The sequence below is a fragment of the Deferrivibrio sp. genome (assembly GCF_055117995.1).
In genome coordinates, this window is the sequence record NZ_JBSQOT010000014.1 from 1 (window position 1) to 48,164 (window position 48,164).

The window sequence follows — 48,164 nt, forward strand, 5'->3', positions numbered from 1 at the left end:
TCATCTTTGTTTACAAACATAAAATCCTCCTTGCCTTTATTTTACCTGCTCTGTTAACTTTTTGCAAAGAGGATTTACACAATTCTTTGGACAGGGCCTATACTTTTTTACAAATAAGTCAATGTTTAGTTCTAACAGAAGACTATTTATAGATTTTTAGTTCTGTGTGGGAACTATTTTTAGTTAAATCAAACATATTTTCGGTTTTAAAGAAAAATAGACAAAGCAGATTAAGCCATTTTCACTGTTATAAATATTTTTCCCACTCAAAATTTTCAATATTTCGCTTTGCAGAATCAAACTCAATACCTACAAGATAAATTTCAGAATACTCCTTGTAAATAGGCGAATTCTTATATTTTAGGGCGTAGTTTTTACTCTTAATTTGTGATAATGCCTCACCTTTCTGACCGTCAACCTTAAATTCAAGAATGTATATCTTGTCTTTGACAAAACAGGTCAAATCAATCCTGCCCTCATTTGTGACATCCTCACCAATTATCTTTATACCCAAAGAGGCAAGGTGAACATAAATTATACTGGAATAAAACCCTTCAAATTGGTCCAAATTGTTTTTTGAAAAATTATTGTATGGTATAGATGCAAATATCGATATGAGACTCTCTTTAAACTTATCAAGCTCAGCAGACAAAAGTGATTTCATCAGCGGCTCTTTTTCTGAAACATCTCCATTTAACAGATATCTGATTACATAATCGTTAAAGGAAATCTGAACCTCTTTGTTAGGTATTTTTAACGTATATTCTATTGTGTCCAGTATCTCATTTGTTATCATTTTATCTATTGTCAGGTAACCTGATTGATATAATATAACTTCAATATCAATATGTTCTATATCAAAAGTGGATAACAACTTGTCATCTACCTTTAAATCAGACAACTTTGGCAAAAAATAATTTCTTTGTTTGAGCAGCTTTATCAAAAATGACGGTGTACCGGTTTCAAACCAGTAGTTTCTATACATATGTCCGCTCGCTATAAACTGCAATATGTCAAAAGGGTTATAAACATTGTCCTGAAGAAAATTGTAACCATTGTACCAGATTTTCAATTTTTCCATATCCACACCTTCAAGATATGGCATAAATGTTGTCTCAATATCTTTCTGCGTGTATCCGCATATATTGCCGTATTTTGGATTAAGGGAGATATCTGTCAGCATGTTAAGGCCGCTAAAAATAGATGCTCTTGAAAATTTGCTAACACCAGTCAGAAATGCAAAGCGGATGTAGGCGTCACTCCCTTTTATAACAGAGTATAGACCTTTTATAAACTCTCTGTGTAATTTTGCCTGCTCCAAATTATCAAGCACATCCAAAATAGGCTTATCATATTCATCAATTAAAACAACCACTTTTTCATTATATTTGTCATGGGCTAATTTTATCAGCTCTTCAAAACAAATTGCAGAATTGCCACTTTCTTCGCATCTTACACCCAATCTTTCCTGATTAAATTTAAAAATTACTCTTGCCTTATTTTCCAAATCTTCAAGAGTTTGTAGCTTTCCATCCCAGCTTATCTTGATGACAGGATACTTTTTGCTCCAGTCCCATTTGTCATAGATATATAGCCCTTCAAAAAGCTCTTTTCTCCCCTCAAATATCGACTTTAATGTGTCAAGAAACAGCGACTTACCAAAACGCCTCGGGCGGGATAGAAAAATGTATGTATAGTCATTTATCAGGTTATAGGCATACTCTGTCTTATCGACGTAAATGTAGTCACCTTCAATTATCTTATCAAATGTCTGAATCCCTATCGGCAGCTTTTTCATATGAATATTTTACTTTTGAAATCCGCTGTTTGCAAGGGGAATGTTATAAATTTAAAAAGACCCGGACGTTTTTTTGCGTCCGGGAAAATCTATTTACTTTAAATTATCTACCACCTTGAATTCACAGCCAGTTGATGCTTTGATATCCTCAAGACTTGAAAATGGTGAAATTTCAATAAGTGTTAAACCATTAACTTTATCTACCGTAAATACCCCTTTTTCTGTCACTATCATATCTACCACATTTTTACCGGTTATTGGCAAAGTACATTCATTTAAAATTTTGGGGCTTCCGTCTTTTGCTGTGTGCTCCATCATAACTATAAGTTTTTTCACCCCCGAAACTAAATCCATTGCTCCGCCTGGCCCTTTTACCATTTTGCCGGGGATTACCCAGTTTGCAAGGTCGCCAAATTTACTTACCTGCATGCCCCCCAAAACAGACAGGTCAAGATGCCCGCCTCGTATCATTGCAAATGATTCAGAAGAGTCAAAAAAGCTCGCCCCTTTGATGTATGTTACAGTCTGCTTCCCTGCATTTATAAGGTCTGCATCAACTTCATCTTCATTTGGAAATGGCCCAATTCCAAGAAGCCCGTTTTCTGAATGAAGAATTATATTGATATCCTCAGGTACAAAATTGGCTACAAGTGTAGGCATTCCAATACCAAGATTTACATAATAGCCGTCTTTAAGCTCTTTTACAATTCTTCTTGCCATCCATTCCTTTTGCTCATTAAAGCCTTTTGCAGAAATAGTCCCCGTATTAACAGTCCTTTGTTCGATAGGCTTTTCATAATTTGTACCAAGTACAAGTCTGTCCACATAAATCCCTGGCAGGTGAATACAGTGAGGGTCAAGTTCGCCCACTTCGACGATTTCTTCCACTTCAACAATTGTAAGCTTTCCTGCCTTTGCACAAGCCTCATTAAAATTATTGGCAGTCATCCTAAACATTACATTGCCAGATCTGTCAGCCTTCCACCCCTTTACTATTGAAAGGTCTGCCACAATACTTTCTTCCAGTACATATTCCTTACCGTTAAAAACCTTTACCTCTTTATCTTTAGTCAAAATTGTGCCATAGCCTGTCCTCGTGTAAAATGCAGGGATACCCGCACCGCCTGCTCTAAGCTTTTCTGCCAGAGTCCCTTGAGGTGTTAACTCAAGTTCGAGCTCACCATTTAAATATTGCTGCTCAAAAATTTTATTTTCACCCACATAAGAGGAAATCATTTTTTTAATCTGCCTTGTCTGAAGCAAAAGTCCAAGACCAAAATTATCGACCCCAGCATTATTGCTAACAAATGTCAAATCTTTTACTCCACTGTCCCTTATAGCAAGAATCAATTTTTCAGGGATCCCACAAAGACCAAATCCACCTGCAGCAATAGTCATCCCGTCTCTCAAAACACCTTCCAGTGCTTTTTCAACTGTTTCATAAACCTTATTTGCCATAATCAAACCCTCCTATAAAAGCTCAAGCAATACGGCAACAGCTTCCCCGCCACCTATACAAAGGGTAGCAAGTCCGTATTTTTCCTTTCTCAAAATCATCTCATTCAAAACAGTCACCACAAGCCTGCCACCGCTAGCCCCCACCGGATGACCAATAGATACTGCCCCGCCATTTACATTTACTTTATTGATATCAAGTCCAAGCTTTTTTATGGCAAAAAGCGGTACGGCAGAAAAAGCCTCGTTTATTTCATAAAGACCTATATCGTCTTTTGACAGTCCTGTTTTCTTCCATATCTTTTCGATTGCACCAACAGGGGCTTCACCAAAATCATCAGGATGTATGCTGTTTGTAGAATAGGCTATTAGTTTTGCCTTTGGTTTCAGATTATATTTCTTTACAGCTTCAGATGAGGCAAGAAGCACTGCAGCAGCTCCATCATTAATTGTGGAAGCATTGCCTGCCGTAATAGTACCATCTTTTTTAAAAACAGGGCGCAAGGTTGGCAATTTTGATATATCCCCTTTAAAAGGCTCTTCATCTTTATTTACAACTACTTCCCCTTTTTTACTCTGCTTTATTACCGGAACAATTTCCACATCAAATCTGCCTGACTCAACAGCCTTTTGTGACAGTGTATAAGACCTTATTGCGTAATCATCCTGCTCCTGTCTTGAAATATTGTTTTTTGCAATACTCTCCTCTGTAATCTCCCCCATATGTCTGCCGGAATATGGGTCGATAAGGGCATCAAAGACCATCAAATCAAATATCTTACCATCACCCATCCTGTAGCCAAATCTTGCTTTATCAAGGGCATAAGGTGACTGGGACATACTCTCCATTCCACCCGCAATAGCAACCTCGCTGTCCCCCAACATAATTGACTGAGCAGCAAGCATAATTGACTTCATGCCGCTGCCACAAACTTTATTTATTGTCATAGCGTGGGTTTTATCTTTGAGCTCTGCCTTTCTCATCGCCTGCCTTGCCGGAGCCTGACCGCTGCCTCCCATCAAAACTTCCCCAAAGATAACCTCATCAATTGCATCTACATCAATCCCTGCCTTTTGAACCAAACCTTTAATTACTGTCGCGCCCAAATCCGTAACGTGCACATCAGCCAATACACCACCATATGATCCAAAAGGTGTCCTCACGCCTTCTACAATATAAACTTCTTTCATAATTTACCCCCTATAATTTTTAATATGTAAGGATTTTGCAAAAACCATGCCTGTTTGCGCGAACAAATTTTAGCATTGTTTGTCAGCAAGTTGAAGATAGTCTATCATTTTCTTGAGTTACATTTGGTTCAAAAATATAGATTTTATACAATTTAAGTGATTTAAATATAATTCATTCGAACCGTTTTTAAATCAGCTGATTTTGTGTTTTTTCAGCAGCCTTACTACCTTTGTCTGGGATAAATTCAAGTTTCTGGCGATGTTTCTTGTGGTGCCATATTTTTTCTTCGCTTTCAGAAGAATATTCTTTTCAAACTGGTTAATCTGGCCTTCAAAATCAAGTTTGTCCCCTTTAAAATCCTCTGCAAAAATTTCATTGAGGTCAGACAATGTAATATTGTTTGACCTGGTAGTCACCACAAGTCTTTCAATTGTATTTTCAAGCTCCCGAACATTCCCCCGCCAGGTGTGAGCTTTAAAATATTCTATTACGCTTTCGGAAATATACTTATAAGTATTATATTTTTCATTAAACTTTTTAATAAAATACTCCGTCAAAACCGGAATATCGTCTGCCCTTTCTCTCAAAGGGGGGATATTTATTGGAATAACATTAAGTCTGTAATACAAATCTTCTCTAAAACTCCCCTCATTTACCAGAGAATAAAGATTTTTATTTGTAGCGGCAATTATTCTCACATCACTTTTTATTGATTTTGTACCTCCGACCTTTACAAATTCCTTTTCCTGAATAAGGGTAAGTACCTTTGCCTGGACATTGAGGGAAAGCTCTGATATTTCATCAAGAAATATCGTTCCGCCTTGCGCTGCTTCCACAAGCCCCTTTTTCCCCTTGTTGCTGGCTCCAGTAAACGCTCCTGATTCGTAGCCGAAAAGCTCCGACTCGATGAGGCTCTCAGGTATTGACGCACAATTGATTTTCAAAAATCTGCCATTTTTTCTCTCACTCATTTTATGGATAAGCCCTGCGAGCAAGCTTTTGCCTACCCCTGACTCACCTGTAATCAAAATATTTGCATCTGTGGGTGCCACTTTCATCGCCATATTAATTACACTGTTCATACTGCTGCTGGTAGTAATTATATCGTATTCCTGAAGAGCATAATCTCTCAGGGTATCTTTATCCACAACATCTGTGTAATTTATAACTGTTAAGTCCCATATCGTATTTACTACATACTTTAGATTGCCGGATTCATCAAAAATTGGCCTCCCCTTTACAAGGAAATTTTTCCCCTTGCTTGTCCTGTACGTCACGGTAGCAGGTTTTTTATTTTCAAGGACAAGTATACTGGCTGAGCCGCTGAAATATTTATAATTATTTACCAGCTCATACAATGTTTTTCCTTCAAGCTCTCTCAATGAAAAACCGGACATCTCTTCAAAAGCTTTGTTGACCCACAAAGTGCGCCCTTCATGGTCAACAAGATACACACCGTTGTAAATATTATCCAGAATGATTTTCAAGATGTTTAAATCAGGACTTTCCATAATTTACAAAAAGATTAACAGAGCCTTTATCTTCCCTCTTGCTTTTATAAAGCATATCATCGGCAAGTTTTATAATTTCCACAATATCCATTGTTTTATCACCCTTATCAAGCAAAACAGCGCCTCCGCTTGAAGTCACTTCCTTTTCCAGGTCAAATTCGTCGGACAAATCTTCCAATGTTTTGTTTATCTTGTTATGTATAATTTTTATTTCATCAGCGCCTTTGTTGGGAATCAACATATAAAATTCGTCACCGCCAAACCTTCCGATAACGTCGCTTTTTCTAAACCTTTCCTTCAAACTTTTTCCTACCCTTCTCAAAAATTCATCCCCCACAAGATGGCCGAGGGTATCATTGACAATTTTAAAATTATCAAGGTCAAACATAATAAAATAAAAAGGCTGTTCATACCGCCTGTGTCTGTTTAAAAATATTTCAAGATGCTCATACAGGCCATTTTTGTTAAAACATCCTGTCAAATCATCAATTTTTGACTTCATTCTGATAAATTCACTGTCATATATCTTTCTGATGGCTATTCCTGCTTTAAATGAAAGCTCCTTGATAAAGTCAAAACTCACACCTTCAGCAAACCTCTCAGGCGATTTGCAATAAATATTAAGACTGCCTACCAGCTTTTCATTCTCAAAAATCGGACTAATCAAGTAAGAGCCCATCTCAGGGTAGAGGTCAAACTCACTTATCAAATTCACCTTGTTGTTGCCGATATAAGGTTTCTTTTTTAAAAAGAAATATTTAAATACACTCGTATCGCAAAACTTTATGCGGCTGTAATCTTTTTCCGCCCCAAAACTCTCAAAATTAAAAACATCTTTGTTGATACAAAGAAAAACTTTGTCCAGTGAAAATATATCTTCCAGGTAGCTCAAAGGTCTTTCTTCTATATCTTCCAGCTTGCGGGACATCAGAAATGCATACTCTACCACTTTAAAGCCCCTGTGCTTGATTTCATTCTCTTTGATAAGGCCTAAGATACCTTCCAGTTCGTTCTTAAGCTCGGAATTTTCCTTTAAAATCGTGTTGAGTCTACTCATTTCACCTCTCCTAAGTTGGCAGCTATCGAACTGTTTGCCTCAAGATTTACTTCAAGCTGAAGAATACTTTCCATAATCTTTTTTACTTTTTTTTCCACATCACCAACAATATTGTTATCTGATTCAACTACCAGTTCATCGTGAATCTGCAATACAATATGCGCATCTTTATCTTCAAGAAAATTTTCAATCTCAAGCATGGCAAGTTTTATTGCGTCAGCAGCCGAACCCTGCAAAATGGAATTTAAAGCCATCCTTTCAGACCGGTTTCTGAGCACCTGATTTTTGCTCCGTATTTCAGGAAAAAACCTTTTTCTTCCAAGTACTGTTTTTATGTATCCAAACCTGCCGGCCTCCTGTATAACCTGTCCGATATATTTTTTAACGCCCGGATATGTTTTAAAGTAAGTTTCAATAAATTCCTTTGCATCCGCCTGACTTACCCCGGTATCTCTTGCAAGGCCAAAGGGGCTCAAACCATAAAGTATTCCAAAATTTACTGCTTTTGCAATTCTTCTCAAATCCCCCTCAATTTTTTCTTCAGGGAGTTTGAAAATTTTCGAGCCGGTAATTCTGTGAATGTCAAGATGCTGTTTAAACGCAGAAATCAAAGTCTCATCCCTTGAAAAATGCGCAAGAAATCTCAACTCAATCTGTGAATAATCAAGAGAAATAAACTTTTTCCCTTCTTCAGCCACAAAAGCTGACCTTATCTTTTTCCCCCAACTCCCCTTTAGAGGGATATTCTGCAGATTAGGGTTGTTAGAAGAAAACCTCCCCGTAGCAGTCCCAGTCTGCTTGAATTCTGAATGAATTCTGCCGGTATTATTGTCGATATATTCAGGAAGCTTTGAAGTGTATGTATTTAAAAGCTTTGTAAGCTCACGATACTCAATTATATCTTCGAGAAGTTTCTTGTGGTGCTGGTTTACAATAACCATATTTCTTAAAGACTCTTCATCTGTGGAAAATCCTGTCTTGGTCTTTTTAAACGGAGCAAGCTTCAGTTTATCAAACAAGACTTCTCTTAATTGTTTAGGGGAATTAATGTTTATAGACTCACCCAGCGCAGCGTATATTTCCTCTTCTTTTTTCAGCGCCTCAGAGGTTATTTCCTCATTTAATCTATCAAGCACTTTTGGGTCCAATTTTATCCCATTTTTTTCCATATTCGCTATGACCTTAGTCATAGGCAACTCATATTTAAAATATATATCATAAAGATCGTTAGTTTTGCACAGCTCTACTTCCTCTTTTGCCCTACATTTAAGTTTCGAAATAAAATCTTCCAGTTTTTCATCTTTGTTTAGGCCAATACCGCCACTATCTGGGTTATTGAGCCATGAAATAATCAGCAAATCAAAAACATCATCTTTATAAAATTTCGTTTGTTTATAAATATTTTTAATGTCGTAACAATATTTGATATCTTTATCAAAATCATTTGTAATTAAAGTCTTTTCACTGTCAGCAATATATATCTTATCATTCAAAAAGAGTAATATCTTCTCATCAAACACATCTTTTTTTTCTTTTTTATCTGAAGCACCGAATATTCTTTTATATAAACTATTTAGCTCAAGCTCTCCAAATATACTTTCAAGCTCCCCTTTTGTTTCATATTTTTCAAGTTTGTCAAGCAGCTTAAGTCTTGCAATTTCCCTGCTTAAAAATGCAAGCTCTCTATCTTTTACAAGTTTATCTTTTATGCTCCCTTTGATATTTTCAATATTTTCATAGACACTATCAAGACTACCATAATCCTGAAGAAGTTTGATTGCGGTTTTTGGCCCCACACCCTTAACGCCCGGGATATTGTCAGCAGAATCTCCGCAAAGGGCAAGGTAATCAAGAATTTTATCGGGATAAACCCCAAGCTTTTCTTTTACCCCTTCCTTGTCAATCAAGTCCCCTGTCTGATAATCAAGAAGCTTGATTTTTGAGTCAACAAGCTGCATCAAATCTTTATCTTTTGTCACAAGATAGACTTCACCTTCACTTTTCATAGCAAGAGTGTAAATAATATCGTCGGCCTCAATCCCATCTTCACAAAACACGTCAAAGCCAAGCAACACAAGAATCTGCTTTATCTTTTCCACCTGAGAAATCAAATCTTCAGGTGTAGAAGGTCTGTTTGCCTTGTATTTTTCAAGCATTCTGTGACGCTCAGTTTCCCCTTTTGAGTCAAATGTTATATAAATCTTTTCAGGCTTAAATTTATCTTTGATGGTAAGTATTGTATTTATAAATGAATGTATAAGGCCGGTAGGTTCGCCTCTTGAGTTTGTAAGGGGTGGTACTTTGTAATATATTCTGTAAGCTATGGAATGCCCGTCAACAATAATAACGGCCATTTTATTTCAACCTTTTCAGTACTGAATTTGCATGGGCATCAAGCCCTTCGGCTTTTGCTATTTCCACAATATTATCCCCAACTTTCTCAAGGGCATATTTATTGAAATTAATTATACTGGAACGTTTTACAAAATCATACGTACCAAGAGGGGAGAAAAATCTCGCCGTACCATTTGTAGGAAGTGTATGATTTGGACCTGCCAGATAATCCCCAACCGCCTCCGGAGTGTACTCGCCCAAAAAAATTGCACCGGCATTTTTTATCTTGTTTAGATATTCAAAAGGGGTTTTGACATATAGCTCAAGATGCTCAGGGGCAATCTCATTTGCAATGTCGCAAGCCTCATCAATATCTTTCACAACAATAATAGCGCCAAAATCTTTCAGGGACTTTTCAGCGATATGCTTTTTTGGAAGCAGCTCAAGCTGCTTGTCAATTTCTACTGCAATACGCAGAGCGAGATTTTTATCATCAGTGACAGTAATAGCAGATGCAAGCTCATCGTGCTCTGCCTGAGAAAGCATGTCTGCTGCAACATATTCAGGATTTGCATTGCCATCAGCGATAACAAGTATCTCACTTGGACCTGCAATCATATCTATATCGACACTGCCAAACACTATTTTCTTGGCAAGCGCCACATAAATGTTTCCAGGCCCGACAATCTTATCAACCTTCGGGACTGTCTCTGTGCCATATGCAAGGGCAGCAACTGCCTGGGCACCACCCAACTTGAATACTCTATCCACCCCCGCAAGATATGCGGCGGCAAGCACAACTTCGTTTAATTTGCCATCCTTTGCCGGAGTCACCATAATAATTTCTTTTACACCTGCCACTTTTGCAGGCAGAATATTCATCAATACTGTGGATGGATAAGTTGCTTTTCCACCAGGCACATATACCCCTACTTTTTCAAGAGGTGTCACCTTCGCACCCAATATACTTCCGTCAGCTCTTTCATACATCCAGGTCTTTTCCAGCATATTTTTATGATATTCTGTGATATTATTTTTGGCCACGTTAAGAGATATTCTCAATTTCTCGGGCAGATTTTCATAGCATTTTTCCAGAAACTTCTTATCCACCTCAAATCCGTCACTTATATCGGTATTGTCAAATTTTTTTGTAAGCTCAACAAGGGCTTTATCTTTCCCCTCTTTTACCTTGTTTAAAATTTCCATTACTGCGGGAAGATATTGCTGGTCAAAAATATTTCCTCTATCAAGAATTTTTTTTATTTTTTCAGACTGTATATTTATAATAAGCTCTTTCATAATGCCTCCGATAAAAGTATCAGGTATGATTATTATACATATTTTTTGAAGTTTACAAAGAGATAATTCATGTTGATTAGGTTTTAATTTATCTTTATAGTTAAAGTTAGGGGTGATGTATGGAAGTTATCAAATTTGCTGCAGAAAAAATTGCAAACGCCAACCTGCTGATAATGACAGCCGGCGCAGGCATAGGTGTGGACTCGGGGCTGCCAGACTTTAGAGGGGAAAAGGGCTTCTGGAATGCTTATCCAATGTATGAAAGATTAGGACTTAGCTTTTACGACTGTGCAAACCCGATTCATTTTGAAACAGACCCACACTTTGGCTGGGGATTTTACGGACATAGATTGGAGCTTTACAGAAAAACTACTCCTCACGATGGATTTAACATAATGCTAAACTGGGGCAAAAATATTGCAGAGGACTATTTTGTGGTCACTTCAAATGTTGACGGGCAATTTCAAAAGGCAGGTTTTGACCCTTTTAAAATTTATGAAATTCATGGCTCTATCCATCATCTTCAGTGTCTTGCTCCCTGCTGTGATGCAATCTGGGAAAACAATGAAAATATTCAAATAGATTATGAAACAATGCGAGCCAAAAACATCCCAAAATGTAGATTTTGCGATCGCGTGGCAAGACCAAACATTTTGATGTTTGGAGATTACTCATGGCTGCCTCAGCGCTCCCACGAACAATCGGACAGGTTTGATAATGTTATTCAAAATGCTTCCGGCAAAAATATTGTTGTTGTGGAAGTGGGGGCAGGTACTGCTGTGCCATCAATCAGGTATACAAGTGAAAGGTTAGGCAGACGAGACAATACAACAGTGATAAGGATAAATTTAAGAGAGTCACAAATTGCTGGAAATCATATTTCCATCCCGATGCGAGGACTTGAAGCACTGAAAATGATTGACGAAGAATTAAATGGATAACACACAAAAAATAACATACAAAGGGATTTTAAAATTCTGGCTCCCCCTTGCATCCACATGGCTAATGATGGCCTTTGAAGGCCCCTATCTTGCGGCAATAATTGCAAGACTGCCTCAGGAAAAGTTTAATTTGGCAGCATACGGAGTATCTTTTGCATTCGGACTTGTGGTGGAAGCCCCAATTATTATGCTGATGAGCGCTTCCGTTGCACTTGTAAAGGGGGTAAACAGTTATTACGATTTGAGACGATTTGCGCTGTGGCTTAATATTGCCCTTACTTCTGTTATTTTAATTATTTGCATCCCCGATATCTTTTATTTTCTTGCCATAAATATGTTAGGTCTTAAATATGAAATCGCAAAAACGGCACATCTTGCGACATTACTTCTTACCCCATGGCCAGGCTCAATCGGCTATAGAAGATTTTATCAGGGGATCTTAATCAAGTATGGCAAAACAAAATATGTGGCATTCGGGACAATATTCAGGCTGACGTTTATGTCTATAAGTGCATTTACAATGTACAGCCTTAAAATTTTGCCCGGCGCAGCGGTCGGCACCCTTTCGTTAAGTATTGGAGTAATGGCCGAAGCCATAGCCGTAAGAATGATGTCAAAAAATCTTATAAAAGAGATAAAGGCAAATGATAATGACAGTAATTTGCCTTTTTTATACATTTTAAAATTTTATATCCCACTTGCACTAACCCCTCTTATAGGGCTTGGAGTTTACCCCGCCGTAACTTTTTTTATGGGCAAAAGTATCAATGCAATAGAATCTCTGGCGGTGTTGCCCGTGATAAACTCATTGGTATTCATATTCAGAAGTCTTGGGCTTTCTTATCAGGAGGTAGTTATTGCACTCATTTCAAGAAGCAAAGAAAATTATGTTACCGTCAGGAACTTTGCTGCCATTTTGGGGCTGTTTTGTTTGTTTATGATGGGGTTGATAGCATTTACCCCACTTTCTCATATATGGTTCAGCAAAATTTCAGGTCTTTCAAGGGATTTGGCAGATTTTGCAGTGTTGCCCACATCTATTATGACTATCCTTCCAGCAAGCACCGTGTTGATTTCATTTCAAAGAGGTATATTGGTAAATCACAAACTAACCAACCCTATCACCTATGCCACCGCCCTTGAAGTTGGGCTGATATTGATATCATTAACATTAATGCTTACAAATTCATTGTTTCCGGGTGCAGTAATTGCTGCAATTTCTCTTGTAATAGGAAGAATATCTTCCACATTGTTTTTGTTTTTCTATGTAAGAAAATGTAAAAAATAAAAAAGCGGGTCAAGCCCGCTTTTAAATTATCTGATTAAAGATTTCTGAAATTCCGGATATGCATTTGCGCCGTGCTCATAAAAATCAAGCCCCATAAGTTCTTCTTCCTCAGATACCCTGAATTTTACAAACATATTCAAGATTTTTATTAAAATATATGTTGAGCCAAACGCCCATATAAAAGCTGCCACGATACCGATAATCTGACTCATAATTACAGGCTCAAGGGCATTTGTTTCAAAATTATAGTTAAACATCCCTGCAGCAAGTGTACCCCATGCACCGTTTACACCATGCACAGAAATAGCACCGACAGGATCATCTACTTTTATTTTGTCAAAAAATATTACAGAGTAAACAACGAGAATGCCTGCCACTACACCTATTATTATTGAATAAAAAGGTGTGACATTTGCACAGCCAGCAGTAATCCCCACAAGCCCCGCCAATGCGCCATTTAATGACATACCGATGTCAAATTTTTTGTATTTGAAATAGGTAACAGTCATCGCCGATAATACTGCAGCAGCCGGAGCAAGCGTGGTATTTACCGCTATAAGAGGCAAAGCTGAATCGGCGGCTGTTTCACTCCCTACGTTGAATCCATACCAACCAAACCACAATATAAATACACCAAGAGCTGCCAGAGGTATATTGTGTCCAGGGATAACTCTTACCTGCCCTTTATCACCAAACTTGCCAATTCTTGGTCCTATTATTATTGCCGCAGCAAGAGCAGCCCATCCGCCAACTGAGTGAACAACTGTTGAACCAGCAAAATCTATAAAACCCAATTTTTCAAGCCAGCCGTTTCCATGAAAAAGGCTTCCCCATGCCCAGCTTCCAAAAACGGGGTATATAACCATGGACATAATAAAGCTGAAAAGTATGTAAAATTTAAAATTTGCCCTTTCTGCAATTGCACCTGAGACAATTGTAGCGGCTGTAGCACAAAATACTACCTGAAATATCCAAAAGGCTAAAGTCCAGTTATCTTTCATGTCCCAGTTTGAAAGGAAAAATCCTTCTGTCCCAAAAAAGCCGGTAGTTGTTGCTCCAAACATTATAGCAAACCCTACTGCCCAGAAACCTATTGAACCTGCAGCAAAATCCAGCAAATTTTTCATTATAATATTCAGAGCATTTTTTGACCTGGTAAACCCTGACTCTACCATCGCAAAACCAAGCTGCATAAAAAATACAAGAAATGCAGCTATCAATGTCCAGAGCCAATCGGTATTGGTCTGCACCTGCTTAATCGATTCATCAAGAGATTCAAGTGTAAGCATTTTATCCCCTTCTGCAAAAACGGATGCAGAAAAAATTATCAAATACGCTATTGAAATAATTATTTTCATAACAAACCTCCTATAGACTTGCTTCATTTAATTCATTTGTTCTTATTCTAAGAGACTTTTCCACCGGAATTACAAAGAGCTTTCCATCCCCGATTTTACCTGTTTTGGCAGCACTTGCTATGGCACTTACCACATCATCCTCAAGCTCATCTTTGACAACTATTTCAACAAGGACTTTAGGCACAAAATCTATCGAATATTCAGCACCTCTGTAAAGCTCACTATGCCCCTTCTGCCTGCCATAACCCTTGACCTCATATACGGTCATACCGGTAATGCCAAGCTGACTCAAAGCGTCTTTCACATCTTCAAGTTTAAATGGTTTGATTATTGCCTTGATAAGTTTCATATAAACCTCCTCTATTTTAGTTGAAGGTTTATATGCAAGGACTGTGCCAAAATTTTAGGCACTTAAAGATATTATTTCAAACATAATGAACAACAAACAGGCATTTTACACAAATTATGATTAATTTTTAAGCAATTATCTATTATCAAGCTCCACATATTCTGACAATTTATCCATAAAGCCTGGCAATGCAGATTCTATCCTTATCCATGGGGAAATCAGTCTGACCCCAATAGGATTTTCCGTAAATTCTTGCCAAGCATTTTTTATAGCAATTGCATACGACTCTATCGCCTTAATTTCGTCATGCCTGTCATATTCAAGACCATTTATCTCTGAAAGGGCGTAGTACTGTTCAATCGCCTTTCTTGCCTCCTGAATATATGTGGCAAGAAGAGTCCTGTAAAACGCCTCAGACATTACCACACCATCCTGAACAAGTACCCTGAAGGTCGTCTTGGCAATATCTGCAGCCATCTTCAAAAGCCCTTCGTTGGGCTTTTTGGCATCTATTGTGTTGTGTTTGTGCTCATAAGTATCCATAATTTCAACCTGGCATATTTTATTAAGGTTTACTGACTGATAGATTTCACTCAATATGGAAATTTCAAGCCCCCACGTGGGAGATATTCTAATTGATCTTCCCACATCTGAAATAAATGCAAATTCCCCCGAAAGAGCATATCTGAAATTATCAAGGTAATTTAAAAATTGATTTTCATATCCTACTATCTTTTTTAACGCCCTTACGAGAGGGATATAAAACAGCCTTTTGACCCTCCCGTATAGTTTATCAGTAACTCTTGCATAATAACCCTTTGAAAACCTGAAGTTGAGGTTTCTATTTACAAGCGGATATACCAATCTCGCCACCAGATCTTTTTTGTAGTTTTTTATGTCGCAATCGTGCAGACCAATTACATAGTGTCTGTTTTGAGAAAGAATATACCCAAGCCCCATCCATACAACACGACCTTTACCTGGAATATTGAGGGGGAAATCCTCCTTTAAAAGCTCTTCATAAAGCTCCTGCACTTTCTCACCGTGATTCCACACTATTTTTACTTCCTGAGGCAACACCGACAACCTTTTTTTAACATCCTCAAACTGTTCTCTGTTTGCCTGGTCCAAAGAAAGAACAATTGTCTCTATAAACGGAACATCTTTCAGCTCTTCAATAATCACCTGCATCGCCTCTGTTTCAAATTCCGAGTACAGGGCAGGCAGTAAAAGCGCTATCTTTCTTCTGTCAGTGTATTTCATTATATCTGCTGACAACTTTTCAAAACCTCTGTTTCCAAGGTTTTGCAGAGTAGTAAACATTGCATTTTGATAAAAATCAGCCATTACCTTCCTCCTTCAAAAAATTCATAACAACTTCACACCATCCTTCAGGGCCTATAAATCTGCTTTTTATTGCATTTTTTATTGTAAGAAGCTTTTCATCATAGCTTCCGTCATATTTCTTAATTACAACAGGGTAGTCTACATTGATCAACATGTCATAATCGTTTCCGCTGTCCCCAAGCCCAATGCTTTTTAAATTTCCATTTAAAATACCCTTTATGTATCTTACTGCAACCCCTTTATCCTGACTTTTCCCGACAAGATGGTAAAACCTTCCGCCTTTCAATATCTTATATCCATTATCTTCGCAAATCTGTATAAACTTATTTAGTTCGTGTAAATTTTCAGCAAAAAAAGGGAGTGAAAATTCCCTCTGTTTCAATAATCCAACCCTTGAGATATCCATATTTACCTTTTTTGAAAGATACTCTTCCTGAATATCGAAAATACTTCTAAGAAAAAATTTATCTTTATGACAATCAAAAAAGCCTTTAATCTCCTCCAATTTTTTGCCAAAAACCTTATCATACAACTTTAACTTTTCCGGAAAAAAAACTGCTGCACCATTTTCTACCGAAAAAATAACATCATAATCCAATTCAGCAACAAGAAGCTTCACTTCCGCTCTTGTTTTGCTAGTAACAAACACAATCGGCACATTATTTTGCCTGATAACAGTAAAACACGGCAGCAAATCTTTGTAGGAATACGTAAAATGATCCAGAAACGTGCCGTCAAGGTCGGTGAAAATCACAATATTCATGTAAATATTTTAACATAACTTGCAATTATGTAAAATAAAATTAAATTATCTCGTCAAACTCTTTAACAAAATTACCAAATTCAATTGTGTATATTATAAACAAGCCTACAAAAGCATTGCTTAACGGCATTGTGATTACTATAAACCACAAAATTTCAACTGTTATATTTTTGATAAAATGACCAAATCCGGGGGCATTTTTTATTCTCCACAGCCCATTTAGATAATCTTTTCTAAAAAAAACCGACATCCCGCTTACAAAAAAAGCAAGCAGCAGGATAATAACCAAAAATACCGGCAGATTTTTTGTAAATGCAAAATAGTATAGGCCAACTATGAAAATTATTAAAACAGCCAACATCAACAATGGCTTGTAAACACTATAAAAAACACTGCAAAAAATTGAATAAAAAGGGTTCAGGTTAAATACTTCCACATCAAAATAACTTCTGCTTAAGTAAATTAGAACAGAAATCATAACAAACATGCCCGCACTCATTTTACCTGCAAAATAAAGATACAAAACAGTCCACAAAGGTATTCGTGCTATCAAAAAAGCAATAAATGACAAAGGGGCGTCAGCAAAATATTTTAATACAACAAGCGATTTACTCATCGGCCAGTTCCTTGAGTCTTGCAAGAATATTAAGCGCTTCAAGAGGCGTGATTTCATTGACATCAATTTTTCTAAGCTCTGTCAGAGCCTCATTCTCCTCAAAAATAAGCATTGGCTGAATAATCTTCTGCTGCTTTTGTTGAACATTTGAAGTTTTTGCAAGTTTGGGCAGTCCATCCACGCCAAACTCATTTTTTTCAAGCTGCCTTAATATTTCATCACTTCTTACAATTACCTCATCAGGCAAACCTGCAAGCTTTGCCACATAAATACCATAACTTCTGTCACTACTGCCTTCAATAATTTTACGCAGAAAAATTATCTCATTTTTCCATTCTTTTACTTCTATTGTCAGATTTTTTGCTCCATGATTTACAATAGGAATATCTGAAAGCTCGTGATAGTGTGTGGCAAATAACGTCTTTGCCCTGACTTTGTTCAAAAGATATTCGGAAATTGCCCATGCAATGGACACACCATCGAAAGTAGATGTCCCTCTTCCAATTTCATCAAGGACTACAAGGGATTTGTCTGTTGCATTATTCAAAATATTCCCCGTTTCTACCATCTCCACCATAAATGTGGATTCCCCCTGAGAAATGTTGTCGCTAGCACCAATACGGGTAAATATACGGTCAATCGTACCGATTTCTGCTGATTTTGCAGGTACAAATGAGCCGATGTGCGCCATAATACATACAAGGGCCACCGTCCTGATATACGTACTTTTTCCCGCCATATTTGGACCTGTGATAATCATGAGCCTTGAATCATCATTGTTCAGAAAAACATCATTGGGGACAAATGGCTCATCTATAAACTTTTCAATTACGGGGTGTCTTGCATCTATTATTTTTATCACATCGCTTTCATTTACAATAGGCTTTGTATATCTGTTTGATTGAGCTGTTTCTGCAAAGCTTAACATTACATCGAGCCTTGCAATAAGTCCCGACATAAACCTTATTCTGATGTTATGCTCAAGTATTTTCTCAACAATTTCACCAAAAGCCTGTTTTTCGAGCTCTATCAGTCTGTCTTCTGCCGTCAAAATTTTTTCTTCCAATTCCTTGAGTTTTGCAGTCACATATCTTTCGGCATTTACCAATGTTTGCTTACGTTCAAAATAGGCAGGTACATTTTTGCTTTGGGATTTTGGCACCTCGATATAATAACCAAAGACTTTGTTGTATTTTACTTTTAATGTATTTATGCCTGTCAGGTTTTTCTCTTCTGTCTCAATTTTTGCAAGCTCTGCTCTGCTGTTTTTCCTTAAAAACCTTAATTCATCTATCTCTTTAACATATCCATCCTTTATTGCTCCCCCTTTTTCAATCGTCGCCGGAGGGTCATCGACAACAGCAGTATCAAGAAAGTCATAAACATCTTTTAAATCATCAAAATTGTTGTAAATATCTTCTACAAAAGGGTTGTTTGATTTTTCAAGAGTGTTTTTTATGTCTGAAAGAGGTTTCAAAGAGTTTTTCAGCCATGTCAAATCCGCAGGCGAAGCCTTTTTTGCGGCTATTCTTGTCATTATCCTTTCAAGATCATAAATTTCCTTTAAATAACCCTTTAATCTTAAACGAACCTCTTTATTTAAAAGAAAATATTCTACCAGATTTTGCCTTGTTGCAATTTCTTCAATATCATTTGTAGGTGACATAATGTATAAAGACAGCAACCTTTCCCCCATAGGGGTACTGCATCTGTTCAACACACCGAAAAGTGTTGCATCTTTTCTGCCCGAACTGCTTTCAAAGAGTTCCAGAGTCTTTTGGGCAACCGAATCAAGATATAACTGATTTTCCGTCAAAAAAACCACCGGGCGCTTGAGATTTACATCAATCATCATACTCTTAAGATAACTTATAAGATAAAAAAGCGGCCTCACATAATCATCTTCCGTTATACCGACAGACTTTAGCGAAGAGCCATTGAAGTAGTTAAGAATTTCAGACAACATAGTCTTGAAGTGATAGGTTTTATCTACCTTGTAAAAAGGGATTTTTTCGCCTTTCAGGTTTTCTACTTCCCCTATTATCTCTTTAGGTTTAAACTTGTCGATAACATCATTTAAACTTTTTGAATGAAACAAAAAGAGATCGCCTGTTGAAATATCAGCAACAACAGAATAGTAAAGGCTGTCAGTTTTTGATATTGCCGTAAGAAAGTTGAAATTTGAATTACCCAAAGATTCATCTTCAATAACAGTACCAGGTGTAACAACCCTGACAACACCACGCTTTACAATCCCTTTGGTTTTGGATGGATCTTCAAGCTGTTCGCATATTGCCACTTTGTAACCAGCATTTAGAAGTTTGTTAAGGTAGGTTTGATATGAGTGGTAAGGGATTCCGCACATAGGCGGGCTATTGTCAGAAGACTTGTTTCTGCTGGTAAGGGCAATCCCCAACACTTTGCTTGCCACTACCGCATCATCTTCAAACATCTCATAAAAGTCCCCCATTCTGAAAAAAAGGATGCTGTCGGGAAAATCCTTTTTAACAGAATAAAACTGTTGCATCATGGGGGTAAGTTTTGAATTATCAGTGTTTTTATCCATTGTGAAACCTTTTGTTTATGCAAAATCAAGTGTTTCTATCTGCCCGCACACAGGGCAATATTCAGAATACTCTCCAAAATAATTATTACAACCTGCACATACATATATATCTGATGATTTGAACTTCATTTTCAGCTCTTCAGGTAAAAGGATATCCAAAAGCCTGTTTTTCACAATTCTCTTCTCACCTATATCACTTAAATATCTGACCAATATTTCACGCGCTTTCTCAGAATTGTTTTTCTTTTTAAACATCGATGCACAATATACAGTATAAACAGGATTAGACGTCATCTGGGCTACCTTTCTAAAAATGGCAGATTCAAACTCTTTGAATAAACCCATAGCAAAAAAATCGTTTTCAAACTTTTTCAAGTCCTTTTCAGTTTTTATGACTTCTCTTTTTAACAAATCATCAAAGGTTTCGATTATTTTAGTTTTCTTGCCGGAAGAAAAAACAATGTCATAAAATGCCATATTGGAAGCCCTGTTTTCAGGATATATTTTGAGAGATTTTTTTAATAAAGATTCGTCTTTTTTATCTGTTGCCATATATTTTTCATATAAGATATATGAAAGTTCCTTTGCATAATTATTTTTGGTAATTTTCTGGTATTTTTCAAGAAATTTAAACGCTTCATCATAATTTTTCATAAGAAGATTTAGCTTGTAAATATACTTGTAAACAACAGGAGATTTGTCAATTGCAAGAAGTTTGTTTGCATAATAGAGACTTTTTTCATAGTCCTTGCTCTCTTTGTAGTCTTTTACAAGTTCAAAAAATAAAATTTTGTTAAGCCTGCCATCAAAAGATTTATCACCTACCAGGCTTTCATGTATATGAATTGCCTTTCTGTATTCGCCATTTTTTCTCAACACACTCCCAACAAGGATATATGCTTCTTTAGGAGCGTCAGATTTTGCAACAATACTCTTCAACTCTTCAAAAGCCAGCTGATATTTTTCTTCCAGCAGATAAAGACAGGACTTTATAAAACTTAAAAATTCCATTAGTTTTGCTTACCCTCTGACGAAAGTGGCAGCGTTCTTAACCTTTTTATTTCATTTTCAGAATCAGCCAGTTTTTTCTTCAAAGAATTTATCTCTCTTTTAAGCTTAAACTTATCAACCAATCCAATCAAAGCAGCAAAAACTACACCGATAAATAATCCACCTATAAAAACAAGAATAAGGGGAACTTTAATGGGCTCTTTTGTAAAGAAATAAGAAAACTCCACCATTTGCATGTTAAGATAGCCAAGTATCATAATCGCAGCTATTATTACTACCTTTAAAATATTACTGATCAGTTTCATAATTCCCCCTGTTCTGACAGTGCCTTTTTAAGCTTGTCATAAGTATCGAATATATGTTCTGAAATTACTTTTGTTTCCGCCAGCAGAGGCATAAAGTTTGTATCCCCAACCCATCTTGGAACAATATGCATATGGACATGATCAACCACGCCAGCACCTGCAGGTCTTCCAATATTAAACCCGATATTGAATCCTTCAGGATTAATTATACTTTTCATTGCTTTTACCACAAATTGAGTAAGCCTCATAACTTCAAGGATTTCTTCATTATCCAATTCTTCTATGTTACCTGTATGTTTATAAGGGGTAACCATCACATGTCCATTGGTATAGGGGAAAAGATTCATTATGATAAATGCCTTTTTACCCCTGTAAAGAATGAGATTCTCCCTGTCTTTTGAAATGTCCTCTTCCGGTTTTGTACAAAATATGCAACCTTTATCCTGATGTGTGCCGTCAATATACCTCATTCGCCATGGTGCCCATATTCTTTTAATCCCTGTTTCCTGCATAACATAACCTCTTGCATTCTCTACCATTTTATTTTGCTACAAAATATTTTTTTATTCAACAGTTTTGTGAACAATTTTGATACAACTTTTTTAGTTTATTGACATACGTAACCATTTTGTATACTTTTCAAGAAAAACGGAGAAATTTATGGGGAAAATTTACTCTATTTCAATCAGTGAAAAAAAGGGGACTAAAAAGACAAATGTGAAGTCTGCCCAGATAATAGATGATTATGGGATACAAAATGATGCCCACGCTGGAAAGTGGCATAGACAGATAAGCTTTCTTGCAAAAGAGAGCATTGAAAAAATGGTCAAACTTGGCCTCAATGTAAAAAGCGGCGACTTTGCAGAAAATATTACAACAGAAGGGATTGACCTTTGCAAACTCAAAGTGGGAGAAATGCTGAAGATAAACGATATTGAGTTTACGATTTCTCAAATAGGTAAAATCTGTCACCATAGATGTGCAATCTATTATCAGGCTGGCGACTGCATTATGCCAAAAGAGGGGATATTTGCAAAAGTAAAAGGTAGTGGTCAAATAACTGTTGGTGACAAAATAGAAGTATTGCCCAAGAAAAATTTCTCTGTGGCCGTAATAACACTGAGTGACAAAGGGAGCAAAGGGGAAAGGGAAGATTTGACCGGCAAGGAAATTATAGATTTTCTTAAAAACAAACTTGAACCGTCCTTTATAAGATATGAAATGATTCCTGATGAAAAACCTATTCTTGAAAATATGTTGGCTGATTTTGCAGATTTGCAGTACTTTGACCTTATCATCACAAACGGCTCCACCGGCATCGCACCGAGGGACATAGCACCTGATGTAACAGAAAACGTAATACATAAAAGGTTACCCGGCTTTGAAGAAGCTATGAGGATGGAAAGCTTTAAGAAAACAAAGCACGCCATTGTTTCACGGGCTGTTTGCGGGACAAGAAACAATAGTCTCATTGTTAACTTGCCAGGCTCCCCAAAAGGCGCCATAGAAAACCTTGAAGTAATTATTGATGCAATCCCTCATACGATAAAAAAGCTTCAGGGGGACAAAACAGACTGTGCTGTCAAATAATCCTTTGTTTATTGCAATAGATGGTATTGATGGTTGCGGCAAATCAACCCAGGCAAAAATGCTTGCCCAGTATTTTTCGGATATAGGGCTAAATGTATTTTTAACAAAAGAGCCTGGTGGTACCGAAGTCGGCAATATCTTGAGGAATATTTTAATTTCACAAAAATATCATCTTGATAGCATAAGTGAAATGCTGCTTTATTCAGCAGACAGGCTTGAGCACCAAAAACAGATAATCATCCCCAAACTTGGTGAAAACACTAATGTTATAACAGACAGATTTTTATCATCCACATACGCTTACCAAATTTTTGGCAGAAAACTTGAAAAAAATATACTTGACGAGCTTGTGAAACTGACTGTTAAAATATTTCCTCACTATACATTTATCCTTGACATCAAACCTGAAGTTGCGATTGAAAGGGCAAAAAACAGACTAATTCAGCATGGAAAAATGGAGGAAGAGGGGAAGTTTGAGTCTTTAAAAATATCCTTTTTCGAAGATGTAAGGGATGGATTTTTATGGTATGCAAACAATTTTCCCGGCTGCCATATTATAGATGCAGATAACACAGTAGAAGAAATTCACAAATCCATAAAAAATATTATCAAGATATGAAACTTACCGGATTTAATAGAGAAAAAGAGATTTTCAGGTTGATTTTTGACAGGAAGCAGTTTGCCGGTGCATATATTTTTTCAGGCATTGAAGGGAGCGGAAAACTTATTTTTGCAAAAAATCTGGCAAAAAGTTTGTTCTGCAGTCAAAATTCTTTTTTTTCAGTATGCAGTTGCAATGACTGTAACCTTATAGAAAACAACTCGCATCCTGATGTAATTGTTGTAGATACGGAAAAAAATACAGACTCATCTTCAGGTGAAAGTGCCTCATCTCCAAAAGACTCAATTGGGATTGATACCATCAAAGAGCTCTGCGAGCTTGCATTTTTATCACCATACAGGGGTAGCTACAAAGTTTTTATCATAAACGATGCTCACAAAATGACACTGCAGGCATCAAATGCATTTTTAAAGACACTTGAAGAATCCCCCCAAAATACTTTATTTCTCCTTGTAACTCACTTGCCTGAAAAACTCCTTGCTACCATAAGGTCAAGATGCCTGATTTTCGAATTTGGCAGACTTTCAAAAGGAGAACTTGCAGAAATTTTAAGAGAAAAATTTCCTGATGCAACGCCTGAAGATATTGAATATGCCTGCGACTTATCAAGCGGCTCAGTAAAAAGGGCCATAGAATATATTGAGAGCGCAACACACATTAGAACAAAAAATTTGTATTTTGATGATATTAATGAAGTTTTGGACACAATTTACAGAGTAAACGACAAAGACGGCCTGAAAACTTTATTGGAGCAGTTATATATAAATCTTCTTGAAAAATACAGAGAGGAAAAAAACAATAACTATTTGACTATTTCTAATTATTTACTAAATATGTTAAATATGCTACAGTCCAATATCAACCTTAATATTGCTAAAGCAGATTTGATGATAAAACTTTATGGAGAGTTTAGTGGAAAAAGTTAATGCTACCGGAGTTGTATTTAAAAGGGCAGGTAAAATATATGATTTTCTCACCAATGGAATAAGTTTAAAACGGGGGGACTTTGCCGTAATTGAAACAGAAAAGGGGGAAGACATTGCCATTGTTGTTTTTCCTGACAGAGAAATAGTCCCTGCACAAGGTCAGGAATTTAAAAAAATCTTACGAAAAGCAACCGAGCAGGACATCGAAAATCTCAAAAAAAACAGGGAAGAGGAGCCAAAGGCTCTGGAAGAATGCAAAAAACTTGTTGAGAAAAACGGTCTTGAAATGAAGCTTTTAAAGGCTGAATACACTCTCGACAGGAGTAGAATCACATTTTACTTCACGGCTGACGGAAGAGTAGATTTCAGACAGCTTGTAAGAGACCTTGCCAGGGTTTTTAAAACAAGAATCGAAATGCGCCAGGTTGGAGTAAGGGATGCAACAAAAATCCTTGGTGGTTTTGGGATATGTGGAAGGGAATTTTGCTGCTCAACCTTTTTGAGAAATTTTGACAATATTTCCATAAAAATGGCCAAGGATCAAAATCTGCTCCTGAATCCCGGCAAAATTTCCGGAGTATGTGGAAGACTTATGTGCTGTCTTATGTATGAAAAAGACGGCTATGATGTCGAAGAAGGGGTTGAATACGTTGAGCTTCAGGATTTTGTTGATGAAAATACCGGAGGGAAAATATGAGTAAACCGACTTTTTACGTTACAACACCGATATATTACGTCAATGATGTGCCTCACATAGGTCATGCATACACGACAGTTGCATGTGATGTTATAAGCAGATATAAAAGAATGTCCGGCTACGATGTATTTTTTTTAACAGGGACAGATGAACACGGACAAAAAATCGAGCAGGCAGCCCAACAAAAAAAGCTTTCTCCCAAAGAACTTGCTGACAGTGTGGTGCAGCGATATAAAAATTTGTGGAAAAAATTAAACATATCAAACAATCATTTCATAAGGACTACTGACGAAAGCCATAAAAAGACTGTCCAGGAAGCATTCAAAAAGATGCAGGAAAATGGTGATATTTATCTGGATGAGTATGAGGGATGGTACTGCACCCCCTGTGAAACATACTGGACCGAAACACAGTTGTTAGATGGCAACTGCTGCCCATCCTGCAGAAGGGAAACTACAAAGTTAAAAGAACCAAGCTATTTTTTCAATATGTCCAAATATCAGGACAAATTACTTAAGCACATTGAAGAAAACCCGGATTTTATAAAGCCTGCATCAAGAAGAAATGAAATTGTCGCATTTATAAAGGAAGGGCTAAGGAATCTTTCCGTAAGCCGGGTTTCCTTTAAATGGGGGATACCTGTCCCCAGAGATGAAAAACACGTTATATATGTCTGGATAGATGCACTTACAAATTATATATCTGCACTTGATTACTTTGATTCAAACTCGGACAAAAGAAAATACTGGCCTGCAGATTTTCATGTGGTAGGAAAAGATATCCTCAGATTTCATACGGTCTATTGGCCTACCATGTTGATGAGTCTGGGCGTCCCATTGCCAAAAACGGTCTTTGCTCATGGCTGGTGGACAGTAGAAGGGCAAAAAATGTCAAAATCTCTCGGAAATGCGATAGATCCCAATTGGCTTATAGAAAAATTTGGTGTTGACCCTATTAGATATTTTCTTTTAAGGGAAGTACCTTTTGGGCTTGACGGAGACTTTTCATTTAAGGCGCTTATTCACAGAATAAACAGTGATCTTGCAAACGATCTTGGCAATCTGTTGAACAGAACCTTGGGAATGGTAAAAAGGTATTTTAACGGCCAGATACCTGACTACAAGATGGAAGATGAAATAGATATCGAACTATTCAAAAAGATTGAAGAAACTTTTAATAGTGTTGAAGCTCATCTTAACGAGCTTGCTTTCAACAAGGCTTTGATATCAATTTGGGAGCTTGTGGGAGCTCTTAACAAATACATTGACACTACTGCACCCTGGGCGCTCGCCAAAGACAAAGAAAACAGAAACAGGCTTGAAACAGTTCTTTACACAGCGATGGATGGAATAAGGATACTTTCACTTTTAATTTATCCTTTTATGCCCGATACAGCTCTTGAAATCAGAAAACAGCTTAACATTGACGAGCCTGTTGAAAAATCAAATTTTGATGAGCTTAAAAAGGTGAAACTTTTAAAACCAGGTAAGTCAATTGGGGAAGTAACCCCCATCTTCCCAAGACTTGATGAAAAGGAAATTATTGAAAATATTAAAAATGAAAACAAAAAGGAAGAAAATCAAAAACAGGAAAGTAAAGTCGAACAAATAGATTACAATCATTTTATGACTGTTCAGATTAAAGCAGGAAAAATACTTGAAGCCGAGAATGTGCCAAAGTCTGAAAAACTTCTTAAACTAAAAATTGACCTGGGTGATGAGAAAAGGCAGATTGTTGCAGGGATTGCAAAAAGCTATTCTCCGGGGGAGCTTGTGGGCAAAACAGTTGCAGTGGTGGCAAACTTAAAGCCTGCAAAACTTATGGGTATATTGTCAGAGGGTATGGTGCTGGCTGCAACGGTAGGTGACAGGCACAGGGTATTGGAGCTTCCTGATGAAGTAATGCCAGGGACAATTATAAAATAAGATTTAATAATTATAAACGAGCATGATATTAAATAAAAACACAAAAGAATTTGATGATTATGTTAAGCAACTTGAAATATTAAGCAGCAGAGGACTCTTTTTTACGGACACTCATGCCCATGTCCATTTTAAAGAGCTTGAAAAAACAAATTTTCTTGATACCTGCAAAAAATATTCTGTAAAGAGAATTGTTACCATCGGAATAGACCTTAAAGACTCTGAAAATGCACTGGATTTTGCCACCAAGCATCAAGGGGTATATGCAGCTTGCGGAGTACACCCCCACGATTCATCCAATTTTAAAGTCGTGCAGCTAAGCCGTTTCGAAAATATGTTGAAAAGTGAAAAAACAATTGCCGTAGGGGAAATAGGTCTTGATTACTTCAGAAATTACTCACCAAAAGAGACACAAATAAAAACTTTTTTAACATTTGCCGACCTTGCGGTGTACCATAAAAAACCGATAATAATTCACAACAGAGATTCATCTTCAGACATAATAACCTTTCTTGAGCCCGTTATAAAAAATAACTTTAGTGGCGGCATAATACACTGCTTTAACGGCGATAAAACACTTCTGAAATGGGCTCTTGATATGGGCTTTTACATTTCATATGCCGGGGTTTTGACATATAAAAAGGCAGACGATTTAAGAGAAACTTTAAAATATGTTCCCATCGACAGGCTACTGGTTGAGACAGACTGCCCTTACCTTACTCCTATGCCTTTTAGAAGCCAGAAAAATGACCCATCTTTCATTGTTTTTACCGCATACACTATGTCCGAAATTATAAATAAAAGTATAGAAGAATTAGCAATAATTCTTGAAAAAAATTTTACCAACCTTTTTGGCAAGCTTGAAACATTTTAACTGTTTGTACAGGTGGTTATTTTGAAAATATTAGTTATCGATGATGACCAGTTTAGCAGGGAGGGTCTGAAAAAGATTCTCGAGTCAGAAGGCTTCCTGGTAGATATCGCAAAAGATGGTGAAGAAGGCTTTGAGCTGGCGGATAAGTACCATTACAATCTAATCATTACTGACCTTATGATGCCCATTATGAACGGTATGAAATTTTTGAGCAGATTAAAAAGTATAGGGAATGACGTCCCCGTAATAGTGATTACCGCATATGCCAGTATTGACAATATATTATCGGTTTATGAGCTTGGTGGAATAGAAGTTATGGAAAAACCATTTGAAATTGGTGACCTATTTGACTTGATAAAAAGAATATCATAGTTTATTTTATTATATAAGCTTTTCCAATTATATAAGGAGGTGCTATGATACCTATAAAAAAAATTTTATTCCCTACCGATTTTTCAGAAACTTCAAAGTATGCTATGAATTATGCCATAAGCTTTGCCAAAGAGTTTAAGGCTGAGCTTGAGATTGTTCATGTTGTATTTGATGAATCCCAGATTGTGGCTTTTTATCTCCCTCAAGTTACTTTTCAAAACCTTGATGTGGAACTTGAGGAATCTGCAAAAAAGCAGCTTGACGAGTTTATCTCCCAATATCCTGATCTTAATGAGGTTAAATACAACACTAAATTACTCAAAGGTACCCCTTTTGTGGAGATAATAAACGAGGCCAAAGAATTTAAAGCAGATATGATTGTAATAGGCACCCACGGCAGAAGTGGATTGGAGCATGTTCTTTTCGGTTCTACTGCTGAAAAAGTTGTTAGAAAGTCCCCATGTCCAGTTTTTTCCGTTAGGCTTAAAGACCAAAAATTCAAGATGCCTTAAAAAGGCATCTTTTTTTTCAATCAAATACCCAATTAAAAGTTAAACAATCTTCATCAATCGTTATTTTTTGATTGACATATATGGATATTCATATATACATATATTGTACATTGTTAACTATATTCAATGAGGTGTTTTTATGTTTGATGAATATGCGGATAAATTCAAAGCTTTAGGTCACCCAATAAGGCTCAAGATTGTAGCTGGACTTGCCCAAAAAGAATGCAATGTGACAAAAATGTGTGAGGGGCTCAACCTGCATCAGGCAACAGTAAGCAGACACCTTGCGATATTAAGGTCTGCCGGAATAGTTGAAGGTGTTAGAAGTGGCAGCGAAATTTGTTATCACATAGCAGATAGTAAAATAGAAAAAATAATAAATATTATAGGAGATGAAGCACATGTATAATCTCATTGCATTTGTTGTCTTTTTTCTTGTATCGCAAAATCTTTTTGCATTGACACTTGATATCGACACAGCCAAAAAGATGGCTCTTGAAAACAATAACATCATCAAAGCTTACGAGGAAGAGGCAAAGTCAGCATCTTACACACTCAGTCAGGCTAAAGGAGGATACTTTCCAAAAGTAAGTGTCAGTGAAACGTTTATCTCTACCGATGAGCCTGCCACAGCAGCATTTTCCAAGATGTCACAAGGCAAGTTTGATTTCACTTATTTCAACACTCAGCTTGCAAATCCTGAAAGAGCAGAAAATTTTGAGACAAAGATAGAGATTATTCAGCCTGTTTACATGCAAGGAAAAATCTTTTTCGGTATTAAACAGGCAAAAGAGATGGATAAGGCATATAAATTGACCCTTGAAAGAGTTAAGGAAAATATCCTTCTTAATACTGTCAAAGCATTTTATGGCAAAGGTGTTGCCGAAAAAGCTGTTGAAGCAGTTGAAAAATCTCTTGTCAGAACAAAAAAATATTATGAAATGACTGAAAATTTTTACAAAAACGGAATGATTGTGAAAAGTGATTTGCTGGTTGCCGAATCCTATCTGCTTCAAAATGAGGAAGCACTGGCAAGTGCAAAAAAACAGGTAAATATTGCAGAAAGCCATCTTCAAAGACTACTTAATACTGACGAAAACATCAAGATTGTGTGGGGAGACACAAATATTGTTCAGATACAGGATATTGAAGAATATTTGGCTCAAGCCATACAAAACCGTTCAGACTTAAAGGCAATGGAAAGATTTGCCAAAATAAAAGAATATGAGGTCAAAAAGAGCAAATCGGAATTTTTGCCTGAAGTAGCACTTTTTGCCAACTATAAGATGAATGATGAAAATTTCCTGGGAGATAGCGGTAGCGGACTTACCGCTGGAGTAATGGTAAAATTAAATATCTTTGACGGTATGTCCACAGTAAACAAAATAAAAACAAACAAAAGCAACCACCTGTCATTAATCCACAAATTAAATGACAAAAAACTTGAAATCAAAACAGAAGTCAGAGAAGCCTATTATACCTACAAAGCTTCAATTGAAAGACTTAATGCAATGAAAAAACAAGTTGAAGCCGCCTACAAAGCTCTTGAAATCACTGAAAACAGATTCAAAGAAGGGCTTGCCAAAATAACAGAATTGCTTGACAGGGAATTTGAAGTCAAAGAAGCAGAGCTAAAGCTTGCAATGGCTGAGTATGATGTAATTGTAAGTAAGTCGGAGCTTCTGTTTGCAACCGGTAAAATTAAATAACATCAAGGAGATAAATATGAAAGTAAAAAAGATTTTGGTATTTTTTGCTTTTTTGGTTTTAGTTTCCGCCTGCTCCTCTAATTCAGGTAAGGAAAATAGCAATATTTCAAGCGATGTTTTTAGAGTAAGGGTGGAAAAATATGAGGTAAAGACCCTGGAAACTGAATCCCAGAGGAGTTTTACAGGACAGGTCATAAGTAAAGATACTGTAATGCTTGTTCCTAAAGTTGTGGGATATTTGTCTGAAGTTAAAGTTAAAGTGGGTGATAGGTTTAAAAAAGGGGACGTCCTTGCACAGATTGTTAGTCAGGAACTTCAGGACAAAAGGAAATTTGCAGAAGCATCAGTAATGGAAGCTGACAATGGACTCAAGCAAGCTGAAATAGGTCTTAATATGGCAGAGGCAAATTATAGGCAAGCGTTGGCGCAATATGAGCTTGCGGAAAAAACTTTTAAACGATTTGAAAAATTGTACAGCACTGAAAGTGTAAGCAAACAGGAATATGATGAGGTGTTAGCCAAATACAAAATGGCACTTGAAGGAAAAAATCTGGCTGAAAAAAATATGCAACTTGCAGAAGAAAAGCTAAACCAGGTCAAGATAAAAAAGGCGCAGGCCGAAGCAGCCTTAGACGAAGTCAATACATATATTTCCTATACAAAACTAACAGCGCCATTTGACGGTATAGTCCTGGAAAAGCTAATGGATGCAGGAAACCTTGCCTCATACAGCACCCCTGTGTTAAAAATAGGAACACTTGAAAGCGAAATTGTACTTAATGTCCCTGAAAACGCCTTTCAAAACTTGCAAATAGGTCAAAATGTTCGTGTAAAGATACCTTCCATAAACAAGCAGTTTGATACAAAGATAGTAGAAATCTCAAGAGATATAAGCCCTGCAACAAGGACTTTTACTGTAAAGCTCAAAGCAAATGACAATGAAGTTATACCTGGAATGTATGCGGAAGCTTATTTTGTAAGCAGCAGGACCAAAACTATTCTGGTTCCATCAGACTATATCTTTGAAAGAGGACAGTTAAACTATGTATTTGTTGATAAAAATTCTGTTGCTGAAATGAGAATTGTAAAAGTAGGAAAAACTGATGGAAATATGGTAGAATTAAACAGCGGTATTGAACCTGGTGAAGTGATAGTAAAACCTGTTGAAAACATTCAAATAAAATCTGGGGATATTCTGGAGGCTAAATAATATGGCTGAAATAGACAAAAACAAACTTGAAAAGTGTGATATCAGCCCACAGGAAGAGGTGGAGATAATCAAATATGGGATTGCAGAGAGAATAGCAAAGGCTTTTTTAAAGTCCAAAATTACCCCTCTGCTTGTTATAGCATCCCTTTTTATAGGTATAGTTTCTGTTATCCTTACTCCGAAAGAAGAAGAGCCACAAATTGTTGTGCCGATGGTAGATATTATTGTACCTTATCCGGGAGCGAAGGTTGGTGATGTTGAAAAAACAGTTTTGTCACCTCTGGAAGAGCTGATGTGGGAAATCCCACAGGTTGAATATGTCTATGGCACAGCGATGAACGATGTGGCAATGGTCACAGTCAGGTTTAAGGTTGGCGAAGATGAAGAAAAGAGTATTACAAAGTTAAAAACGAAAATTGACTATAACATAGACAGAATGCCCCATGGCGTAATGATGCCTATTATCAAAAAAAGGTCGATTGACGACGTACCACAGGTAGCAATTACCCTATGGAGCAAAAAATACAACGGATCTGAACTTAGAAGACTTGCAAAAGAGGTGGAAAAGCGGATCAAAGAGACTGAGAATGTGTCAGAAACAACAATAATTGGTGGATACAAAAGGATTGTAAAGGTTGAGCCAGATATCAATAAGCTAAAAGGTTATAATCTCGACCTTTTCAGACTTTACGGCGCCATCTCCATGTCAAACACTTCCCTTAACAACGGTGAAGTTACTGAACAAAACAAAACTTTTTATATTTCGACAGGTGGTTTTCTTGAAAATATTGACGATGTAAAAAATTTGGTAGTAGGGGTTTACAATGGAAGTCCTGTTTACCTTAAAGATGTGGCACTTGTGGAAGACTCAAGCATCGTCCCTGAGCATTATCATTTAATCGGATTTAATCAGAATACAAATCAGGATAAATATGAAGCAGTCACCATCTCCGTAGCAAAGAGAAAGGGTAGCGACTCTGTGGTTGTTGCTGAAAATGTTCTCCAGAAAATAGACAGCCTTAAAGGGTACATTATACCTGATGATGTGTTTGTGTCTGTAACAAGAGATTACGGTGAAACAGCATTGGACAAGGTAAAAACTCTCATTGAACACCTTCTTGGAGCTATAATTGCCGTAATCATTGTAATGACATTGACAATGGGTTGGCGGGCAGGTCTTGTTGTTTTTGTGGCACTCCCGGTAACATTTGCCCTCACATTTTTTGTCTATTATATGTTTGACTACACTCTAAACAGAGTCACCTTATTTGCACTTATATTTGTTGCAGGGCTCGTTGTTGATGATGCAATTATTGTTGTAGAAAACATGGAAAGACATTTTAAACTCGGCAAGGATAATCTAATTCAAAGGGCAATAAAGGCAGTCGGTGAAGTGGGAAACCCTACCATACTTGCAACGATAACTGTTATAGTTGCGATATACCCGATGGCATTTGTCGGCGGACTAATGGGCCCATATATGAAACCTATGCCTATCGGTGCTTCACTTGCAATGATATTTTCGCTTTTTGTGGCCCTTATCATTACTCCATGGCTATCATTCAAGCTGCTTGCTGGCCATTCGGCAAAACATGAAGTAGTACTGGATGAAGATGAGTGGGTAAAAAATACAAAGCTCTACAAACTTTATAAAACCATTTTAACTCCATTGATGGACAAAATATCTTACAGGCTTATTTTTACCGGAGTAATGCTGATGTTGTTTTTCGGTGCATTTTTATTTATCCCGACAAAAAAGGTTGTTATGAAAATGCTACCGTTTGACAATAAAAATGAACTTCAGGTAATAATCGATATGCCGGAAGGTACATCTTTAGAGCAAACAACTGCTGTGGCAATGGAAATAGGAAATTATCTTTCCACAGTCAAAGAGGTTGAAAATTATCAGATCTATGCCGGACTTGCAGCACCTTACAATTTTAACGGGCTTGTCAGACATTATTTTATGAGACAGGGGAATAACGTAGCTGACATACAGGTCAATTTTGTCGACAAAAAATTCAGAAAACTGCAAAGCCATGACCTGGCATTAAAAATAAGAAAACCAATACAGGAAATTGGCAAAAAATACAATGCAAACATAAAAATAGCCGAAGTACCACCCGGACCTCCTGTTTTGTCCACACTTGTAGCGGAAATTTATGGCCCTGACCGGAAGTCGAGAATGGAAGTTGCTTCAAAAGTTAAAGAAGTTTTTGAAACAACTGAAGGTGTTGTAGATGTGGACTGGTATGTGGAAGACGATATGAAAGAATATGTTTTTGAAGTAAATAAAAAGAAGGCGGCACTTACAGGCGTGTCAACCGAAATGATTTCCAAAACCATGTACATTGCCCTTAAGGGGATGAATGCAGGGATACTTCACACGGAACGGGACAGAGAATCTGTTGAAATTAATTTAAGACTGTCTGAAAGAGATAGAAATAAACTCTCATTTATAAAAGATATACATGTTATCTCCATGTCAGGCAAAAGTGTCCCTTTAAGTGAGCTTGTAGAAATAAAGGAAAAGCTTAAAGATAAGGCCGTCTATCATAAAAATTTAATGCCGGTGGTGTATGTTACGGGGGATGTGGCAGGCAAGGTGGAAAGTCCTGTTTATGCAATATTAGATATGAAGAAAAAAATTGACCAGATAACATATCACGGCAAAAAAATAAAACAGTTATGGACATCTCAGCCAAAAACTGACCAGGATGTATCTCTCAAATGGGATGGAGAGTGGCAAATCACATACGAAGTCTTTAGAGACTTAGGTCTTGCTTTTGCAGCGGTGCTGGTGATTATGTACTTTGTGCTTGTTGGCTGGTTCAGATCTTTTGCTACCCCTATAATTATGATGATCCCTATCCCACTCAGTCTGCTTGGTATTATCCCCGGACATTTTATATTTGGTGAATTTTTTACTGCTACCAGTATGATAGGTTTTATTGCACTGGCTGGTATCGTGGTAAGAAATGCTGTTCTTCTCATCGATTTTATAGAAGCTGCTCTTGAAAAAGGCAAAAATATCAAAGATGCTGTCATTGAGTCAGGGGCGATAAGGACAAGACCTGTAATGCTCACAACCGTTGCTGTCATCACAGGTGCACTTTTTATGCTGCCTGATCCAATTTTTGCAGGGTTGGGGATAGCGCTTATTACCGGTGCCGTTGTTTCAACCATACTGACTCTTGTGATAATTCCTCTTAGTTATTATATATTTTATAAAATGTTTATAGAAAAAAAAGGCATAAGGAGGCTTTATGAATACTGAAAGATTAGTCAGAATCTTTGCAGGGGCATTTGTATTAATCAGTACAATACTCGGGCTTGTCTATTCCAAATGGTGGTTTGCATTTACTCTTTTTGTGGGGGCAAACCTTCTTCAATCAGGGTTTACCAAAATTTGCCCTCTCGAGTCAATCCTGAAAAAACTTGGAGTACCAGAAAAATAGTTTATAGACTCTGTAATTTTTGAAGGGGGGGATTTCCCCCTTCAAACAAAATTTTACTGTCAGTTCCATATTGATTTTCTTTGTTCTATATTATAATGTGCTTATACTTAAAAAAAGTAAGAGGGAAAACAATGCAATCAATTTATAGATTATTTTCAAGACACATAGTGGTATCGATTATTTTATTGTTCGTTTTCATTACAACAGGCTATAGCGATGGTTCATCTACAATGCCTGACATCATTTCCGGGAATTTTTTTGCAGAAGGCAGTATTGACTTTAAGGCTATAGCCGTAGATAAATCTGCCAAAACAGCCTACCTATTGAAAATTGAAAATGACACACCTGTAATTATAAAAAGATATACTGACATACTCACCGGTGAGGTAAATGGCGATAAAGCTGTTGAGGGTGACAAAAAAACACCTGAGGGGGTATATTTCACTCAATCTTTTATCCCCAAAGAAAAACTGACACCTACTTATGGCTATGGAGCACTGCCGCTTAACTATCCTAACTTTTATGACAGAATTTTGGGAAAAACCGGACATGGTATCTGGATACACGGAGTTGATGACAGTATAGAGGACAACTCAACTGAAGGGTGTGTCGCACTTAAAAATGGAAACATGAAGGACCTTGTCTCACAAACTGATATTTTAACCCCCGTAGTAATTGCCGAAAAACTAAGATTTTTGGATAAAGACTCCTATGTTATTGAAAAAAACAGGTGGTTAAACTTTATCAAAGGGTTTATTGATGCATGGGAAAAAGGGGATATGGACAAATTTCAGACATATGTCCATACCCGTTTCAAAAATGCAGACAACCAGGATATTTACAAGTATCTTCTTGAAAAAAAACAGCTTGCAAAACTTTATCCTTACAGGAAAATTAACATAGACAATATAAGAATATTTCTTGAAAATGAAAATGAAGGTATGGCTGATTTCAAACAGCTTTATTGTGCAAGCAACATAATTGTCGAGGGGACAAAAAAGCTTTATATATCTGGTGAGCTTGGTGAAAATAAAATAATAGGTGAGTTGTTTTATCCGGACAACTCTTTTGATATGACAAAAAGATATATCGAAGAATTTATAAATGCCTGGTCTTTGGCCTGGCAATCAAAAAACATTGACAAATACAAATCTTTTTATGGCAACTCTTTTTATTCATCCGGAATGGACCTTGAAAATTGGCTAAAAGATAAAGATGAAAAGTTTAAAAAATATGATTTTATAAAGATAGAAATAGATAATTTGCAGATTAAAAATATATCTCCCAATGAAACAACCATATATTTCAGACAAAAATTTGCTGCAGACAAATATTCTGACACAGGTATAAAAGAATTAATATTGAAAGGCTGCCCCGGCGATTTCAAAATTATCAGCGAAACCTGGAGACCCCTTTGATGAAAATTCTAACAGCTTTTTTGTTGCTGCTCCTTTTTACTTTCAATTTACAGGCAGAGCCCAAAAGGCCTTTTAGGGAGCATAAAGTATATTTTGAAGGTACTGATTACGAATTAAATGTTTACAAAATATACGGAAGATATGACGGGAATACCATGTTAATCATTGGTGGGATACAGGGGGATGAGCCAGGAGGTTTTTTATCCGCTGACCTCTATTCAGATTTAAGTCTTGAAAAAGGTAACCTGATTGTAGTACCCCGCGCAAATTTTAAATCTATTATTCTCTTCAACAGAAGTACAGAAGCGGATATGAATCGAAGATTCCATATTGAAACAACACAGTTGGAGCTTGACAGGGTAGTCCAGGTAATAAAGGAACTTATGAGTGAAGCAGATGTATTTCTCAATCTTCATGACGGTTGGGGATTTCATTACCCTAAACATATTAACTGGTTAAGAAGCCCCGAAAGGTTTGGACAATCAATAATAGTTGACACAGATATGTTTACCTGTGACAACGGTTCAACTCTTGACCTTAAAAGCATAGCCTTAAAGGCACTTGAGGAAACGAACAAAAAAATTGATATTGAAGATTATCATATGCACTACTTCAATACAAAAACAGATGACCCCAATACCCCATTTTCAGATATGAGAAAAACCGCCACCTATTACGCGTTGAAAAATCTCTGCATCCCTGCCTTTGGTATAGAAACATCCAAAAATCTGCCAACAACAGAAATGAAAATACTCCACCATAATTATGCAATAAATGCGTTTATGAATATCTATAACATTATTCCTGAGCAACCCCAGATTTTCCTGGCAAATCCAGAAGTTAATTTCGTAATCCTCAAAATTAACGGTGAACCAAAAATTGTATCCAACAATTCCACAATAGAAGTAAAAAAAGGTAGCATCGTTGAAGTAGCACACATTGATTCAAACTATAAAAGAGGGCTCTCGTGTGACATAGAAGGTATAAATGGCCTGAATGACAAAAATTTACCTTTTAAAGTTTTGAATGATACAAATGTTATTCTTAGAAAAGATAGCCAGGAAATAGGCAAAATAAAGATTCAAACGGATGGCAAAGTAGAAGATGAGCATGGAGTGTTCATTGTAAAAGTAAACAATATCAAAAAGGCTCTGTTAAACGGGGAGACATTGACCGTAAAAAAAGGGGATGTACTTACACTGGTAAAATATTTTAGCGAGCATGTTAACATAAATCCTCAAATAAATTTCAAGGGTTGGGTCCCTTCCGGAGTAAATTATAACGATGGAGATGATAGGGGATACGAAATACTTATCGACAGCAACTTTATGACCAAGTACTCAAAATATGGTAACGGAAAGGTTTTCCCGGTTATTGCCGGAGAAAGTAAAAATATTCTTGGGCAATTTTTTGTAAGAATAGCAGAATAACAAGCTTCATTTTTATTAAAAAAGTCAAATATTTCTTGAAAATAATTGAGTGAATATATATAATTCCAGCCTCAAATAAGATAACATGGAGTATTGGATGTATACACTCATAATTTCACTTGGTATTGGTATTCTTGCCGGCACAGGCGTTTATTTACTTTCTTACAACTATCTGCTCGCAATTTTGACTGCCGCCGCTTTTATTATTGGAATCAACTATTTTATTGGGAAAAAATTCCTTAAAAAACTCACTGAGCTTTTCAAGCAGGTTGAAAAAGACTTAAAGGCAGACAGGGCTGAAAAAGCTATCGAAAGGTTGAAGTCTGGTTATGAATATGGCAAATGGCAGTTTTTTGTAAAAGAGCAAATTGACTCCCAGATTGGAATGATTCTCTACACCAAAAAACGATTTGACGAAGCTTTGCCATATCTAAAAAATGGAATAAGCAAAAATTGGATGGCAATGAGTATGCTGGCCACATATTATTTCAGGAATAAAAATATTGATGAAGCAAAAAAAGTGATGGAAAAGGCTATCAAAGCCACCCCAAAAGAAGGGTTTGTGTATGCTGTTTACGCCTATATTCTCGACTCAAATAATGAGAGGGATAAGGCAATAGAAATACTGACAAAAGGTCTCAAAAAATCACCACTTGATGAAAAACTCGAATCAAATCTCGAGCTTCTTAAAAATGGCAAAAAGATGAAAATGCAAAATTACGGCACACTCTGGATGCAGCTCAACATAGAAAAAATTCCCCAGGGAGCCAAACCCTATCAGGCGCTTATCGGTAGACCTAAAATAAGACGAAGATAATGTTGAAAGATATACAAAGTCAACATGATTTCAGGAATATCTCGGTCGATAAGGTCGGAATAAAAGATATTCTATATCCCATTACACTAAGGGATAAGGCAAAAGGGAATCAGCATACTGTTGCAAGAATAAACGCTTATGTACAGCTGCCTCATAATTTCAAGGGAACACATATGTCTCGATTTGTTGAGGTGCTTAACAATTACCGTAAAGACATAAGCATTTCCTCTTTTAAACTAATTCTCGATGATTTATGTCAAAGGCTTGACTCCAGTGAAGCTCACATTGAAGTATTTTTCCCTTATTTCATTGAGAAAATTTCTCCTGTCTCAGGGCAGGTATCTTTGATGGATTATGAATGTGGATTTATTGGCTCAAAGACAAATGACAAAAAAGACTTTGTTCTTTCAGTAAAAGTTCCTGTTTTGTCTGTATGCCCTTGCTCTAAGGAAATAAGCAGATACGGAGCACACAATCAAAGAAGCTATGTGAAAATCAGTATACGTTATTCAAAGATGGTATGGATTGAAGAGTTAATAGAAGTTGCCGAGTCCTCTGCAAGTGCACCGATTTATGCTCTTTTAAAAAGGGAAGACGAAAAATTTATTACTGAAAAATCATACGAAAACCCTGTATTTGTGGAAGATATCGTTAGAAATGTGGCAGAAAAGCTTATAAATGACGATAGGGTAACATGGTTTGAAGTTTCCAGCGAAAATCACGAAAGCATCCACAACCACTCTGCCTATGCGGTAATAACAAGAGACAAAAGGGGGTAATTCCCCCTTTTTTTGCGCTAATGAAAAAGTTTTATATTATATTCTCAAACAGCTTATTTAGCCTCTATAACCAAACTTGACAGAAAGTCTCTGGGCAACACTTTTTACCATCTGAGATATTTCATTTAACATTTTTTCTTTTGTAAGCCTTTCTTTAGGAGCACTTATACTTATACCTGCAATGACTTTCCCCATAAAATTAAACACTGGTGCCCCTACACATCTAACACCTATTTCATACTCCTCATCATCTATTGCAAATCCGTTTTTCCTTACATCTTCTATCTCTTTTACAAGCTCATCATAGTTATCAATCGTATTGTTGGTAATTTTAACAAGTTTTTCCTGAGCAAAATATTTTTCGAAATCTTTCTTATCCATAAAAGCCATCTGAGCCTTACCGGTAGCTGTAGCATAAGCAGGGCCTACATTGCCGATTCTTGGCAAAACTCTTACTGATTTGTTTGTCTCCACAAGATTCAAATATACTACTCTCGAGCCTCTCAAGACACTTATATAAGCAGATTCCCCGGTTAAGTCCCTGAGCTCTGTAAGAAACTGCATAGAAATATCTATCAGGCTTAACTTGTTGAGATAGGCCTGGGCAATTTGAAACGTCTTTACACCAAGTCTGAAGTTGCCTGTGTATCTATTATGCTCAACATACCCAAAACTCTCAAGCGTAGCAAGAAGCTTATTTACATTGCTTCTTGTAAGCCCAAGTCTTGCACCAATCTCACTTACGCTGAGCTCGTTGTCACAATCACCCAAAAATTCAAGAATATCAATGGCATTATTAACTGCCTGTACAGCGTATTCTGTTTTATCTCTTTTCATATCCATTCTCCAGGAAGTATTATTATTTTATAACACAATTATATATTAATATCAATAAAAGTCAAATATTTCAATAAAATATTAAAGCTATAGCCTGATACCGAATATTTTCTTGAATTTTTCAAACAGTCCACCCTCCGTCATCTTTTCTTTTAACTCAGAAGTCTTTTTGCTTTTATCTGCTTTCATTCTCTCTTCAATTGCATGCTTAACCTTCTCAATAATCTTTCTTTCACGCTGAAGCAGTACTTTAAACGCCTGTCTGTCAATTTCTATGGCTCTTGATCTTTCTTTTGCCTTTATGGTAGCGTACCTTTTGTCACCTGTCAAAAGACTCATTTCACCAAAAAAATCACCGGCAGTCAACGAACCTATCTGTTTTCCTGATTTTATGGCCTCAAACTCCCCTTCCAGCACAAAAAACATGCTTTCACCCTCTTCCCCTTCTTTAATAACCACTTCATTCTCAAAATAATCATTAATCAAGCCGTAAGAAAGAAATTCATTTAACGCATTGTCACTAATCTCCGAAAATATGTCAGATTTTTTCAGCTTTTCCAACAGTTCAGGATTTATATCCTTTTTCTCTTCTTCATTTTTCATGATAACTGTTCTTATAGGAAATGGTATATCGATCCCTTTGTTTTTGAATTTATACCATATACCACTATATATCTCATCCTTTGTTTTTCTTATCTTTTCAAACCCTTTTACATTGTAAAATATGTCATATATTATTGCAGAATCGCCATATTCCTTCAAAAAAATCCCTTTAAGTTTTGCATTTGGATTGCTCATCACAACTTCACTTATTGCTGATTTTACCAGCAAAGGGGAAGCTGAATACGAAACCCCCATAGTTATTATCTGATTTACAGATGGTGTCGGCTTGTTATAGTTTATTACCTTATCTTTTGCTATATTATTGTTTGGAACAATTATATATACATCCTCTATATTTTTAATTTTTGTGTATCTCCAGTTTATCTCCGTAACTTCCCCCACAGTACCGTCTATCTCTATCCAGTCGCCTATTTCAAATGGTTTTTCCAGTTGGATTATTAATCCCGAAATAAGATTTCCTATCGTGTCCTGCATAGACAAACCGACAATTGCTGTCAGTATTGCCGATGGCGTTAAGATTGCAGCCAAATTAAACTCAAAAACAGAACGAAGAAAGTAGAGCAAAAAAACAGCCACAATTATAAACTTTAGAATATCAGCAATGATGTGGCTGGTCTTCTTTGTTTTGTTTTTTATGACTTCAAAATAATAAATATCAACCAAAGCTATCTTGACAAAAACACCTATGGCTATGATTTCCAAACCTCTTGCAATCTTTATTACAGGAGCAAAGCTGCTGTAAAAATATATAACAAACTCACAAACGATACTTATGAAAATATATTTGACCAGTCTTGAAATATTGTGAGAAATCTTCCCTTTTTTTGCCAGCACCTTCAAAACCAGAAACAACAAAAGTGTAAGAAAAATTACAGATGATAAACTTAGTATGAGAAAAATATTTTCCCTTGTTAATATATCCTTCCATATGGTACTTATAACTGGAGTATTATTCATACCAAAATTTTATACATAGGAGGTAAATTATGCAATCAAAAGTTTATTTTTCCCCTCTTGCAAACAAAAAATTCAATTCCCCCCTGTTAAAAATCAAAAAACTCCTCAACAAGCTTGAACCTGAAAAATATTTTCAAAAAAAATCAATTATTGCCATAAAGACGCATTTTGGAGAATTGGGCAACACGGCTTTTATAAATCCTGTGTATATAAGGCCCGTTTCTGAAGTACTCCAACAAATCGGGACAAACCCCTACCTGACAGACACAAATACTCTTTATGTGGGGATGAGAACAAACAGTGTTGATCATTTGAAAAATGCCTTTTTTAACGGTTTTAACTTTTCTACCTTACAGATACCTGTAATAATAGCCGACGGTTTAAGAGGAGAAAATTCCGTTTCAGTTGAAATAGACGGTATGCTTTTAAAAAGTGTAAAACTTGCAAGTGATATCGTCAATGCCGATGGAATGGTAGTAGTTTCCCATTTTAAGGGGCATGAAGTGTCAGGATTTGGAGGTGCTATCAAAAACCTTTCCATGGGATGTGCATCAAGAGAAGGTAAACTTGAAATGCACTCGGTCTCAATCCCTTCTGTACATTCTGACAGGTGTACTTCCTGTGGGAGATGTTTGAGTGCATGTGCACATAACGCAATAACAATAAAGCCAAAGGCTGTAATAAACAACAACTGTACAGGATGTGCAAGATGTATAGCAGTTTGCCCTGAGGGTGCAATCGGAATCAACTGGGATGAATCCTCTGAAAACACACAACTTAAAATGGCTGAATACGCTTATGGTGTACACAAAGCACTGAAAGGAAAAATTTTGTACTTAAATATCCTTACAAATATAACCCCTGCTTGTGACTGCTACCCTGGCAATGATGAACCTATTACCGGAGATATAGGTTTTCTGTCATCAACAGACCCTGTTGCCCTTGATATGGCCTCTTTTGAACTTGTCAAACAGGCAATGAAACTTAAAAGTGACCCTTTCAAAGAAATTTACTCTTATGTGGATTCACTGATACAGCTAAAACATGCAGAAAAACTTGGACTTGGCTCAACAAATTACGAGCTCATAACGTTAAAATAATTGTAAAATAAGGGCTGCAGATATTACAGTCTTGCTGCAGCCTCTTTGATAATCCTTTCTGTTGTTCCCCAGTCTATACACTTGTCTGTTATTGATACCCCATATTTAAGCTTGCTCTTGTCATCACAAAGTGATTGGTTACCCTCGTTGATATTACTTTCAATCATCACAGCTTTGATATATTTGTTGCCCGAATTAATTTGCCCTATTATGTTTTCAAACACCTTCGGTTGATTGTTGTGGTCTTTGCATGAATTGGCATGACTGCAATCTACCATAATTGAGTCAGACAGTTTGTTTTTCTGTAAAACCTCAACCGTTTTTTGTATATCTTCCGGGAAATAATTGGGTTTTTTGTCGCCACCCCTTAAAACTATATGAACATCCGGATTGCCCGTTGTTTTAACAATTGAACTTTTCCCTTCGGCATTTATACCGAGAAAACTATGAGGCCTCAATGCTGCCTGCATAGCATCACAGGCAATTTTTACATTGCCGTCGGTGCCATTTTTGAATCCTACAGGGAAAGAAAGTCCGCTGGCCATCTCCCTATGGGTCTGAGATTCGGTGGTTCTTGCCCCAATTGCACCCCATGAAATCATGTCAGAAAGATATTGAGGAGTAATAGGATCAAGCATTTCACATGCAACAGGAAGCCTTAAATCTGTAATCTCTGAAAGCAATCTTCTTGCTATGCCAAGCCCTTTTGAAATCTGATGGCTGCCATCCATATCAGGGTCATTTATCAGACCCTTCCAGCCTACTGTTGTTCGAGGCTTTTCAAAATATACTCTCATAACAATATAAATTTTGTCTTTTACTTCATCTGAAAGCTTTTTAAGCCTCTGTGCATAGTCAAGAGCTGCTACTGGGTCATGAATTGAACACGGACCCACAACCGCCATTATTCGTTTATCCTCTTTCCTCAAGATTTTTTTAACAGCATCTCTGCTCTCTACGACAAACTGTGCACCTTTTTCTGAAAGTGGGAATATTTGCCTCAAATAAAAAGGTGCAACTATTGGAATAAGTTCTTTTACATTCAGGTTATTGGTCTTGAACATATTAAGCCTCGCTAAATTTTTATTATTCATATTAAACTATTAGTTTTTCAGAATTTAGTCAAGCCTTCTGTTCATCACTTTTTTATAACGTTCTTCCAAATCAAGAAGTTTTAGCTTTAAACCAATCCCTGAAGAGTATCCGCCAGGTGAAGAATGTCCAACAACTCTATGACATGGGATAAGTACGGGCCATCTGTTTTTAGCCATAGCACTCCCTGTTGCTCTAAAGGCATTTTTATACCCTGCTTTTTCTGCAAGCTTCTTATAAGTTATCTTTTCCCCAAATTCTGTTTTGGAGAGTGTTTTATAGATATCCAAATAAAAATTGGAAATACCTTTTGTTTCAAGTCTTGAAAAATCAAGTTCAACACCCTTTTTTGAAAAATAATTGTCGAAAAACCGGACAAAATATTCATGATTTTCATGACCTACATGTTGCTGAAAATGCTCTGAAATATTTGCAAAATCAATCCTTTCCAGTAAGTTTTCTTTGTTAAATATTAACAACAGTCCGGCAACATCGTAAAAGTTGTAATATATTGTCATTTCCTCTCTAACCTTGCCACGGATTCTATGTGGTAAGTATTTGGAAACATATCAAAAATATAAAATTCCCTAATATTGTAAAATTCGGATATATTTTTGATATCACGCTTCATCGTTGTCGGATTGCAAGAAACATATACAATCTCTTCAGGCAGTTTATCTCTGATAAGTTTTATAACCGATTTTGACAGCCCCTGTCTTGAAGGATCAACAAACAATGAATCAAATTTGAAGCTTGGCGCAAAATGTCTATTCAAATCATATCTTAAAAATTTGGTGTTTTGAATGTCTGCCAATCTGGCAAGTTTTATGGCTTCCCTGTCAAAATCAACCGCAAGAATAGCCTTTGCACTTTTTGCAAGCCCTACAGTAAAAAAACCGTTGCCGCAATATAATTCAAGGATATTTCCCCCTTTACCAATCAGGCTGCAGGCCTTTTGCTGCAATTTGTCCAGGAGATATCTATTGCCCTGAAAAAAACTGTTTGCCGAAACAAGCAGTTCACCAAAAAAGGTATCAAAAGCAACATAGCCAATGTTGTCAATATTGGAAATTACTTCCCCTTCAGTATTTTCTATAAAATTAAGTTCAGTAAGATCCTGAGAGATTTCAGACAAGTCTTTTACTTTTTTTATTATATTTTCTGAAATAATAGGGCAGTCATCAACCTTAATAAACTCTCTTGAGTTAAATTTGTAAAACCCAAAGCCGCCTTCTTTTAATTTTATGCTACATTTAATTCTATACCTAAGAGGATTTTGTACAAAAATGTCATCTATTTTAAACCCTTCAAAATCCTTAAAATTTTGCAACACTATCTGTTTCTTGATATTAACCTGCTCAGAGTATTTTATGTTTCCAAAAAGGCACCCTCCACAAACACCTATGTGGGGGCAGTAAGGTTCTTCATCCCTCAGCAAAGAAGGTTTCACAATTTCAACAATCTTGCCGTAAGAAAAGTTCTTTTTGTCTTCAGTAAGTTCGATGTTTACAACATCGCCAGTCACTGCAAACGGAACAAAAACTTTTTTGCCGCTTCCAAGGGTTCCTACACCGTACCCGCCGTATCCGTTATCGGTTATTGTAATATTTTTATATTGCATCGATAAATGATGAATCCCAATCCTTCAGGACAGGATCAAACCCTTTCATTTTGACAGACTGTATAAATTCTTCAGCACTTCTTGTGTCTTCAACTTCAAATTGTTTCCCTTCTTCTTCCCCTGCGGCATAACCACCGGGATTAGTTTTTGACCCGGCACTCATTTGAGTTACCCCAAGATATATTAACTTGTCTCTTAAATGAGCAGGCTCTCTGGTGGATACAACCAGACCTACATCGTGCAGGAACAATCTTAGAGCGAGCATCGACTGGACAAGATTTTTATCCGTAATTATATGTTTTGGTTTAAAATGCCCCTCTGCATCCCTTATCCTCGGGAAAGACACCGTAACATGGGTTTTCCAATAGGTTTTCATCAAATATCTGGCATGAATACCTACAAAAAATTCTTCAACCCTAAAGTCTTCAAGTCCCATCAAAGCAGCAATTCCTATTGTCCTCAAACCAGCGTTTGCTGCCCTTTCCACTGCCTCAAGTCTATACCTGAAGTCGGTTTTTTTGCCACCAAGATGCACTTCGGCATAGGTTTTTTTGTTATATGTTTCCTGATAAAGGGTCAGACTGTCAACTCCAAAATTATACAAAAGCCTGTATTCATTTTCATCAAGGGGTTGTACCTCCAAAATTATAGATGAAAAACCGTTTTTCCTTACAAGCTTTACCACTTCACTCAGATAATCTACCGAAACCTTTTTGGGGTGCTCGCCTGAGCATATAAGAAGGTGTCTTATCCCTGTCTTTTTTATTACCTCAAGCTCCCTTGATACCTCTTCAATAGTAAGTGTTTTTCTTTTAAATTTGTTATGAACATTGAAGCCACAATATACACAGGAATTTACGCATTCATTGGAAACATACATCGGGATATATATTTTAATTGTCTTGCCAAACCTTTGTGTGGTTATTCTGTTTGCCCTTACAGCCAAAGGCTCAAGAAATTTTTCAGCTGCAGGGGAAAGCAGTGTGGCAAAATCTTCAATAGATAGGCTGTTCAAATTTATTGCTCTTTCAACATCACTCTCACTTCTGGAGTATATAAAGCTTTTTATTTCATCCCAATCATAATTCTTAAGCTCATTGAAAAAAGTCATATCAATCCCTCAAAAAGCCTGTCAAAGGGCTTGATGCATCAGCATATTGTTTTTCTGACGGCATCCCAGCATCTCTTGCTGCACAGGCAGCTTCCACTGCCAATTTAAATGATATGGCCATTTTTACAGGGTCTTTTGCAGTAGCTATCGCTGTATTTACAAGAACAGCATCAGCCCCAAGTTCAATGGCGTATGCCGCATGACTTGGCGCGCCGATACCTGCATCCACTACCACAGGAACATTTGCCTGCTCAATTATAATCTTCAAATTTTCAACCGTCTTAAGCCCCTTATTCGTCCCGATAGGTGCACCAAGGGGCATAACCGTAACTGTCCCTATCTCCTCCAATCTTTTGCATAAAACAGGATCTGCATTTACATAAGGAAGGACTTTAAACCCTTCTTTTACAAGTATTTCTGCAGCCTTGAAAGTTTCAATAGGATCAGGTAGAAGATAATAGGGGTCAGGAGTTACCTCAAGTTTTACCCAGGGCTCACATCCGGCTGCCCTTGCAAGCCTTGCAAGCCTTACCGCTTCAATTGCGTCTCTTGCACCCGAAGTATTCGGCAGCAAAAGAAACTCATTTGTGTCAATGTGCCTTAGCAAATCATCTTCCGGATTTTCTATATCCACACGCCTGAGAGCCACAGTGACTATCTCAGCACCACTTGCCTTTATCGCTTTTTGCATGATTTCATTTGACTGAAATTTACCTGTACCAACCATCAATCGGCTTTTAAACAATCTGTTGTCTATAACAAGCTCATTTTTGAACATTTCAAAACCTCTAATTTTTAATAATTCTAATGATGTCATTATAAAACGCAAACATCATTAACGCAAGCAATAATGCTATCCCAACCATATTTGCATATTCCCTCACCTTTATGCTGACTGGCCTTCTAAAAACTGCTTCTATAAGATAAAAAAGCAGATGCCCACCATCAAGAACAGGTACAGGTAAAAGGTTTAATATTGCAAGATTTATACTTATTACTGCCATAAAGGCGAGAAGGCTGTTTATACCTATTTGCGCCGTCTGTTTTGCCATCTGGAAAATCATGATAGGACCACCTATATTGTCAGCCGGCACAACTTTCTGAAATATTTTTATTATTCCAACTACTGTTAGCTTTGTTACTTCATATGTCTTTTCAAGACCTTTATTTATTGCATCAATCGGGTTATATCTGACTGTGACAAATCTATCTTTTGGGGTAACACCAATTAGCCCCACACTCACCTCCTCGCCAAAAAGATTCCTTGATTTTGAAAGTTTTGGCGTAATTGTGAAT

General features: G+C 36.8%; 44 protein-coding genes. 20 read left to right on the plus strand and 24 right to left on the minus strand.

Going from position 1 to position 48,164, the window contains the following annotated elements; all coding sequences use genetic code 11:
• Window positions 1-247: 247 nt before the first annotated feature.
• From ACTCAF_RS05455 to hisD, 7 genes are all read right to left on the minus strand, one after another.
• Window positions 248-1,798 (minus strand): ATP-binding protein, encoded by a 1,551-nt coding sequence (locus ACTCAF_RS05455; RefSeq protein WP_463062280.1) that lies wholly within the window; start codon window positions 1,796-1,798, stop codon window positions 248-250.
• Between the two features lie 93 nt (window positions 1,799-1,891).
• The gene (locus ACTCAF_RS05460; protein ID WP_463062281.1) at window positions 1,892-3,256 is read right to left on the minus strand and encodes a 3-oxoacid CoA-transferase subunit B; all 1,365 of its coding nucleotides are present in this window, start codon (window positions 3,254-3,256) and stop codon (window positions 1,892-1,894) included.
• Between the two features lie 12 nt (window positions 3,257-3,268).
• Window positions 3,269-4,444 carry a thiolase family protein gene (locus ACTCAF_RS05465; RefSeq protein WP_463062282.1) on the minus strand — a complete coding sequence of 392 codons (1,176 nt, stop codon included), beginning with the start codon at window positions 4,442-4,444 and terminating at the stop codon, window positions 3,269-3,271.
• A 192-nt stretch (window positions 4,445-4,636) separates the two neighbouring features.
• On the minus strand, window positions 4,637-5,956 hold the full coding sequence (locus ACTCAF_RS05470) for a sigma-54 interaction domain-containing protein (RefSeq protein WP_463062283.1): 1,320 nt from the start codon (window positions 5,954-5,956) through the stop codon (window positions 4,637-4,639).
• On the minus strand, window positions 5,943-7,013 hold the full coding sequence (locus ACTCAF_RS05475) for a GGDEF domain-containing protein (RefSeq protein ID WP_463062284.1): 1,071 nt from the start codon (window positions 7,011-7,013) through the stop codon (window positions 5,943-5,945). Before ACTCAF_RS05475 ends, ACTCAF_RS05470 begins: the two co-directional genes overlap by 14 nt.
• On the minus strand, window positions 7,010-9,367 hold the full coding sequence (locus tag ACTCAF_RS05480; protein WP_463062285.1) for a DNA polymerase: 2,358 nt from the start codon (window positions 9,365-9,367) through the stop codon (window positions 7,010-7,012). The genes ACTCAF_RS05475 and ACTCAF_RS05480 overlap by 4 nt, the downstream gene beginning before the upstream one ends.
• Before the next feature lies 1 nt (window position 9,368).
• On the minus strand, window positions 9,369-10,646 hold the full coding sequence (hisD, locus tag ACTCAF_RS05485) for a histidinol dehydrogenase (protein WP_463062286.1): 1,278 nt from the start codon (window positions 10,644-10,646) through the stop codon (window positions 9,369-9,371).
• Between the two features lie 119 nt (window positions 10,647-10,765).
• On the opposite strand from hisD, the gene ACTCAF_RS05490 reads away from it, so the two are divergent.
• Together ACTCAF_RS05490 and ACTCAF_RS05495 are read left to right on the plus strand one after the other, a co-directional pair.
• Window positions 10,766-11,587: an SIR2 family NAD-dependent protein deacylase gene (locus ACTCAF_RS05490; RefSeq protein ID WP_463062287.1), complete on the plus strand. Its 822-nt coding sequence runs from the start codon at window positions 10,766-10,768 to the stop codon at window positions 11,585-11,587.
• Window positions 11,580-12,875 (plus strand): hypothetical protein, encoded by a 1,296-nt coding sequence (locus tag ACTCAF_RS05495; RefSeq protein ID WP_463062288.1) that lies wholly within the window; start codon window positions 11,580-11,582, stop codon window positions 12,873-12,875. Before ACTCAF_RS05490 ends, ACTCAF_RS05495 begins: the two co-directional genes overlap by 8 nt.
• 26 nt (window positions 12,876-12,901) lie before the next feature.
• On the opposite strand, the gene ACTCAF_RS05500 is transcribed toward ACTCAF_RS05495, so the two are convergent.
• The 9 genes from ACTCAF_RS05500 to ACTCAF_RS05540 all read right to left on the minus strand — a co-directional run bounded on the left by ACTCAF_RS05500 (window position 12,902) and on the right by ACTCAF_RS05540 (window position 21,687).
• Complete coding sequence (locus ACTCAF_RS05500) at window positions 12,902-14,233, minus strand: ammonium transporter (protein WP_463062289.1); 1,332 nt, start codon at window positions 14,231-14,233, stop codon at window positions 12,902-12,904.
• Window positions 14,234-14,243: 10 nt separating this feature from the next.
• Window positions 14,244-14,582, minus strand: coding sequence for a P-II family nitrogen regulator (locus ACTCAF_RS05505; RefSeq protein ID WP_463062290.1), 339 nt, complete (start codon window positions 14,580-14,582; stop codon window positions 14,244-14,246).
• A 135-nt stretch (window positions 14,583-14,717) separates the two neighbouring features.
• Window positions 14,718-15,929, minus strand: a complete 1,212-nt coding sequence (locus ACTCAF_RS05510; RefSeq protein ID WP_463062291.1) for a glycosyltransferase family protein — start codon at window positions 15,927-15,929, stop codon at window positions 14,718-14,720.
• Entirely contained in the window at window positions 15,922-16,692 is a 771-nt protein-coding gene (locus ACTCAF_RS05515) for an HAD-IIB family hydrolase (RefSeq protein WP_463062292.1), read from the minus strand. Before ACTCAF_RS05515 ends, ACTCAF_RS05510 begins: the two co-directional genes overlap by 8 nt.
• 40 nt (window positions 16,693-16,732) lie before the next feature.
• Window positions 16,733-17,308, minus strand: a complete 576-nt coding sequence (locus ACTCAF_RS05520; RefSeq protein ID WP_463062293.1) for a hypothetical protein — start codon at window positions 17,306-17,308, stop codon at window positions 16,733-16,735.
• Complete coding sequence (mutS, locus tag ACTCAF_RS05525; protein ID WP_463062294.1) at window positions 17,301-19,874, minus strand: DNA mismatch repair protein MutS; 2,574 nt, start codon at window positions 19,872-19,874, stop codon at window positions 17,301-17,303. The genes ACTCAF_RS05520 and mutS overlap by 8 nt, the downstream gene beginning before the upstream one ends.
• Window positions 19,875-19,889: 15 nt before the next feature.
• Complete coding sequence (locus ACTCAF_RS05530) at window positions 19,890-20,885, minus strand: tetratricopeptide repeat protein (protein ID WP_463062295.1); 996 nt, start codon at window positions 20,883-20,885, stop codon at window positions 19,890-19,892.
• Window positions 20,885-21,190 (minus strand): LapA family protein, encoded by a 306-nt coding sequence (locus ACTCAF_RS05535; protein WP_463062296.1) that lies wholly within the window; start codon window positions 21,188-21,190, stop codon window positions 20,885-20,887. The genes ACTCAF_RS05530 and ACTCAF_RS05535 overlap by 1 nt, the downstream gene beginning before the upstream one ends.
• Window positions 21,187-21,687, minus strand: coding sequence for an HIT family protein (locus tag ACTCAF_RS05540; protein WP_463062323.1), 501 nt, complete (start codon window positions 21,685-21,687; stop codon window positions 21,187-21,189). The genes ACTCAF_RS05535 and ACTCAF_RS05540 overlap by 4 nt, the downstream gene beginning before the upstream one ends.
• A gap of 163 nt (window positions 21,688-21,850) precedes the next feature.
• Here ACTCAF_RS05540 and ACTCAF_RS05545 point away from each other — a divergent pair, with 163 nt between their 5' ends.
• From ACTCAF_RS05545 to folE2, 17 genes are all read left to right on the plus strand, one after another.
• Window positions 21,851-22,780, plus strand: coding sequence for a molybdenum cofactor synthesis domain-containing protein (locus ACTCAF_RS05545; RefSeq protein ID WP_463062297.1), 930 nt, complete (start codon window positions 21,851-21,853; stop codon window positions 22,778-22,780).
• On the plus strand, window positions 22,767-23,399 hold the full coding sequence (tmk, locus tag ACTCAF_RS05550; RefSeq protein ID WP_463062298.1) for a dTMP kinase: 633 nt from the start codon (window positions 22,767-22,769) through the stop codon (window positions 23,397-23,399). The genes ACTCAF_RS05545 and tmk overlap by 14 nt, the downstream gene beginning before the upstream one ends.
• Window positions 23,396-24,328, plus strand: a complete 933-nt coding sequence (locus ACTCAF_RS05555; RefSeq protein WP_463062299.1) for a DNA polymerase III subunit — start codon at window positions 23,396-23,398, stop codon at window positions 24,326-24,328. Before tmk ends, ACTCAF_RS05555 begins: the two co-directional genes overlap by 4 nt.
• Window positions 24,315-25,025: a PSP1 domain-containing protein gene (locus ACTCAF_RS05560; protein ID WP_463062300.1), complete on the plus strand. Its 711-nt coding sequence runs from the start codon at window positions 24,315-24,317 to the stop codon at window positions 25,023-25,025. The genes ACTCAF_RS05555 and ACTCAF_RS05560 overlap by 14 nt, the downstream gene beginning before the upstream one ends.
• Complete coding sequence (gene metG, locus ACTCAF_RS05565; RefSeq protein ID WP_463062301.1) at window positions 25,022-26,950, plus strand: methionine--tRNA ligase; 1,929 nt, start codon at window positions 25,022-25,024, stop codon at window positions 26,948-26,950. The genes ACTCAF_RS05560 and metG overlap by 4 nt, the downstream gene beginning before the upstream one ends.
• A gap of 22 nt (window positions 26,951-26,972) precedes the next feature.
• Complete coding sequence (locus ACTCAF_RS05570; protein ID WP_463062302.1) at window positions 26,973-27,821, plus strand: TatD family hydrolase; 849 nt, start codon at window positions 26,973-26,975, stop codon at window positions 27,819-27,821.
• A 12-nt stretch (window positions 27,822-27,833) separates the two neighbouring features.
• The gene (locus ACTCAF_RS05575) at window positions 27,834-28,193 is read left to right on the plus strand and encodes a response regulator (protein WP_463062303.1); all 360 of its coding nucleotides are present in this window, start codon (window positions 27,834-27,836) and stop codon (window positions 28,191-28,193) included.
• 44 nt (window positions 28,194-28,237) lie between these two features.
• Window positions 28,238-28,705, plus strand: a complete 468-nt coding sequence (locus tag ACTCAF_RS05580) for a universal stress protein (protein WP_463062304.1) — start codon at window positions 28,238-28,240, stop codon at window positions 28,703-28,705.
• 139 nt (window positions 28,706-28,844) lie between these two features.
• Complete coding sequence (locus ACTCAF_RS05585) at window positions 28,845-29,114, plus strand: ArsR/SmtB family transcription factor (protein ID WP_463062305.1); 270 nt, start codon at window positions 28,845-28,847, stop codon at window positions 29,112-29,114.
• Window positions 29,107-30,414, plus strand: coding sequence for a TolC family protein (locus ACTCAF_RS05590; protein ID WP_463062306.1), 1,308 nt, complete (start codon window positions 29,107-29,109; stop codon window positions 30,412-30,414). Before ACTCAF_RS05585 ends, ACTCAF_RS05590 begins: the two co-directional genes overlap by 8 nt.
• Window positions 30,415-30,430: 16 nt before the next feature.
• The gene (locus ACTCAF_RS05595) at window positions 30,431-31,624 is read left to right on the plus strand and encodes an efflux RND transporter periplasmic adaptor subunit (protein WP_463062307.1); all 1,194 of its coding nucleotides are present in this window, start codon (window positions 30,431-30,433) and stop codon (window positions 31,622-31,624) included.
• 1 nt (window position 31,625) lies between these two features.
• Window positions 31,626-34,901 (plus strand): efflux RND transporter permease subunit, encoded by a 3,276-nt coding sequence (locus ACTCAF_RS05600; RefSeq protein ID WP_463062308.1) that lies wholly within the window; start codon window positions 31,626-31,628, stop codon window positions 34,899-34,901.
• A complete protein-coding gene (locus ACTCAF_RS05605) occupies window positions 34,891-35,082 on the plus strand; it encodes a YgaP family membrane protein (protein ID WP_463062309.1) in 192 nt (63 codons plus the stop codon). The genes ACTCAF_RS05600 and ACTCAF_RS05605 overlap by 11 nt, the downstream gene beginning before the upstream one ends.
• A gap of 131 nt (window positions 35,083-35,213) precedes the next feature.
• The gene (locus ACTCAF_RS05610) at window positions 35,214-36,500 is read left to right on the plus strand and encodes a L,D-transpeptidase family protein (RefSeq protein WP_463062310.1); all 1,287 of its coding nucleotides are present in this window, start codon (window positions 35,214-35,216) and stop codon (window positions 36,498-36,500) included.
• Window positions 36,500-37,930, plus strand: a complete 1,431-nt coding sequence (locus tag ACTCAF_RS05615; protein WP_463062311.1) for a M99 family carboxypeptidase catalytic domain-containing protein — start codon at window positions 36,500-36,502, stop codon at window positions 37,928-37,930. Before ACTCAF_RS05610 ends, ACTCAF_RS05615 begins: the two co-directional genes overlap by 1 nt.
• Before the next feature lie 97 nt (window positions 37,931-38,027).
• Window positions 38,028-38,747 (plus strand): tetratricopeptide repeat protein, encoded by a 720-nt coding sequence (locus ACTCAF_RS05620; RefSeq protein ID WP_463062312.1) that lies wholly within the window; start codon window positions 38,028-38,030, stop codon window positions 38,745-38,747.
• The gene (gene folE2, locus ACTCAF_RS05625; protein WP_463062313.1) at window positions 38,747-39,526 is read left to right on the plus strand and encodes a GTP cyclohydrolase FolE2; all 780 of its coding nucleotides are present in this window, start codon (window positions 38,747-38,749) and stop codon (window positions 39,524-39,526) included. Before ACTCAF_RS05620 ends, folE2 begins: the two co-directional genes overlap by 1 nt.
• Window positions 39,527-39,583: 57 nt before the next feature.
• On the opposite strand, the gene ACTCAF_RS05630 is transcribed toward folE2, so the two are convergent.
• Together ACTCAF_RS05630 and ACTCAF_RS05635 are read right to left on the minus strand one after the other, a co-directional pair.
• Entirely contained in the window at window positions 39,584-40,363 is a 780-nt protein-coding gene (locus ACTCAF_RS05630) for an IclR family transcriptional regulator (protein WP_463062314.1), read from the minus strand.
• An 87-nt stretch (window positions 40,364-40,450) separates the two neighbouring features.
• A complete protein-coding gene (locus ACTCAF_RS05635; protein ID WP_463062315.1) occupies window positions 40,451-41,944 on the minus strand; it encodes a mechanosensitive ion channel domain-containing protein in 1,494 nt (497 codons plus the stop codon).
• 29 nt (window positions 41,945-41,973) lie between these two features.
• On the opposite strand from ACTCAF_RS05635, the gene ACTCAF_RS05640 reads away from it, so the two are divergent.
• Window positions 41,974-43,044: a DUF362 domain-containing protein gene (locus tag ACTCAF_RS05640; RefSeq protein WP_463062316.1), complete on the plus strand. Its 1,071-nt coding sequence runs from the start codon at window positions 41,974-41,976 to the stop codon at window positions 43,042-43,044.
• A gap of 23 nt (window positions 43,045-43,067) precedes the next feature.
• Here ACTCAF_RS05640 and ACTCAF_RS05645 read toward each other — a convergent pair whose 3' ends face one another.
• The 6 genes from ACTCAF_RS05645 to ACTCAF_RS05670 form a co-directional block, all read right to left on the minus strand.
• A complete protein-coding gene (locus ACTCAF_RS05645; RefSeq protein ID WP_463062317.1) occupies window positions 43,068-44,108 on the minus strand; it encodes a 3-deoxy-7-phosphoheptulonate synthase in 1,041 nt (346 codons plus the stop codon).
• Between the two features lie 54 nt (window positions 44,109-44,162).
• Window positions 44,163-44,654: a methylated-DNA--[protein]-cysteine S-methyltransferase gene (locus tag ACTCAF_RS05650; protein ID WP_463062318.1), complete on the minus strand. Its 492-nt coding sequence runs from the start codon at window positions 44,652-44,654 to the stop codon at window positions 44,163-44,165.
• A complete protein-coding gene (locus ACTCAF_RS05655; protein WP_463062319.1) occupies window positions 44,651-45,757 on the minus strand; it encodes a class I SAM-dependent RNA methyltransferase in 1,107 nt (368 codons plus the stop codon). The genes ACTCAF_RS05650 and ACTCAF_RS05655 overlap by 4 nt, the downstream gene beginning before the upstream one ends.
• The gene (gene thiH / locus ACTCAF_RS05660; protein ID WP_463062320.1) at window positions 45,747-46,868 is read right to left on the minus strand and encodes a 2-iminoacetate synthase ThiH; all 1,122 of its coding nucleotides are present in this window, start codon (window positions 46,866-46,868) and stop codon (window positions 45,747-45,749) included. Before thiH ends, ACTCAF_RS05655 begins: the two co-directional genes overlap by 11 nt.
• Before the next feature lies 1 nt (window position 46,869).
• A complete protein-coding gene (locus ACTCAF_RS05665; RefSeq protein ID WP_463062321.1) occupies window positions 46,870-47,646 on the minus strand; it encodes a thiazole synthase in 777 nt (258 codons plus the stop codon).
• Between the two features lie 10 nt (window positions 47,647-47,656).
• Window positions 47,657-48,164 (minus strand): site-2 protease family protein (locus ACTCAF_RS05670; RefSeq protein ID WP_463062322.1); only part of this gene is annotated, 508 nt, incomplete at its 5' end.

Bases quoted from the DNA above. Each gene is read 5' to 3' on its own strand.
- ACTCAF_RS05475 (WP_463062284.1), bottom strand. From the start codon at position 7,013: ATGAGTAGACTCAACACGATTTTAAAGGAAAATTCCGAGCTTAAGAAC.
- ACTCAF_RS05500 (WP_463062289.1), bottom strand. From the start codon at position 14,233: ATGAAAATAATTATTTCAATAGCGTATTTGATAATTTTTTCTGCATCC.
- ACTCAF_RS05520 (WP_463062293.1), bottom strand. From the start codon at position 17,308: ATGAGTAAATCGCTTGTTGTATTAAAATATTTTGCTGACGCCCCTTTG.
- ACTCAF_RS05465 (WP_463062282.1), bottom strand. From the start codon at position 4,444: ATGAAAGAAGTTTATATTGTAGAAGGCGTGAGGACACCTTTTGGATCA.
- ACTCAF_RS05535 (WP_463062296.1), bottom strand. From the start codon at position 21,190: ATGAAACTGATCAGTAATATTTTAAAGGTAGTAATAATAGCTGCGATT.
- ACTCAF_RS05480 (WP_463062285.1), bottom strand. From the start codon at position 9,367: ATGGCCGTTATTATTGTTGACGGGCATTCCATAGCTTACAGAATATAT.
- ACTCAF_RS05590 (WP_463062306.1), top strand. From the start codon at position 29,107: ATGTATAATCTCATTGCATTTGTTGTCTTTTTTCTTGTATCGCAAAAT.
- ACTCAF_RS05650 (WP_463062318.1), bottom strand. From the start codon at position 44,654: ATGACAATATATTACAACTTTTACGATGTTGCCGGACTGTTGTTAATA.
- ACTCAF_RS05600 (WP_463062308.1), top strand. From the start codon at position 31,626: ATGGCTGAAATAGACAAAAACAAACTTGAAAAGTGTGATATCAGCCCA.
- ACTCAF_RS05455 (WP_463062280.1), bottom strand. From the start codon at position 1,798: ATGAAAAAGCTGCCGATAGGGATTCAGACATTTGATAAGATAATTGAA.
- ACTCAF_RS05515 (WP_463062292.1), bottom strand. From the start codon at position 16,692: ATGAATATTGTGATTTTCACCGACCTTGACGGCACGTTTCTGGATCAT.
- ACTCAF_RS05545 (WP_463062297.1), top strand. From the start codon at position 21,851: ATGGGGAAAATTTACTCTATTTCAATCAGTGAAAAAAAGGGGACTAAA.
- thiH (WP_463062320.1), bottom strand. From the start codon at position 46,868: ATGACTTTTTTCAATGAGCTTAAGAATTATGATTGGGATGAAATAAAA.
- ACTCAF_RS05470 (WP_463062283.1), bottom strand. From the start codon at position 5,956: ATGGAAAGTCCTGATTTAAACATCTTGAAAATCATTCTGGATAATATT.
- ACTCAF_RS05580 (WP_463062304.1), top strand. From the start codon at position 28,238: ATGATACCTATAAAAAAAATTTTATTCCCTACCGATTTTTCAGAAACT.
- hisD (WP_463062286.1), bottom strand. From the start codon at position 10,646: ATGAAAGAGCTTATTATAAATATACAGTCTGAAAAAATAAAAAAAATT.
- ACTCAF_RS05605 (WP_463062309.1), top strand. From the start codon at position 34,891: ATGAATACTGAAAGATTAGTCAGAATCTTTGCAGGGGCATTTGTATTA.
- ACTCAF_RS05610 (WP_463062310.1), top strand. From the start codon at position 35,214: ATGCAATCAATTTATAGATTATTTTCAAGACACATAGTGGTATCGATT.
- folE2 (WP_463062313.1), top strand. From the start codon at position 38,747: ATGTTGAAAGATATACAAAGTCAACATGATTTCAGGAATATCTCGGTC.
- ACTCAF_RS05640 (WP_463062316.1), top strand. From the start codon at position 41,974: ATGCAATCAAAAGTTTATTTTTCCCCTCTTGCAAACAAAAAATTCAAT.
- ACTCAF_RS05595 (WP_463062307.1), top strand. From the start codon at position 30,431: ATGAAAGTAAAAAAGATTTTGGTATTTTTTGCTTTTTTGGTTTTAGTT.
- ACTCAF_RS05585 (WP_463062305.1), top strand. From the start codon at position 28,845: ATGTTTGATGAATATGCGGATAAATTCAAAGCTTTAGGTCACCCAATA.
- ACTCAF_RS05495 (WP_463062288.1), top strand. From the start codon at position 11,580: ATGGATAACACACAAAAAATAACATACAAAGGGATTTTAAAATTCTGG.
- ACTCAF_RS05645 (WP_463062317.1), bottom strand. From the start codon at position 44,108: ATGTTCAAGACCAATAACCTGAATGTAAAAGAACTTATTCCAATAGTT.
- ACTCAF_RS05530 (WP_463062295.1), bottom strand. From the start codon at position 20,885: ATGGAATTTTTAAGTTTTATAAAGTCCTGTCTTTATCTGCTGGAAGAA.
- ACTCAF_RS05490 (WP_463062287.1), top strand. From the start codon at position 10,766: ATGGAAGTTATCAAATTTGCTGCAGAAAAAATTGCAAACGCCAACCTG.
- ACTCAF_RS05665 (WP_463062321.1), bottom strand. From the start codon at position 47,646: ATGTTCAAAAATGAGCTTGTTATAGACAACAGATTGTTTAAAAGCCGA.
- mutS (WP_463062294.1), bottom strand. From the start codon at position 19,874: ATGGATAAAAACACTGATAATTCAAAACTTACCCCCATGATGCAACAG.
- ACTCAF_RS05555 (WP_463062299.1), top strand. From the start codon at position 23,396: ATGAAACTTACCGGATTTAATAGAGAAAAAGAGATTTTCAGGTTGATT.
- metG (WP_463062301.1), top strand. From the start codon at position 25,022: ATGAGTAAACCGACTTTTTACGTTACAACACCGATATATTACGTCAAT.
- ACTCAF_RS05615 (WP_463062311.1), top strand. From the start codon at position 36,500: ATGAAAATTCTAACAGCTTTTTTGTTGCTGCTCCTTTTTACTTTCAAT.
- ACTCAF_RS05570 (WP_463062302.1), top strand. From the start codon at position 26,973: ATGATATTAAATAAAAACACAAAAGAATTTGATGATTATGTTAAGCAA.
- ACTCAF_RS05510 (WP_463062291.1), bottom strand. From the start codon at position 15,929: ATGGCTGATTTTTATCAAAATGCAATGTTTACTACTCTGCAAAACCTT.
- ACTCAF_RS05630 (WP_463062314.1), bottom strand. From the start codon at position 40,363: ATGAAAAGAGATAAAACAGAATACGCTGTACAGGCAGTTAATAATGCC.
- ACTCAF_RS05620 (WP_463062312.1), top strand. From the start codon at position 38,028: ATGTATACACTCATAATTTCACTTGGTATTGGTATTCTTGCCGGCACA.
- ACTCAF_RS05655 (WP_463062319.1), bottom strand. From the start codon at position 45,757: ATGCAATATAAAAATATTACAATAACCGATAACGGATACGGCGGGTAC.
- ACTCAF_RS05460 (WP_463062281.1), bottom strand. From the start codon at position 3,256: ATGGCAAATAAGGTTTATGAAACAGTTGAAAAAGCACTGGAAGGTGTT.
- ACTCAF_RS05635 (WP_463062315.1), bottom strand. From the start codon at position 41,944: ATGAATAATACTCCAGTTATAAGTACCATATGGAAGGATATATTAACA.
- ACTCAF_RS05505 (WP_463062290.1), bottom strand. From the start codon at position 14,582: ATGAAACTTATCAAGGCAATAATCAAACCATTTAAACTTGAAGATGTG.